Annotated in this window: 56 protein-coding genes (2 of these 56 only partly in view); 39 read left to right on the top strand and 17 right to left on the bottom strand. The window is 67.1% G+C overall.

Going from position 1 to position 55549, the window contains the following annotated elements; translation table 11 throughout:
* On the top strand, positions 1 to 548 hold the end of the coding sequence (locus AC1DKQ_RS07375; protein ID WP_476918553.1) for a hypothetical protein. 793 nt of this gene lie to the left of the window's left edge; 548 of the gene's 1341 nt are visible here — the last part of the coding sequence; its start codon lies off the left edge, out of view; its stop codon occupies positions 546 to 548.
* A 206-nt stretch (positions 549 to 754) separates the two neighbouring features.
* Here AC1DKQ_RS07375 and AC1DKQ_RS07370 read toward each other — a convergent pair whose 3' ends face one another.
* Positions 755 to 1060: a hypothetical protein gene (locus AC1DKQ_RS07370; RefSeq protein WP_476918552.1), complete on the bottom strand. Its 306-nt coding sequence runs from the start codon at positions 1058 to 1060 to the stop codon at positions 755 to 757.
* A gap of 22 nt (positions 1061 to 1082) precedes the next feature.
* Between AC1DKQ_RS07370 and AC1DKQ_RS07365 the strand changes: the two genes are divergently transcribed.
* The 5 genes from AC1DKQ_RS07365 (at position 1083) to AC1DKQ_RS07345 (ending at position 4439) form a co-directional block, all read left to right on the top strand.
* The gene (locus tag AC1DKQ_RS07365) at positions 1083 to 1439 is read left to right on the top strand and encodes a hypothetical protein (RefSeq protein ID WP_476918551.1); all 357 of its coding nucleotides are present in this window, start codon (positions 1083 to 1085) and stop codon (positions 1437 to 1439) included.
* Positions 1440 to 1508: 69 nt separating this feature from the next.
* Positions 1509 to 1808 (top strand): hypothetical protein, encoded by a 300-nt coding sequence (locus AC1DKQ_RS07360; RefSeq protein ID WP_476918550.1) that lies wholly within the window; start codon positions 1509 to 1511, stop codon positions 1806 to 1808.
* Positions 1805 to 2272, top strand: coding sequence for a hypothetical protein (locus AC1DKQ_RS07355; RefSeq protein WP_476918549.1), 468 nt, complete (start codon positions 1805 to 1807; stop codon positions 2270 to 2272). Before AC1DKQ_RS07360 ends, AC1DKQ_RS07355 begins: the two co-directional genes overlap by 4 nt.
* Before the next feature lie 78 nt (positions 2273 to 2350).
* A complete protein-coding gene (locus AC1DKQ_RS07350; RefSeq protein WP_476918548.1) occupies positions 2351 to 2869 on the top strand; it encodes a helix-turn-helix domain-containing protein in 519 nt (172 codons plus the stop codon).
* A 379-nt stretch (positions 2870 to 3248) separates the two neighbouring features.
* Complete coding sequence (locus AC1DKQ_RS07345) at positions 3249 to 4439, top strand: acyl-CoA dehydrogenase family protein (protein ID WP_476918547.1); 1191 nt, start codon at positions 3249 to 3251, stop codon at positions 4437 to 4439.
* 95 nt (positions 4440 to 4534) lie between these two features.
* Here AC1DKQ_RS07345 and AC1DKQ_RS07340 read toward each other — a convergent pair whose 3' ends face one another.
* Positions 4535 to 5167 carry a M23 family metallopeptidase gene (locus AC1DKQ_RS07340; protein ID WP_476883986.1) on the bottom strand — a complete coding sequence of 211 codons (633 nt, stop codon included), beginning with the start codon at positions 5165 to 5167 and terminating at the stop codon, positions 4535 to 4537.
* 729 nt (positions 5168 to 5896) lie between these two features.
* On the opposite strand from AC1DKQ_RS07340, the gene rpsB reads away from it, so the two are divergent.
* From rpsB to AC1DKQ_RS07310, 6 genes are all read left to right on the top strand, one after another.
* The gene (gene rpsB, locus AC1DKQ_RS07335) at positions 5897 to 6814 is read left to right on the top strand and encodes a 30S ribosomal protein S2 (protein WP_277526085.1); all 918 of its coding nucleotides are present in this window, start codon (positions 5897 to 5899) and stop codon (positions 6812 to 6814) included.
* 133 nt (positions 6815 to 6947) lie between these two features.
* Positions 6948 to 7784 carry a translation elongation factor Ts gene (gene tsf, locus AC1DKQ_RS07330; RefSeq protein ID WP_476883985.1) on the top strand — a complete coding sequence of 279 codons (837 nt, stop codon included), beginning with the start codon at positions 6948 to 6950 and terminating at the stop codon, positions 7782 to 7784.
* A 175-nt stretch (positions 7785 to 7959) separates the two neighbouring features.
* The gene (pyrH, locus tag AC1DKQ_RS07325) at positions 7960 to 8697 is read left to right on the top strand and encodes a UMP kinase (RefSeq protein WP_277526083.1); all 738 of its coding nucleotides are present in this window, start codon (positions 7960 to 7962) and stop codon (positions 8695 to 8697) included.
* A gap of 112 nt (positions 8698 to 8809) precedes the next feature.
* Positions 8810 to 9367 carry a ribosome recycling factor gene (gene frr, locus AC1DKQ_RS07320; RefSeq protein ID WP_277526082.1) on the top strand — a complete coding sequence of 186 codons (558 nt, stop codon included), beginning with the start codon at positions 8810 to 8812 and terminating at the stop codon, positions 9365 to 9367.
* Positions 9367 to 10287 carry a phosphatidate cytidylyltransferase gene (locus tag AC1DKQ_RS07315; RefSeq protein WP_476883984.1) on the top strand — a complete coding sequence of 307 codons (921 nt, stop codon included), beginning with the start codon at positions 9367 to 9369 and terminating at the stop codon, positions 10285 to 10287. Before frr ends, AC1DKQ_RS07315 begins: the two co-directional genes overlap by 1 nt.
* Before the next feature lie 31 nt (positions 10288 to 10318).
* Positions 10319 to 10945, top strand: coding sequence for a DivIVA domain-containing protein (locus AC1DKQ_RS07310; protein WP_476883983.1), 627 nt, complete (start codon positions 10319 to 10321; stop codon positions 10943 to 10945).
* Positions 10946 to 11009: 64 nt separating this feature from the next.
* On the opposite strand, the gene AC1DKQ_RS07305 is transcribed toward AC1DKQ_RS07310, so the two are convergent.
* The 4 genes from AC1DKQ_RS07305 to AC1DKQ_RS07290 form a co-directional block, all read right to left on the bottom strand.
* Positions 11010 to 12482, bottom strand: a complete 1473-nt coding sequence (locus tag AC1DKQ_RS07305) for a sodium/solute symporter (RefSeq protein ID WP_476918546.1) — start codon at positions 12480 to 12482, stop codon at positions 11010 to 11012.
* A gap of 40 nt (positions 12483 to 12522) precedes the next feature.
* Positions 12523 to 12975: a DUF485 domain-containing protein gene (locus AC1DKQ_RS07300; RefSeq protein ID WP_476918545.1), complete on the bottom strand. Its 453-nt coding sequence runs from the start codon at positions 12973 to 12975 to the stop codon at positions 12523 to 12525.
* On the bottom strand, positions 12972 to 13691 hold the full coding sequence (locus AC1DKQ_RS07295; protein WP_476883981.1) for a LytR/AlgR family response regulator transcription factor: 720 nt from the start codon (positions 13689 to 13691) through the stop codon (positions 12972 to 12974). Before AC1DKQ_RS07295 ends, AC1DKQ_RS07300 begins: the two co-directional genes overlap by 4 nt.
* An 87-nt stretch (positions 13692 to 13778) precedes the next feature.
* Complete coding sequence (locus AC1DKQ_RS07290; protein ID WP_476918544.1) at positions 13779 to 14996, bottom strand: sensor histidine kinase; 1218 nt, start codon at positions 14994 to 14996, stop codon at positions 13779 to 13781.
* A 224-nt stretch (positions 14997 to 15220) separates the two neighbouring features.
* Between AC1DKQ_RS07290 and AC1DKQ_RS07285 the strand changes: the two genes are divergently transcribed.
* Complete coding sequence (locus tag AC1DKQ_RS07285; RefSeq protein ID WP_476883979.1) at positions 15221 to 15601, top strand: DUF485 domain-containing protein; 381 nt, start codon at positions 15221 to 15223, stop codon at positions 15599 to 15601.
* Entirely contained in the window at positions 15598 to 17214 is a 1617-nt protein-coding gene (locus AC1DKQ_RS07280; protein WP_476918543.1) for a solute symporter family protein, read from the top strand. The genes AC1DKQ_RS07285 and AC1DKQ_RS07280 overlap by 4 nt, the downstream gene beginning before the upstream one ends.
* A 112-nt stretch (positions 17215 to 17326) precedes the next feature.
* On the opposite strand, the gene AC1DKQ_RS07275 is transcribed toward AC1DKQ_RS07280, so the two are convergent.
* From AC1DKQ_RS07275 to AC1DKQ_RS07260, 4 genes are all read right to left on the bottom strand, one after another.
* Complete coding sequence (locus AC1DKQ_RS07275; RefSeq protein ID WP_476918542.1) at positions 17327 to 18115, bottom strand: hypothetical protein; 789 nt, start codon at positions 18113 to 18115, stop codon at positions 17327 to 17329.
* An 81-nt stretch (positions 18116 to 18196) separates the two neighbouring features.
* Positions 18197 to 18607 (bottom strand): DUF4383 domain-containing protein, encoded by a 411-nt coding sequence (locus AC1DKQ_RS07270; protein WP_476918541.1) that lies wholly within the window; start codon positions 18605 to 18607, stop codon positions 18197 to 18199.
* Between the two features lie 132 nt (positions 18608 to 18739).
* The gene (locus AC1DKQ_RS07265) at positions 18740 to 19495 is read right to left on the bottom strand and encodes a hypothetical protein (protein WP_476918540.1); all 756 of its coding nucleotides are present in this window, start codon (positions 19493 to 19495) and stop codon (positions 18740 to 18742) included.
* 151 nt (positions 19496 to 19646) lie between these two features.
* Positions 19647 to 20120 (bottom strand): Lrp/AsnC family transcriptional regulator, encoded by a 474-nt coding sequence (locus tag AC1DKQ_RS07260; RefSeq protein ID WP_277526072.1) that lies wholly within the window; start codon positions 20118 to 20120, stop codon positions 19647 to 19649.
* 195 nt (positions 20121 to 20315) lie between these two features.
* Between AC1DKQ_RS07260 and pdhA the strand changes: the two genes are divergently transcribed.
* Genes pdhA through AC1DKQ_RS07245 form a run of 3 tightly spaced genes read left to right on the top strand, consistent with a single transcriptional unit; the run spans position 20316 to position 23901 of the window.
* A complete protein-coding gene (gene pdhA / locus AC1DKQ_RS07255; protein WP_476883974.1) occupies positions 20316 to 21494 on the top strand; it encodes a pyruvate dehydrogenase (acetyl-transferring) E1 component subunit alpha in 1179 nt (392 codons plus the stop codon).
* Entirely contained in the window at positions 21494 to 22504 is a 1011-nt protein-coding gene (locus tag AC1DKQ_RS07250) for an alpha-ketoacid dehydrogenase subunit beta (RefSeq protein WP_476918539.1), read from the top strand. The genes pdhA and AC1DKQ_RS07250 overlap by 1 nt, the downstream gene beginning before the upstream one ends.
* Positions 22501 to 23901: a dihydrolipoamide acetyltransferase family protein gene (locus AC1DKQ_RS07245; protein ID WP_476918538.1), complete on the top strand. Its 1401-nt coding sequence runs from the start codon at positions 22501 to 22503 to the stop codon at positions 23899 to 23901. Before AC1DKQ_RS07250 ends, AC1DKQ_RS07245 begins: the two co-directional genes overlap by 4 nt.
* 182 nt (positions 23902 to 24083) lie before the next feature.
* Here the strand turns inward: AC1DKQ_RS07245 and AC1DKQ_RS07240 are convergent, their stop codons facing one another.
* Positions 24084 to 24782, bottom strand: a complete 699-nt coding sequence (locus AC1DKQ_RS07240; RefSeq protein ID WP_476918537.1) for an SACE_7040 family transcriptional regulator — start codon at positions 24780 to 24782, stop codon at positions 24084 to 24086.
* Positions 24783 to 24931: 149 nt separating this feature from the next.
* On the opposite strand from AC1DKQ_RS07240, the gene AC1DKQ_RS07235 reads away from it, so the two are divergent.
* The 7 genes from AC1DKQ_RS07235 to AC1DKQ_RS07205 all read left to right on the top strand — a co-directional run bounded on the left by AC1DKQ_RS07235 (position 24932) and on the right by AC1DKQ_RS07205 (position 32980).
* Positions 24932 to 26539 (top strand): carboxyl transferase domain-containing protein, encoded by a 1608-nt coding sequence (locus tag AC1DKQ_RS07235; RefSeq protein ID WP_476918536.1) that lies wholly within the window; start codon positions 24932 to 24934, stop codon positions 26537 to 26539.
* 13 nt (positions 26540 to 26552) lie between these two features.
* On the top strand, positions 26553 to 28745 hold the full coding sequence (locus AC1DKQ_RS07230; protein WP_476918648.1) for an acetyl/propionyl/methylcrotonyl-CoA carboxylase subunit alpha: 2193 nt from the start codon (positions 26553 to 26555) through the stop codon (positions 28743 to 28745).
* A gap of 91 nt (positions 28746 to 28836) precedes the next feature.
* On the top strand, positions 28837 to 30000 hold the full coding sequence (locus AC1DKQ_RS07225) for an acyl-CoA dehydrogenase family protein (protein WP_476883968.1): 1164 nt from the start codon (positions 28837 to 28839) through the stop codon (positions 29998 to 30000).
* Positions 30001 to 30019: 19 nt separating this feature from the next.
* Complete coding sequence (locus tag AC1DKQ_RS07220) at positions 30020 to 30820, top strand: CoA transferase subunit A (protein WP_476918535.1); 801 nt, start codon at positions 30020 to 30022, stop codon at positions 30818 to 30820.
* 2 nt (positions 30821 to 30822) lie between these two features.
* Positions 30823 to 31584, top strand: coding sequence for a CoA transferase subunit B (locus AC1DKQ_RS07215; RefSeq protein WP_476883966.1), 762 nt, complete (start codon positions 30823 to 30825; stop codon positions 31582 to 31584).
* Entirely contained in the window at positions 31581 to 32141 is a 561-nt protein-coding gene (locus AC1DKQ_RS07210; protein ID WP_476918534.1) for a MaoC family dehydratase, read from the top strand. The genes AC1DKQ_RS07215 and AC1DKQ_RS07210 overlap by 4 nt, the downstream gene beginning before the upstream one ends.
* Entirely contained in the window at positions 32138 to 32980 is an 843-nt protein-coding gene (locus AC1DKQ_RS07205) for an HpcH/HpaI aldolase/citrate lyase family protein (protein WP_476918533.1), read from the top strand. Before AC1DKQ_RS07210 ends, AC1DKQ_RS07205 begins: the two co-directional genes overlap by 4 nt.
* Positions 32981 to 33013: 33 nt before the next feature.
* Here the strand turns inward: AC1DKQ_RS07205 and AC1DKQ_RS07200 are convergent, their stop codons facing one another.
* Together AC1DKQ_RS07200 and AC1DKQ_RS07195 are read right to left on the bottom strand one after the other, a co-directional pair.
* On the bottom strand, positions 33014 to 33751 hold the full coding sequence (locus AC1DKQ_RS07200; protein ID WP_476918532.1) for a response regulator: 738 nt from the start codon (positions 33749 to 33751) through the stop codon (positions 33014 to 33016).
* Complete coding sequence (locus tag AC1DKQ_RS07195) at positions 33748 to 35373, bottom strand: ATP-binding protein (RefSeq protein ID WP_476918531.1); 1626 nt, start codon at positions 35371 to 35373, stop codon at positions 33748 to 33750. The genes AC1DKQ_RS07200 and AC1DKQ_RS07195 overlap by 4 nt, the downstream gene beginning before the upstream one ends.
* A gap of 172 nt (positions 35374 to 35545) precedes the next feature.
* Here AC1DKQ_RS07195 and AC1DKQ_RS07190 point away from each other — a divergent pair, with 172 nt between their 5' ends.
* The 3 genes from AC1DKQ_RS07190 to AC1DKQ_RS07180 are packed head-to-tail and all read left to right on the top strand — an operon-like array spanning position 35546 to position 38656.
* Positions 35546 to 36607, top strand: coding sequence for a Bug family tripartite tricarboxylate transporter substrate binding protein (locus AC1DKQ_RS07190; protein ID WP_476918530.1), 1062 nt, complete (start codon positions 35546 to 35548; stop codon positions 36605 to 36607).
* Between the two features lie 2 nt (positions 36608 to 36609).
* A complete protein-coding gene (locus AC1DKQ_RS07185) occupies positions 36610 to 37131 on the top strand; it encodes a tripartite tricarboxylate transporter TctB family protein (protein WP_476883960.1) in 522 nt (173 codons plus the stop codon).
* Positions 37124 to 38656 carry a tripartite tricarboxylate transporter permease gene (locus AC1DKQ_RS07180; RefSeq protein ID WP_476883959.1) on the top strand — a complete coding sequence of 511 codons (1533 nt, stop codon included), beginning with the start codon at positions 37124 to 37126 and terminating at the stop codon, positions 38654 to 38656. The genes AC1DKQ_RS07185 and AC1DKQ_RS07180 overlap by 8 nt, the downstream gene beginning before the upstream one ends.
* Before the next feature lie 104 nt (positions 38657 to 38760).
* On the opposite strand, the gene AC1DKQ_RS07175 is transcribed toward AC1DKQ_RS07180, so the two are convergent.
* Entirely contained in the window at positions 38761 to 40245 is a 1485-nt protein-coding gene (locus tag AC1DKQ_RS07175) for a lipase maturation factor family protein (protein ID WP_476918529.1), read from the bottom strand.
* A gap of 120 nt (positions 40246 to 40365) precedes the next feature.
* Here AC1DKQ_RS07175 and dxr point away from each other — a divergent pair, with 120 nt between their 5' ends.
* The 10 genes from dxr (at position 40366) to AC1DKQ_RS07125 (ending at position 51296) form a co-directional block, all read left to right on the top strand.
* Positions 40366 to 41550: a 1-deoxy-D-xylulose-5-phosphate reductoisomerase gene (gene dxr / locus AC1DKQ_RS07170; protein ID WP_476918528.1), complete on the top strand. Its 1185-nt coding sequence runs from the start codon at positions 40366 to 40368 to the stop codon at positions 41548 to 41550.
* A gap of 18 nt (positions 41551 to 41568) precedes the next feature.
* Positions 41569 to 42900, top strand: a complete 1332-nt coding sequence (locus tag AC1DKQ_RS07165; protein ID WP_476918527.1) for a M50 family metallopeptidase — start codon at positions 41569 to 41571, stop codon at positions 42898 to 42900.
* Between the two features lie 124 nt (positions 42901 to 43024).
* On the top strand, positions 43025 to 43723 hold the full coding sequence (locus tag AC1DKQ_RS07160; protein ID WP_476918526.1) for a MarR family transcriptional regulator: 699 nt from the start codon (positions 43025 to 43027) through the stop codon (positions 43721 to 43723).
* Positions 43720 to 44268, top strand: coding sequence for a hypothetical protein (locus tag AC1DKQ_RS07155; RefSeq protein ID WP_476918525.1), 549 nt, complete (start codon positions 43720 to 43722; stop codon positions 44266 to 44268). Before AC1DKQ_RS07160 ends, AC1DKQ_RS07155 begins: the two co-directional genes overlap by 4 nt.
* 58 nt (positions 44269 to 44326) lie before the next feature.
* Complete coding sequence (locus AC1DKQ_RS07150; protein ID WP_476883953.1) at positions 44327 to 44617, top strand: YciI family protein; 291 nt, start codon at positions 44327 to 44329, stop codon at positions 44615 to 44617.
* A 48-nt stretch (positions 44618 to 44665) separates the two neighbouring features.
* Positions 44666 to 45832 (top strand): flavodoxin-dependent (E)-4-hydroxy-3-methylbut-2-enyl-diphosphate synthase, encoded by a 1167-nt coding sequence (gene ispG / locus AC1DKQ_RS07145; protein ID WP_277526049.1) that lies wholly within the window; start codon positions 44666 to 44668, stop codon positions 45830 to 45832.
* Positions 45795 to 46682, top strand: a complete 888-nt coding sequence (locus tag AC1DKQ_RS07140) for a GNAT family N-acetyltransferase (protein ID WP_476918524.1) — start codon at positions 45795 to 45797, stop codon at positions 46680 to 46682. The genes ispG and AC1DKQ_RS07140 overlap by 38 nt, the downstream gene beginning before the upstream one ends.
* Positions 46683 to 47185: 503 nt before the next feature.
* Complete coding sequence (locus tag AC1DKQ_RS07135; RefSeq protein ID WP_476918523.1) at positions 47186 to 48997, top strand: proline--tRNA ligase; 1812 nt, start codon at positions 47186 to 47188, stop codon at positions 48995 to 48997.
* A gap of 19 nt (positions 48998 to 49016) precedes the next feature.
* Positions 49017 to 49811 carry a sulfite exporter TauE/SafE family protein gene (locus tag AC1DKQ_RS07130; RefSeq protein WP_476883950.1) on the top strand — a complete coding sequence of 265 codons (795 nt, stop codon included), beginning with the start codon at positions 49017 to 49019 and terminating at the stop codon, positions 49809 to 49811.
* A gap of 72 nt (positions 49812 to 49883) precedes the next feature.
* Positions 49884 to 51296 (top strand): pyridoxal phosphate-dependent decarboxylase family protein, encoded by a 1413-nt coding sequence (locus AC1DKQ_RS07125; protein WP_476883949.1) that lies wholly within the window; start codon positions 49884 to 49886, stop codon positions 51294 to 51296.
* On the opposite strand, the gene AC1DKQ_RS07120 is transcribed toward AC1DKQ_RS07125, so the two are convergent.
* From AC1DKQ_RS07120 to AC1DKQ_RS07110, 3 genes are all read right to left on the bottom strand, one after another.
* Complete coding sequence (locus AC1DKQ_RS07120) at positions 51293 to 52393, bottom strand: aminoglycoside phosphotransferase family protein (RefSeq protein WP_476918522.1); 1101 nt, start codon at positions 52391 to 52393, stop codon at positions 51293 to 51295. The two genes, AC1DKQ_RS07125 and AC1DKQ_RS07120, sit on opposite strands and share 4 nt — an antisense overlap.
* 79 nt (positions 52394 to 52472) lie before the next feature.
* Positions 52473 to 53201: a VIT1/CCC1 transporter family protein gene (locus AC1DKQ_RS07115; RefSeq protein WP_476918521.1), complete on the bottom strand. Its 729-nt coding sequence runs from the start codon at positions 53199 to 53201 to the stop codon at positions 52473 to 52475.
* Positions 53202 to 53429: 228 nt separating this feature from the next.
* Entirely contained in the window at positions 53430 to 54638 is a 1209-nt protein-coding gene (locus AC1DKQ_RS07110; protein WP_476918520.1) for a ferritin-like domain-containing protein, read from the bottom strand.
* 104 nt (positions 54639 to 54742) lie between these two features.
* Between AC1DKQ_RS07110 and AC1DKQ_RS07105 the strand changes: the two genes are divergently transcribed.
* Complete coding sequence (locus AC1DKQ_RS07105) at positions 54743 to 55360, top strand: ribosome maturation factor RimP (RefSeq protein ID WP_476918519.1); 618 nt, start codon at positions 54743 to 54745, stop codon at positions 55358 to 55360.
* Positions 55360 to 55549: the beginning of a transcription termination factor NusA gene (gene nusA / locus AC1DKQ_RS07100; protein ID WP_476883944.1), read on the top strand. Its footprint extends 791 nt past the window's final position; the window shows 190 of its 981 coding nt (coding positions 1-190); it begins with the start codon at positions 55360 to 55362; the stop codon falls past the right edge of the window. Before AC1DKQ_RS07105 ends, nusA begins: the two co-directional genes overlap by 1 nt.

Below are 55549 nucleotides of genomic sequence, written 5' to 3'. Positions count from 1 at the left end.
AGGCGGATTTTCAAGCAGCGGTAAACGTCCTGAAGCCCGGCTACCTCACGAACAACGCCTTCGTCTATGAATGTGAAGGCGCGACGAACCTAGACGGGAAGCTCGTCACCGGGCAAATCGTCAACAACAACCCCGCGGTCACGGCCGACGGGAAAATGCTGGTCCTTCAGCACAACCGAATCGACGGATCGCACATCAAGGCCCGGCCGCTCGCGAACTTTGTCCGCGACACCGGCTGGGTTACGCTCACGCCAGCGACCGGGTGGACTATCGGCGGTGGCGTGAACATCCAAGCCCGCCGCATCGGCAACGAGGTGCGTCTTCGTGGGCAGCCTTTGAATGGCTCCGCAGCAGGTGCCACTTTTGTGACAGTCGCCACGCTGCCAGCCGGCATGATCCCGCCTGCCAGCGTCCAGTTCTCCCAATCGTCCAACACGACCGCGACGATGGCGGTCCGGGTGAACAACACGGGCACCATCGAATGCTGGTCTTCGGTAGTTACTTCTTCCTGGCGCCCACTGAACGGGATCACCTTCCTGCTCGATTAGGCACACACCACAGGCCCACGCCATCTTCGGATGAGCAGGGGACTATCCGTCCTGGCTCGCACCGGTCAAGAAGTAGACACACGAACGCCCCCAGCCGTCCGGTTATCCCGGATTCGCTGGGGGCGCTTTGTCGGTCCTCGGTGGGGTGCGCGGAGTTGGCCCACCCCCAACAACCAGTTACCTCGGGCCACTTCCTGTTCCACAGGCTAGACCCGTCGCTGTACACCCGCAACTGATAGCGTTGGGAGTGCTCCTCCGCAACGTCGGGCAAGAGTCACGGTTCCCTCGGCCTCCGCCGGATCAATGATTCCTTCTGCCTCGGCAGCAACTCTCCATGCGGCCAGGATCCCTCGCTTCTGGGCACATTCCGACAGCAGCGCCTCGTTCAAAGTTGCGGGGATTGCGATGTCCTCGCTCGCCTCTTCGGCGCTCGGTTCCTGTGTGAAACCTCGTCCTTGGAGGTGCTCCTCCTGCTCAGAAATGCGGGCCTCAAGGAATTCGACGAGATTCATCCAACTACTTTAGTCTTGCGCAATGGCATCGTTCACCCTCGACGGGGAAACCTACGAATACATCCGGCCGGACCCTGGGCATCCGGCGGAGGAGACGCGTTCGTGGGAGTACGGGAACTACCCGAAGATCATGGCCACCGTCCCGCTGGCCGGCGGCGCCACGGTCGATGTCTACGCCGTCGCCGAACGCTGGAACCCCTCCTACATCCTCGTTGCATGGGCCGACGACGCAGACCACAAACACTGGGCGTGGATCCCCGCCGGCAACGTCCGCCGCGTCACGGACTCCGAGTGTGACATCGAAGAATACCGGCGCTGCCCCGAGAAACTGCGCGCCATCCAGTGGAGCCGCCGGCTACCGGGGTTCCTACCCGGGTGACGACGTATCCGCCACAAGATGTACCAAGTATTGACACCTACCGGTACATTGGGGTTCATGGGGACGCCAATGGACGAAAACGAAATATTGACGCGGTCTATCGGCGAGCACGCCGTGGACGCCATCACTCGCGAGCGGCTGCATTCCCTGACCGTCACCTTCGATGCACGAGACGCCAGCTGCACGATCGCGTTCGTGCTGGCTGACAACTCCGACGCCGAGCAGCTGCGAGCTATTGACAAGCTTTTAGACGTCCAGATGCTCTTCATGGACGAAGCCTCCATCGAATTCCGTATCGATGATGAAGCGGACCCGGAGGAAGCTGCCGATCGACACTCGATCAGCCAGCGTCAGTATTCCTTCGCATGAGCCCCGCAGCCGACATTAGGGACATCTCAACCAGCGTCTCCAGGGCTAAGGATCATGCCAAACTAGCCGCCGTGATGTTCGACACCGAGCAGGAGTGGTCCGCGGTTTGCGGTTTCTACTCCGCCTACCACCTCATCCGAGCATCGTTCCTAGCCGACCCGGTGTTCGATGACCCTCACCGTCTCTCCAAGATCAGCCTGAAAATCCACCCTGAGGACCGGTACGTTAGTAAGCACTCCAAGGGTGGTCTCTCCTCGACGTCATATGGGATCAACGAGATAGTCAGCACGCTGTACTTGGAAATCAGGGCCCGCTATCAACGACTGCACATAGCCAGTAACACTGTCCGCTACGGCCGCGGGCTGAAGGCTATTCAGCTGCCCAGCGTCCAAGCCGATCTTGCCGAACTTACCCGAGCCTTCGAAGCGGGCGAGATCATCTGCGCCTTGCACCCGTCCCGATAGTCCGGTGCCAGGATCGGGGCTCGCGGTTCGAACGAGGGCGAACCGCTGTGGCACGCGCCGGCACCTAGTATCGACGGCATGAGTCAAGACTCGAGCTCCAACGTGGCAAAGCCGAAGCTCGCGTACAGCCTCCAAGAGGCGGCCGCTGCCACCGGCTACAGCGCCCGTACGCTAAGCATCGCCATACGTCGCCACGACCTCCTGGCCCGATATGCCAATAGCAAACCGATCATCCTGGCCGATGAACTCCAAGACTGGTTGAGATCCCTTCCCACGGAACCGAAAGGCGGGCACCAGCCACTAAGCCAGTACGGGGAAGACGTCAAGGGATGGCCAGGCCCGCCAGAAGAACGTCACCCCTCGACGGAGCTCCCGACCAAGGCGTTGTTTCGGACGCCCGAGGAAGTCGCTCCCGAGCTTGGCATCAGCAAGTCAACGCTGCGCAGCTACTGCCGGACCTCCGGCATCTACACCCGGCTAAGCAACCGCCGCATCCTGCTCCACGAGGACGACGTCGTGCGCCTCGTGGCGTGGATCCGGGAGCAGGATAAGGCCGGCCAGTTGCGGACGGAACCCGAGCGGGACCCGTTCGCGTAACTGTTGGCCCACCGCTTACCCACCGGAAACAACGAAAAGTAACGAAGGATGATGAGCACCCCTGCGCGCTGATTTGGTCATTCTGCCGCGGAATCTAGGCACTAACGACACCCACCGAATACTGACGAAAACCAGCAACTGCTAATCCTAAGGTCCTCGGTTCAAGTCCGAGTAGCCCTACATTTCTGCGGGATCCTCCTTATCCGGGGGCCGCACCACGGGAGCCGTGGCTGACGTTCGACGTCGGCCGCGGCTTCTTTTTTGTCGGGCCGGTGCTTGCAGACGCCAGCAGACTGCGATATGTTACTCGTGAGTAACATATCGCCGGCGCTAAGTCCGCGCCCTTTTGGTCGCCGCTGATCACGAGTGAAGGAACATCATGCCCAAAGCTGCAATCGACATTAACAACCTGCCCTACGCCGACGGCGACTTCTTCGCGTTCGAGCAGCTGCTCAGCGCCAAGGAGCAGGACAGGCTGGCCGAGGTCCGCGAGTTCCTCGCGCGCGAGGTCAGGCCGATCGCCGTCGATTGCTGGAATCGCGCGGAGTTCCCCATGGAGCTGATCCCGAAGCTTGCCGAAATCGACCTGGTCAGCCCGGTCAAGAGGCAGGGCTACTCGAACCTCTTCGCCGGAATCCTGCACGCCGAGGCCACCCGCGCGGACACATCGATCGCGACGTTCATGGGCGTCCATGACGGGCTGTTCACCGGCTCCATCGAAGCCCTTGCCTCCCAGGAGCAACAGGACGCGTGGCTTCCCGAGATCTACTCACTCAAGAAGATCGGCGCCTTCGGCCTCACCGAGCCACTCGGCGGCTCCGACGTCGCCGGCGGCACCCGCACCACGGCACGGCGCGACGGCGGCAACTGGGTCCTCAACGGAGCCAAGCGCTGGATCGGCAACGCCACCTTCTCCGACTGGGTGGTCATTTACGCCCGCGACGTCGATGACAACCAGGTCAAAGGCTTCCTCGTCGACACCAAGACCGAGGGGTACAGCGCCGTGAAGATCGAGAACAAGATCTCGCTTCGCACGGTCCAGAACGCCGACATCACGCTCGATAACGTGGTGGTGCCGGAATTCTTCAAGCTCGCCAACGCCAACAGCTTCCGCGACACCAACAAGGTCCTGAAAGTCACCCGCCTGGCCGTGGCCTGGCAGGCGGTGGGCCAGCAGCTCGCGGCCTTCGACGTCGCCCGGCGCTACGCCGTGGAACGCAGCCAATTCGGCCGCCCGATTGCCTCCTTCCAGCTGATCCAGCACCAGCTCGTGCAGATCCTCGGCAACGCGGTCAGCTCCATGGGCATGATGGTAAGGCTTTCCCAGCTGGAGGACGCGGGCGAGGCGAAGGACGAGCAGTCCGCCCTGGCCAAGGCGTTCACCACTGCGCGCATGCGCGAAAGTGTGGCGCTGGGCCGGAGCATCCTCGGCGGCAACGGAATCGTGACGGACTTCGAGATGGCCAAAGTCTTCGCGGACGCCGAAGCCATCTACTCCTACGAAGGCACGCACGAGATCAATACCCTGGTCACCGGCCGTGCGATCACGGGAATTTCCGCGATCGTCTAAGGCGCGCTGACAGCCGCCACGACTGCCTGCCGTGCCTGCACGGGGCGGCCGTTCACAGGGAGTAATTCACGGGGGAGCCGTTCATGAGGGGCCATTCATGATGGGCCGACGTCGATAGGCTGGAGCAGGACAGAGGGTCTCAGGTCCATCACGAACGCCAGCGGGTTGACGTAGTCTTCGCCGCGGCGGACGCCCCAGTGGAGACAGGGCGGTGCCGGGCCGCAGTGGCCGGCCTCTACATGCCCCAGGACGTCGCCCTTTCCCACGGCGGACCCCGCCGTCAGGAAACTCGCCACCGGCTCGAAACTGCTGCGCAGCCCGTTGCCGTGATCGATCGTGATGACCGGCCGGTCCACCACGATCCCGACAAAGCTCACCGTGCCGGCAGCCGGCGAGACGAGCGGGGCGCCAACCTGCGACGCCTCAAGGTCGACGCCGCGGTGGCCGCTGAGCCACGGCCTGGCCGGGGGATCGAAGGCGCGCAGAACCGCCGGCCGCGGGCTGAGCGGCCAGCTCCAGGCAGGTGCCGGGACTGGCCCTGTGCCCGGGGAGCCCCGGACGGGGGATATCGAAACCTGGGTGGGTACCGAGACCCGCGTGGGTACCGAGATCCGCGTGAAAACCGAGACCCGAGTGGAAACCGAGACCCCGGAGGCCGCGGGGACGGAATCTGCGGGGATGGGGGACAGCGCCAGGAGCAGTGCCGCAAGGCCGGGGGAGATCTTCATGGCCCCAGCCTGCCGCGGCGGCGCGCTGGGCGGAATCACCCGCGAGGGCTATGTGGATAAGCCTCAAGTGCGGTCCGAAGGCGCCGCTGCCCCATCCTCATGACTATTCGTGGTCGGTTACGGGCGGCGGCATCACCGCCGCGACAGAGGGCGCCAGTGCACTAGCCCCCAGCACGGCCGCGGCCGACGGCAGGGATGCTGCCCTGCCGGGAGGCCGCCACGGTTTGCGCCCAACGACGGCTACCCCCGCGACGACGGATACCGGCCCCGGCCGCATGCCGCCCGCCCGCATGCCGTCCGGCCGTACTTCCGGCCGCCGCAAAAACATGCCCAGCGGCGCCCGTCGGAGCCCCGAAACCCCGCCCCGCGACCCCGCGAAAACCGTCCTTCGGTACGGGGGCGCTGTAGTACACTTGGTGGAGCAGTTTGCTGTGCCCTCACGCTTGAACGTTGCGATAATTCGTGGTTGTCCGAGCCGGCACGCCTCATTCAGGGGTGCGGGGGAGCAGTGGCTGACTACGCGTATCCAGCCCTCCTCAAAAGAAGCCTGAAACTTCAGATGCGGAAGACTGTGCCTCCTGCGGTCCGTTCCTTCGGGTACGGATGGGAAGCGCAGTGGATGCCAGGAGCAACGCCCACCCCGGGCGAATGCTAAACAACCGTCAACTATTGGCAGGGTAAGAGAGCCATGGGCTCTCTCATGAATGACCTGCCGGAAGGAGCGTCGGCATGCCCGTCGTAACTATGCGCCAGCTGCTTGACAGCGGCGTCCACTTTGGACACCAGACCCGCCGTTGGAACCCGAAGATGAAGCGCTTCATCTTCACGGAACGCAACGGTATCTACATCATTGACCTGCAGCAGTCGCTGTCCTACATCGACCGTGCCTACGAGTTCGTGAAGGCCACCGTTGCACACGGCGGCACCGTTCTCTTCGTCGGCACCAAGAAGCAGGCGCAGGAATCCATCGCCGAGCAGGCAACCCGCGTTGGCCAGCCGTACGTCAACCAGCGTTGGCTCGGCGGTATGCTGACCAACTTCCAGACGGTCTCCAAGCGCATCCAGCGCATGAAGGAACTCGAAGAGATTGACTTCGACGACGTCGCCGGTTCGGCTTACACCAAGAAGGAACTGCTGCTCCTTCGCCGCGAACTCACCAAGCTGGAAACCAACCTCGGTGGTATCCGCAACCTGACCAAGGCGCCGTCCGCGCTGTGGATCGTTGACACCAAGAAGGAACACCTTGCTGTCGACGAAGCCAAGAAGCTGAACATCCCGGTTGTGGCCATCCTGGACACCAACTGCGATCCCGACGAAGTCGACTTCCCGATCCCGGGTAACGACGACGCCATCCGCTCCGTCAACCTGCTGACCCGCGTGGTCGCCGACGCCGTTGCCGAGGGTCTCATCGCCCGCAACCAGCGCGCCACCGGCACCACGGAAGCTCCGGAAGAGCCGCTGGCCGAGTGGGAGCGCGAGCTCCTCGAAGGCAACAAGGCTGAAGCTGCTGCAGCGCCCGCCGCTGAGGCTGCTCCGGCTGCCGAAGAGGCACCCGCCGCTGAAGCTGCTCCGGCTGCCGAAGAGGCACCCGCCGCTGAAGCTGCACCGGCTGCTGAAGAAGCACCGGCCGCCGACGAAGCCAAGTAGTCAGACAAGTAAATCTGGATCTCCCCACATGCGCTCAGCTGCATAGGGGGTACCGACAGGATGGCCGCTCACTCGGTGAGCTGCCGTCCTGTCGGTCCGTACACCACATAAATTTCTAGACAGAGGGGTTCACATGGCGAACTACACTGCCGCTGATATCAAGGCTCTGCGCGAGCGCACCGGCGCCGGCATGATGGATGTCAAGAAGGCTCTTGACGAAGCCAACGGTGACGCCGAGAAGGCCATCGAAATCATCCGCATCAAGGGCCTCAAGGGCGCCACCAAGCGCGAAGGCCGCTCCACCGCTGAAGGCCTGGTTGCTGCCAAGGTCTCCAACGGCGTCGGCGTGATGATCGAAGTCAACTGCGAGACCGACTTCGTCGCCAAGGCTGACAAGTTCATCCAGCTGGCTGACAAGGTCCTCACCGTGGCCGTCGAGTCCGGCGCTGCCGACCTCGAGACCCTGCTGGCCACCGACGTCGACGGCAAGCCGCTGTCCGAGGTCGTCATCGAAGAGGGCGCTGTTCTGGGCGAGAAGATTGTTGTCCGCCGCATCTCCCGCATCGAGGGCGCAACGGTCGACGCTTACCTGCACAAGACCTCCAAGGATCTCCCGGCCCAGGTCGGCGTGCTCTTTGCTGTTGACGGCGAAGGCGAAGCAGCTGCCACCGCAGCCCACGACGTCGCCGTTCACGTCGCAGCGATGTCCCCGAACTACCTCTCCCGCGAGGATGTTCCGGCCGAGCTCGTCGAGTCCGAGCGCCGCATCGCCGAGGAAACCGCCAAGGCCGAGGGCAAGCCCGAAGCTGCGATGACCAAAATCGTCGAAGGCCGCGTCACCGGTTTCTACAAGGGCGAGGTTCTCCTCGACCAGGCATTCGCCAAGGATGCCAAGAAGTCTGTCGCCCAGGTCCTCGAAGAGGCCGGCGTCAAGGGAACCGCGTTCACGCGCTTCCGCGTCGGATCCTAGTCAGAGACTAGCCAGACACCAGTCAGGCAATAGCCAGGCACGCTAAGGGGGTGGTCACCACGGTGGCCACCCCTTTTGCATGCACGCCCGAGGCACGGTTCCGGTCACGGCCGGAATGCCGCCTTGAGCGCCCAGCACGATAACCTAACTCAGAGTTCACCAACGGGAAGGCACCATGGAAACCGTCACCACTTCAGCCCAGCCAAAGAAGAACAGGCGCCGCGTCCTTTTGAAGCTCTCCGGCGAGGTCTTCGGGGGCGGGAAACTTGGCGTTGACCCGGATACCGTCCGCGGCGTGGCCAAACAGATCGCCGCCGCAGTCCCCGACGTCGAGGTCGCAATCGTCGTCGGCGGAGGCAACTTCTTCCGCGGCGCCGAACTGTCCCAGAGCGGCATGGACCGCTCCCGCGCCGACTACATGGGCATGCTCGGAACCGTCATGAACTGCCTCGCGCTCCAGGACTTCCTGGAACAGGCCGGGGTGGAAACGCGCGTGCAGAGCGCCATCACCATGGGCCAGGTGGCCGAGGCCTACATTCCCCGCCGCGCCATCCGCCACATGGAAAAGGGCCGGGTTGTCATCTTCGGCGCCGGCGCCGGCCTGCCTTACTTCTCGACCGACACCGTTGCGGCCCAGCGCGCCCTGGAGGTGCACGCCGACGTCGTCCTGATGGCCAAGAGCGGCGTCGACGGCGTCTACACCTCTGACCCGAAGAAGGACCCGTCGGCGGAGAAGCTGCACCGCCTCAGCTACGACGACGCCCTTCGCCGCGACATCCGCGTGATGGACCAGACCGCGATGACCATGTGCAAGGACAACAACCTCACAATGGTGGTCTTCGGCATGGAAGGCGAGGGCAATGTCACCCGCGCCATCCTGGGCGAAGACCTGGGCACCGTCGTCACCCCGTAGCAACGGCTAGGATGTTTTCAGGACCTTTCCGCCGGCTGGCGGAAGACACAGGCGCACAAGAAGACGTGCCGCGCCCCGGCCCCCGGGACGTACCAATTTCTGAGGAGAGACCGTGATCGAAGAAACCTTGCTCGAAGCCGGGGACAAGATGGACAAGGCAGTTGAGGTAGCCAAGGACGACTTCGCCTCGATCCGGACCGGCCGCGCGACGCCCGGCCTGTACAACAAGGTTGTCGTGGAGTACTACGGCACCCCGACCCCGCTGCAGCAGCTGGCCTCCTTCGCGGTCCCGGATGCCCGCACCATCCTCATCACCCCGTACGACAAGACCGCCCTGCGCGACATCGAACGCGCGCTGAGCGATTCCGAGGTGGGCGCCAACCCCTCCAACGACGGCAACGTCATCCGGATCACCATTCCCGAGCTGACCAGCGAACGGCGCAAGGAATACGTCAAGATCGTCAAGTCCAAGGGTGAGGACGCGAAGGTGTCCATTCGCAATATCCGCCGCAAGGCCAAGGAAACACTGGACAAGCTCGTCAAGGACGGCGACGCCGGCGAAGACGAAGGCGCACGCGGCGAGAAGGAACTCGACGCCATGACCAAGGCGCACGTGGACGGGATTGACGAGCTGCTCAAGCGCAAGGAAGCTGAGCTGCTCGAGGTCTGATGGATCGGGCAAACGAGACCTCGGGGCCGCACGCCCGGAGGCGGGGGAAGCAACGCGAAAACCCGACGCCGAAGGCGGGCAGGAACCTGCCCGCCGCCATCGGCTCGGGTGTGGGCATGCTCGTGTGCGTCCTCGGCGGCCTGCTCTTCCTCCCGCTCGGCTTCGTCCTGGTGACCGCCACGTTCGCGATCTTCGGCGTCTGGGAAATTTACCGTGCGCTGGAGGCCGCAGGCACCCGGCTGCCGATCGTCCCTGTGATGGTCGGAACGGTCGCCATGCCGATCGCCGCCTACTTCGGCGGCCTCGAAAGCCTGCTCTTTGCCATGCTCGTCAGCAGCGTGGCGGTGCTGTTGTGGCGGACCCTGGAAGGTGCAGCCGGTTCTGCGCGGAGCATCTTCGCGGGGGTCTTCACCCTGTCCTGGGTGCCGTTCCTGATCAGCTTCGCGACGCTGCTGCTGCACACCGCCGACGGCGAGACACCGGTGGGACTGTGGCCAGACGGCGTGATCCCGCAGGGAGCCTGGCAAATCGCCACCCTGCTGCTCCTGGTGGTGGCCAACGACACCTTCGGCTACCTCGTGGGCGCATCCCTGGGCAAGCACCCGATGGCCCCCAAGATCAGCCCGAAGAAGACCTGGGAAGGCTTCGCCGGCTCGATCGCCGGTGCCGTCATCGTGGGTGTGCTCGCCATGATCTTCGTGTTGGGCGAGCCGTGGTGGTTCGGCGTCGTGGTCGCTGTAGGCATGGTGGCCGCCGCCACCGCCGGCGACCTCGCCGAATCGATGGTCAAGCGCGAGCTCGGCATCAAGGATATGAGCAGCATCCTCCCCGGTCACGGAGGCGTCATGGACCGTCTGGACTCGATTGTCTTCGCCTCGCCGGTGGCGTTCATCCTGTTCTCGGCCCTCGCTGGCGCCTAGAAGCACGGCACCAGCACTTCCGGCGCCTAGAATGGTGCCGAGCAAACCAGCCGAACGGCATCAAAGGAACAAAGTAACAGTGGACATTCAACGGCAGATTCCTGCGTCTTTTGACCGCGTGCAGCGGAACCAGTATGGCTACAACGCCAAGCAGGTCGACGATTTCCTGCAGCGCGCCCGGGTGTCATTTGAAGCTCCGTCCGCGGCGGCCCGCGCCGTCAAGAGCTCCGACGTCCGCGCCGTGTCCTTCGATCCTGTGAAGGGCGGCTACGCTGCGGCCGGCGTGGACGCCGCGCTGGACCGGCTCGAAGACGCCCTGGCCCGTCGGGAGCGCGATGAGCTGGTTGCCGAACGCGGCGAGGACGCCTGGCTGCGCGAAATCGGCCGGCTCGCGGGCGTCCTGCGCGGGCGCCTGCACCGCCCGGACGGCCAGCGCTTCCGGCGCCCGTCCAAGCCCAAGGCCCGCAGCTACAACATCACCGACGTGGACGATTTGTGCCACGAACTGATCGGCTACCTCGAGGAAGACCAGCCGCTGAGCGTGGACAACGTCCGGCGTGCCGTGTTCCGCCCCGCTGTGGGCCGGGACGGCTACGAGGAAAGCCAGGTGGACGCGTTCCTGGAACGCGCCGTCGAACTCATGGCGGCCATCGACTAATCACGCCCGACGCCGGGTGCCCACCTGCCGGGTCCGCCCGACGCCGGATCGCCGTTGTTGTGAGTTACCGTTCCGTCGCGAGCGGCCGTTCCGGGGTGTGCAACCGGGTCATGAGGCGCGTCAGGGTCCGCGGCACGCGGGCCCGCGTGGCCCGGGAGACCAGGACCGTGACGGCGAACGCCGCCGGGACCGTCCAGGCGGCGGGCTGCGCCAGCCACGACGGCGTCTGGGCGCCCAGCACCGAGCCGGCCACCATCGCGCTGCCGCAGAGCACGCCACCGGTCGTCATGCCGGCGATTGCCCCGGCGTCCGTCAGTCCCCGCCACCAGATGCCCAGCAGCAGCACCGGGCAGATGGTGGAGGCGGTAAAGGCAAACACGAGACCCACGCTGCCGGCCAGCGCCAGCGACTCGGTCATCGACGCGATGCCCAGCGGGACCATGGCCGAGACCAGTGCCGCCAGCCGGAAGCCCCGGACACTGCCGCCGAACACGTCCTGGCTGATCACGCCCGCCAGCGAGACCACCAGGCCGGACGTCGTCGACAGGAACGCCGCGAATGCCCCGGCCACCACCAGCGCCGTCAGCAGGTCGCCGGCCATCCCGCCGATCATCCGGCCGGGCAGCAGCAGCACCAGCGCATCGGCCTGGCCGCTCTGGGCAAGGTCGGGGGCGAACATGCGGCCGAGCATGCCGTACGCGGTCGGGAACAGGTAGAAGACCGACAGCAGGCCCAGGACAATCAGGGTGGTCCGCCGGGCGGACTGCCCGTCCGGGTTCGTGTAGAAGCGGACCAGCACGTGCGGGAGCCCGAGTGTTCCAAAGAGCAGGGCCACGAGCAGTGAAATGATCTGATACGGGCCCGCGGGGGCCAGCGCCGTCGGATTGGCTGCGCTGGATGACGGCGACTCAGCCACGGCGGATTCACCGCCGCCGAGCACAAACAGCAGGAACACGAGCGGCACCGCCAGCGCGGTCAGCTTGAGCCAGTACTGGAACGCCTGGACGAAGGTAATGGAGCGCATCCCGCCGGCCACCACGGTGATGCAGACGACGCCGACCACCGCCACCGGGCCCACCCAGGCCGGCAGGCCCGTGGTGATCCGGATTGCCAGGGCCGCGCCGTGGAGCTGCGGGACGATGTATAGCCAGCCGACCAGGACCACCACCAGGCTGGTGACGCGTCGGACGGCCCGGGAATCGAGGCGCGCCTCGGTGAAATCCGGAATCGTGTAGGCGCCGGAGCGGCGCAGGGGAGCGGCGACGAACAGGAGCAGCATCAGGTAGCCGGCCGTGTAACCCACCGGGTACCACAGCGCATCAGTGCCGGAGAGCAGGATCAGCCCGGCGACGCCCAGGAAACTCGCGGCGGAGAGGTATTCCCCGCCGATCGCCGAGGCATTCCACCACGGCTTGACCGTCCGGGACGCCACGTAGAAGTCCCCGGTGGTGCGGGAGATCCGCAGCCCGTAAAAACCGATGACGGCCGTGGCGAGCGAGACCGCGGCGAACGCCGCCACCCCGACGACGGGGTTCACGTTCCGCCCACCGGGGACGCCAGCTCTCTGGTCATGTCCCTCACTTGTCGCCGGCGAGGTCCCGGTAGCGGGCCTCGTTCCTGGCGGCGGTCCGCACGTACAGCCAGGCGCTGAGACCGATCACCGGATAGATTCCGGCACCCAGCAGCACCCAGTCGAAAGGCAGGCCGGCAATGGTGGAGTCCGCCAGGCCGGGGACCAGCCCGAGCATGAGCGGGAAGGCGAGCAGGATCAGCAGGAAACCCAGGCCCACCACGAGGCCCAGGCGGAGCTGGGACCGGATGAGCGAGCGGACGAACAGCTGCCCGGCGTCGGATTCCTCTGCCGCTTCGTGCGGGACCGCCGCCGTGCGCCCGCCGGCCAGGGCGGCACCGGCCAGGGCGGCCGGGTTCGGTACAGCACTGTTCGGTGTGACGCTGCCCGGTGTGAAACTGCCCGATGTGACGCTGCCTGCCTTGACGGTCCGCGGCGCCGTGACCCGGACCCGCGTCATGCCTGCGGCCGGATACGGCTTGCTTCGAGCTTTTCCCGGACCGCCGGCAGGTGCCGGCGGCTGATGGGCAGTTCTGCTCCGGCTACGGTGACGCTGGGCCGCGCCGCGGCAAGCTTCATGTGGCTGATGTGGCTCAGCGCGGTCAGGTACGAGCGGTGGATGCGCAGAAACCCGGCGTCGGCCCACTGCTGTTCGAGGTCCGCCAGCGGAACCCTGATGAGGTAGCTCGCCTCCGCGGTGTGCAGCCGGGCGTAGTCGCCCTGCGCCTGCACGTGCGTGACGTCCTCGCGCCGGATCATCTTGGTGGTCCCGCCCAGGTCAACGGTGATCATTTCGGGGGCCGGGGCACCGTCCTTGAGCAGTTCACTGATGCGGCCGATCGACTTTGCCAGCCGTTCGGCGCGGACGGGCTTGAGGAGGTAGTCCACGGCCGCGAGCTCGAAGGCCTCCAGCGCACAGTCCTCGTCCGCAGTCACGAAGACCACGGCGGGAGGACGGTCGCTGCGGGAAATGACCCGGGCAATGTCCAGCCCTGACAGCGCCGGCATGTGGATGTCAAGGAAAACGGCGTCGACTTCTTCGGCCTCAAGCGCCCGCAGGGCCTCGGCGCCGGAGGAGGCACGGTAGATGGCGCCGATCCGGTCATCCTTGCCGAGCAGGAAGGCCAGTTCCTCGACGGCGGGGAGCTCGTCGTCGGCGACGAGGACGTTAATCATGGCTCTAGCCTACTGCCGCAGGCGTTTTGGCCGGGCCAGGCCGTCAGGCATGCGCAGCGGGCGGGGTCACGGCGGTTCCGGCCCGGATCAGGCGTCGTGCCGGGGCTGGGACTTGGGGACGCGCATCGTGATCAGGGTGCCTTCGCCCGGTGCCGTCTCGATCACGAGGCCGTTGTCGTCACCGTATACCTGCCGCAGGCGGGCGTCGACATTGCGCAGCCCCACGTGATCGCCGTCGCTGTGCCCGGCCAGGACGGAGCGCAGCTGGTCCGGGTCCATGCCCACGCCGTCGTCCTCGATGGTCATCTCGGCGAAAGCGCCGGAGTCGTCCGCCGTGATGGAGATGTGGCCCGGTCCCTCCTTGGCCTCCAGCCCGTGCCGGACCGCGTTTTCCACCAGCGGCTGCAGGCTCAGGAAGGGGATCACCGTGCTGAGGACCTCCGGAGCGATCCGCAGGCTGACCTGCACGCGGTCCCCGAACCGGGCCCGTTCCAGGAGCAGGTACCGGTCGATGCAACGCAGTTCCTCGGCCAGGGTGGTGAAATCGCCGTGGCGGCGGAAGGAGTAGCGGGTGAAGTCGGCGAACTCCACAACGAGCTCGCGTGCCCGGACTGGGTCCGTGTTGATGAAGGAGGCGATCGCGTTGAGCGAGTTGTAAATGAAGTGCGGGCTGATTTGGGCGCGGAGCGCCCGGACCTCCGCCTCCATCAACAATGTGCGGGAGGCGTCGAGTTCGGCGAGCTCCACCTGGGTGGCCACCCAGTCCGCCACCTCGCCGGTGGCCCGGACCAGCCCGGCGCCGGCGGCCGGCGCGAAGGCCGCGACCACGCCGACCACGCGGGCACCGGCCTTGATCGGCGCGATCACGACGGCGCGCTCCACCTCGGGAGCCAGCGTCCGCCCGCCGTCGCCGGTGCCAAGCAGCTGGAGTTCGCCCGCCGGAATCACGGCGAGGTGGCCGCCGTCGAGCACTTTGGCCGCGAGCCCCATCAGGGCGGGCTTGAGTTCCTCGCCGGCGCCGTCCCACGCGAGCACGCCGGTGGTGTCCGTGATGGCCAGGGCGTCGCAGCCCAGGAGGCTGCGCAACTGCTTGCTGGCCTTGGCCGCGCCTGCCGGGTTAAGGCCTGTCCGCAGGTACTGGCCGGCACGGGAGGCGGCATGCAGCGTCTTGTAGGTGGCCCGTTCCACGTCGGTGCCGAGGTCCCGGAAGGAGCGGAGGACCTTGAGCCCCACGGCGACGACGGCCGCGATCGCCAAGGCAATCACCGCGATGGCGGCGGCGGTGAGCAAGGGAGAGTCCGGCATGGTGCCAGCCTACCGGCCGTGCGGGCGGGCACCTTTCGACGTCGTGAGGCACCGTTTGGCGCAGGGTGGGGGCCGCTGGGCGACGCGGGTGGCGCGGGTTCTGGAACGCACGGGTGTCACGGTACAGAGTGATTGCAGTCACATTGGCCGGATGGGTTGTATGCGGAGTCCCGCGAGACCACGGCAGCCGGTGTGGGCTCACCAGTCTCAATGAGGAGGAACCGATGGGTCACGACGCCCAAGAAACGGACGCAGCGGCGGCCGTGGACTTCAAGGAAGTCCAGTCGACGGAGCAGTTCAAGGAACTGCGCAAACGTCACCGCAGCTTTGTCTTCCCGATGTCCATTGCATTTCTGCTCTGGTACTTCGCGTACGTCCTGCTGGCCGACTATGCGGTGGAATTCATGTCCACGAAGGTCTGGGGCAACATCAACGTCGGCCTGCTCCTGGGCCTGCTGCAGTTCGTCTCCACGTTCGCCATCACTGGCTGGTACGTCAGCTACTGCAACCGCAGGCTCGACCCCATTGCCTCCGAAATCCGCCACGGAATCGAAGGGCACGAATTCGACAAACACGGCAACCCGGTAGGCGGAGCAACAAAATGACACTCATGGTCCCCGCGGTCAATGTCGCCGCCCTCAAAGACACCACCCTGCTGAACATGGGCATCTTCGCCCTGTTCGTGGCGGTCACCATGGTGATCGTCTTCCGCGCCAGCCGCAACAACAAGACAGCGGCCGATTACTACGCCGCCGGGCGCTCCTTCACGGGTTCGCAGAACGGTACGGCGATCGCGGGCGATTACCTCTCCGCGGCCTCCTTCCTGGGCATCACCGGTGCGATCGCCATCAACGGCTACGACGGCTTCATGTACTCCATCGGCTTCCTCGTCGCCTGGCTCGTGGCCCTGCTGCTCGTGGCCGAACTGCTCCGCAACACGGGCAAGTTCACCATGGCCGATGTCCTGTCCTTCCGGCTCAAGCAGCGCCCCGTGCGCATCGCGGCCGCCATCTCCACCCTGGCCGTCTGCTTCTTCTACCTGCTGGCGCAGATGGCCGGTGCCGGCAGCCTCATCTCCCTGCTGCTGGGCATCAGCGACTGGGGCGGACAGGCCCTGGTGATCATCGTCGTCGGCGTCCTGATGATCATGTACGTCCTGATCGGCGGCATGAAGGGCACCACCTGGGTCCAGATCATCAAGGCCATGCTGCTGATTGCCGGCGCCGCAGTCATGACCTTCTGGGTCCTGGCGATCTACGGCTTCAACCTCTCTGATCTGCTCGGCGGTGCCGCGGAAACCGCGAAGAACCCGGGCGTCCTGAACCCGGGCCTGCAGTACGGCAAGTCGGATACCTCCAAGCTCGACTTCATGTCCCTGGGCCTGGCGCTGGTGCTCGGCACCGCGGCCCTGCCGCACGTGCTGATGCGCTTCTACACAGTGCCCACGGCCAAGGATGCCCGCAAGTCCGTGGTGTGGTCCATCTGGCTGATCGGCATCTTCTATCTCTTCACGCTGGTGCTCGGCTACGGCGCCGCGGCACTCGTCGGCGCGGACACCATCAAGTCGGCGCCGGGCGGCGTCAACTCGGCAGCACCGCTGCTTGCCTTCCACCTCGGCGGGCCGTTGCTGCTCGGCTTCATCTCCGCGGTGGCCTTCGCCACCATCCTTGCCGTGGTGGCCGGCCTCACCATCACCGCCGCGGCGTCCTTCGCGCACGATATCTACGCCAACGTGTTGGCCAAGGGGAAGGCCGACGCCGGCACTGAGGTCAAGGTCGCCCGCCGCACCGTGGTGGTGATCGGCCTGCTGGCCATCGCCGGCGGCATCTTCGCCAACGGACAAAACGTCGCGTTCCTCGTTGCGCTCGCCTTCGCCGTTGCGGCTTCCGCCAACCTTCCGACCATCCTCTACTCGCTCTTCTGGCGCCGGTTCACCACCCAGGGAGCGCTCTGGAGCATGTACGGCGGATTGTCCGCGGCCATCATCCTGATTGCGCTGTCCCCGGTGGTGTCTGGGGCCAAGACATCGATGATCCCCGGCGCCAACTTCGCTGTCTTCCCGCTGAGCAACCCGGGTATCGTCTCCATCCCGCTCGCGTTCTTCCTGGGCTGGCTCGGCACCGTGCTGGACAAGCGGAAGGAAGACGTCACGAAGCAGGCCGAAATGGAGGTCCGCTCCCTGACCGGGGTGGGTGCCGAGAAGGCCACCAACCACTAGGTCCGCCTGTCAACGGCAGGAGCTCCCGTGCAGCAGCACGGGAGCTCCTCTGTTTTGGGTTGAGGGGTTTTTGGGTTGAGGCTCGCGCCCCTAACTAGTGGCCGGAATGCTACTAATGGCCGTGGTGTTGGCCGCCCGGGGCGGGGATCCCGTGGCTGCCGTGGGGCACTGCGAACTGGCCTGCCGAGGAGGCCGCCAGGCCCGGCGTGGCCACGGCAGCCACCATAACCGCAAAGCCAAAAGCTGCCAGCAGAAGCCGCCCGGGCCGGAGCCCGGCCATGTCCTCGCCCGCTGACCGAACCGGACTCCCGCGGTGGCCCTGTCGGCGCAGCCAGCCCGCGGCCGCCACGATCATGAGGGTCAACAGCAGTGCGGCAAGATGGCTGATCACCAGTGATCCGCTGGTCATCGACTGCGAACTCAGTGATGGCTCGAGCGATTGTCCATTTAGCGATTGTCCATTTAGCGATTGTCCGGCGGCCACAGCGGCATGCACCAAAGCTGCCGTCGCGAGCAGGGCCATGGATCCTGCTGCCCACGGCAGACGCCCCCGGCGGAGTGTCAGGACCGTGCCTGCAAGTATGGCGCACCCCCAGATCCCCGCAGCCGCTCCCGCCACCATGGACGGGCCGTCGGCCGGCGGGGGGCCCGCGGCTGCGGTCGGTGCCAGCAGCATGCTGGCCGCGATGCCCAGGTTCACCGCGCCAGCACCGAAACCGGCGAAGCCCGCGAACAAACTGACAGCTGCTGCTCGGGTGGCGCCGCCGGCCGGAACGGTCCGGGCCGCATCCTGCACCGGGCCCTGTTCAGGGTTTTGGTCCAGCTGTGCGCCTGGCTGAGGAAGCTGCTCCCGCAGTGGTTTGTTGTTCAGAGGCTTGTTGTCCAGGGGAGCCGAACTCATCTCGACCGTCCTTCGTCTGGTGTGGGAGCGACGCCTGTGGCGTCTGGATTAGCAGCAGATCGGGAGTGCCTTAGGCGTGCCTTAGACGCGGGCCCGGGCAGGAACCGCTGCCTTGTCCATGGACAGCCCGACGCCCAGCAGCAGCACGGCGCTGGCAAGGTGCAGTACGTTGTCTGGACCGTTGAGGGCGATGATGTTCAGCGGCGAGCTGAGCAGGAAGAGCCCGACGATGCCCACGAGAAGATACACGGCCCCTACCGCGGTGTTGATGTTCTTGGCCATGGTGACACCTTGCAGGCCGGCATAGAGCAAGGCGGCGCCAATGGCGAGGTGGATGACGTTGTGCAGCGGATTGACCTCAAAGATGATCAGGTTGGCGCCCTCGGTCGCGGCGAAGCCGACGCCGGAGGTGACCACAAAGCCTAGGAGGCCAACCAGCAGGTAGACGGCACCGAAAATGGTGGCGATCAGTCGGTTGGGTGATGTGCGCATTGGTCTGAATCCTTATCGATCGGGCCGACATGATGATCGGCCGGGAGCGGGGTCCCGGGCGGGACTCCCTGAAGGCGATTCGGACCATGCGCGGGAATGGATGGGTGGCGGCGGCGCGGGAGTTTTCCGAGGTCAGCGCTGCGGCCGCAGCCGGATATTGACCATCTTGAGCTCGTCGCGGCCCTCGAAACGGTAGGCCAACTCCACGTGCTTGGTATCGCAGTCGATGGAACCCGCGACCTCGGCCGCGTTGGAGCCGTTGTCTGTGCTGACGTTGAGGCTGGAATAGTTTGGCTTACAGCTGGCGTCCAGCTCCAGGCTCTGCACCCCGGCCGCGAACTCCTCCCGGGAGATCTTCTCCATGAGGGCCGGATCCAGGTACTTCTCGTAGGCGCCGTTGACGTCGCCGGCGATGATCTGCTTGGTGAACTCGTCCGCGAGGCCCCGCGCCTGGTTGGTGGCTCCGCCCACCACGTTGAGGAGGATGACGACGCCCGCTGCTACAAGCAGCAGCACACCGCCGACGATCCCGAGGACAATCCACAGTGCCTTGCGGCTCTTCTTGGGCGGCGGTGGCTGGCTGCCGTAGTACGGCGGTGGCTGGCTGCCGTAGTACGGCGGCGCGCCGTTTCCGGGAGGTGGGTAGTTGGGCAGCGGGTAGTTGGGTGCGCCGTTGCCGGGTGCGGAGGACGGATTCGGGTCTGGCGGCGGGTAATTGGGCGAGGGGTAGTTGGGTGGTGCGCCATTCCCGCCCGGGCCTGGCGCGGCCGGCCCGGGAGGGGCGGCATAGTACGGAACGGGCGGCTGACCGGGGGTCGGATGGCCGGCGGCAGGCTCATGCCCTGGCAGCGGTGGTACCGGGCGGTGCGGTTCCTCGGGACTGCTCACGGTTCAAGCCTCTCCGGCAGTCCAGACAGCCACTGCCTGTTGTACAGGGCCGCGTGCGCGGACCCAAGGACTCAAGGGGGACCCAACGGACACAGCCTAGCGCCGCGGCCTCCCTGCGCACAGATCTCCCAGCGCACGGATGAGGAGCAGATCAGTTGTCGGCGGATCCGCGTTCCAGCAGGGGCTGAATCCGGAACGGGATCAGCTCACCCATCGCCAGGGCCGTATCGGTCCGGTCCACGCCGTCGCAGGCCAGGATCTTGCCATTGATCCGGAAGAGGTCCTCGGCGTCGAGCGCCACCACCCGCAGGAGCAGATCGGCCGAGCCCGTCAGGCCGTAGCCCTCCAGGATTTCCGGAATCCCGGCGAGCTCGACGGCCAGGGTGCCGAGTTTCTGCTGCTGGACGTGGACGGAGATGAAAGCCATCAGCGGGTACCCCAGGGACACCGGATTGATGCGCCGCTCGAAGGAGAGGAACACGTGCTTTTTCTCCAGCTGGGCCATCCTGGCCTGCACCGTATTGCGCGAGAGTCCCAGCTTCTGGGCGAGGGCCACCACGGTCCGCCGGGGGTCCCGTGACATGGCCGAAAGCAGGCGGGTGTCAGTGCCATCCAAGGGTTGCATAATGCGCAAGATTAGCACGGTCTAGGGTCGTCAGACAGTGCATAATGCTCAACATTTTTACTGGTGGTTGTACCCGATGAGCATTGTGAGTAGGGTCACAAATATCCGGGGCAACGGCGCCCGGGCGGCTGGCGCGCCGCGGGACCACAAGTCCTGCGAGTTCCGGTCAGACGACGTCAGAAGGTGCGGACTACAGTGTTTACCGACGACGCGGGCAAGGGCGGTATTTCCGCCGGGGGCCCCGGGAACAGTGAAAATTCAACGAGGCGGACGGGCGGCGATCTCGTCCAGCTCATCACTCCGGCGGGTGAGCGCATCAGCCATCCGGAGTTCGATTCCTGGCTTCAGGACGTCAGCGACGAGCAGCTTTGCTCCCTGTACGAGGACATGGTGGTCATCCGCCGGATCGACGCCGAAGCCACTGCCCTCCAGCGGCAGGGCGAACTGGCACTCTGGCCGCCGCTACTCGGCCAGGAAGCATCCCAGATCGGCTCGGCCCGCGCACTGCGCGAGGACGACTTTGTCTTCCCGAGCTACCGCGACAACGGCGTGGCCTACTGCCGGGGCGTGAAACCGGAGGACCTGGTCCGTGCCTGGCGGGGCAACGCCTCCGCTGGCTGGGACCCGTTCACCGTCAACGTTGCCACCCAACAGATCATCATCGGTGCGCAGAGCCTGCACGCCACGGGCTATGCCATGGGCATCCAGAACGACGGCGCCGACGCCGTCGCCGTGGCCTACTTCGGCGACGGCGCGACAAGCGAAGGCGATGTCAACGAAGCCATGGTCTTCGCCGCGAGCTTCCAGGCGCCGGTGGTCTTCTTCTGCCAGAACAACCACTGGGCCATCTCGGAGCCCGTCCGGCTGCAGTCCCACATCCAACTGGCGGACCGCGCCTCAGGCTTCGGCATCCCCAGCATGAGGGTCGATGGCAACGATGTCCTCGCCGTCATGGCGGCCACTCGCATCGCCCTGGACCGCGCCCGGCACGGCGGCGGACCCACCTTTATCGAGGCCGTGACGTACCGGATGGGCCCGCACACGACGGCGGATGACCCCACCCGCTACCGGGACGCCAACGAGCTCGAGGACTGGGCCGCCAAGGACCCGATCTCCCGGGTGAAATCGCTGCTGGACCGCAAGGGGCTGCTGACCGCGGATCTTGAAGCCGCCGTCGCCGCGAAAGCCGACGCCGTGGCCAAGGAACTCAGGGCCGGCACCATCAACATGCCCGAGCCGCAGCCGCTGGATATCTTCAAGCACGTTTACAGCACGCCCAACTCCTGGCTGGACCGCCAGCAGGAGCACTATTCCCGCTACCTGGCTTCCTTCGGCGATCCCGCAGAAGCCGCTTCTGAAGAAGGTGCACGCTGATGACGCAGATGACCTTTGCCCGAGCCATCAATTCGGGCCTGCGCAAGTCCCTCGAAAACGATCCCAAGGTGGTCCTGATGGGGGAGGACATCGGCGCCCTCGGCGGTGTCTTCCGTGTCACCGACGGGCTGCAGAAGGACTTCGGGAAGCACCGCGTCGTGGACACCCCGCTCGCCGAATCCGGCATCATGGGCACCGCCGTCGGCCTGGCGTACCGCGGCTACCGCCCGGTGGTGGAGATCCAGTTCGACGGCTTCATCTACCCGGCGTTCGACCAGATCGTCAGCCAGGTCGCCAAGATGCATTACCGCACCCAGGGCGCCGTCAAGATGCCCATCACCATCCGCGTCCCGTTCGGCGGCGGCATCGGCTCTCCGGAGCACCACTCGGAATCTCCCGAGGCCTACTTCACCCACACGTCGGGGTTGCGCGTGGTCAGCGTGTCGAACCCCCAAGACGCCTACACCATGATCCAGCAGGCCATCGCTTCTGATGATCCAGTCCTGTACTTCGAGCCCAAGCGGCGCTATCACGATAAGGGCGAGGTGGACGAGACCGTCGACCTGAGCACTGCGCTGTCCATGGAAAAGGCCCGCGTGGTCACCGAGGGCAACGACGTCACCCTTGTCGCCTACGGTCCGCTGGTCAAGACTGCCCGCGACGCCGCACTGGCGGCCGCGGACGAAGGCGTCTCGGTCGAGGTCGTCGATCTCCGCTCCCTCGCACCGCTGGACTTCGTCACCCTTGAGGCGTCTGTCCGCAAGACCGGGCGGCTGGTCATCACCCACGAGGCCGGCCAGTCCGGCGGCCTCGGCGCCGAAGTTGCCGCCAGCATCACCGAACGCTGCTTCTACCACCTCGAAGCCGCCCCGGTCCGCGTGACCGGCTTCGACGTTCCGTACCCTTACTCCAAGCTGGAAATGCACCACCTGCCGGGCCTCGACAGGATTCTCGACGGCGTCGACCGTGCCATGGGCCGCCCCAACTCCCTCAGCGGGCTGGAAGGATGAGCGCCACCATGATCAAGGAATTCAGGCTGCCGGACCTCGGCGAAGGACTGACGGAATCGGAGATCGTCGCCTGGAAGGTCGCGGTAGGGGACACCGTCACCCTCAACCAGATCATCGCCGAGGTGGAGACTGCCAAGGCAGTGGTCGAGTTGCCCTCACCGTTCGCCGGCGTGGTCGCGGCCCTGCACGAACAGCCCGGCACCGTGGTGGAGGTCGGCAAGCCGATCGTCTCCTTCGAGATCGCGGACGACGGCTCAGGCGGTTCCGCGGCTGACACAGGAGCCGCCAAGCGCGAGCCGAACCTCGTAGGCTACGGCGCTGTCCTCGAAGCCTCCGGCCGGCCCGCCCGCCGCGCCCGCACTTTCGCGGCCCCTGCGGCGGCTTCCCAGCCCGCCCCCGTCGCTCCCGTCCGCGCCGAGCCGGTGGCACCGGTCCGCGCTGCTGGGCCGATTGAATCCAAGCCTGTCGAGACCATGCCGTCCGCGCCGGGGGAGCGCCCGCGGTCCACGCCGCCGGTGCGCAAGCTGGCCAAGGATCTCGGCGTCGACCTCGAGGCCGTGACCGGCACGGGGGAGCACGGGCTCATCAGCCGAGACGATGTCCTGAACTTCGTCGGCGGCGGAAACCAGACGGCAGCAGTGCAGGAACTCGCCGGCGCGCCGGCGCCCGCCACCGGGCGCGTCGCAGCCGGCGGTGAGCGGGAGACCCGCACGCCGATCAAGGGCGTGCGGAAATTCACGGCCGCCGCCATGGTGGCCAGCGCCTTCACCGCCCCGCATGTCACCGAGTTCCTGACGGTCGACGTCACGCCCACAATGGAGCTTCTGGCACGGCTCAAGGCCAGCCGCGCGTTCGCCGGCTACAAGCTCACGCCGCTGACGCTGGTCTCCAAGGCGGTGCTGATCGCGCTGCGCAACCACCCGACGCTCAACGCCCGGTGGGACGAGGCCAACCAGGAGATCGTCCAGTTCAACTACGTGAATCTGGGCATCGCGGCCGCGACGCCGCGCGGGCTGACGGTTCCGAACATCAAGGACGCGGACCGGATGTCCCTCATGGAAATCTCCTCCGCCCTGACGGAACTGACGGACACGGCCCGGGCCGGGAAGACAGGCCCCGAGGCGCTCTCCGGGGGCACGATCTCCGTCACGAACATCGGCGTCTTCGGCATTGACGCCGGCACGCCCATCCTCAACCCGGGCGAGGCAGCCATCCTGGCCCTCGGCGCGGTCCGGAAGATGCCGTGGGAGTACCAGGACGAGGTCGCACTGCGCCAGGTCATGACGCTGAGCCTCTCGTTCGACCACCGCCTGGTCGACGGCGAGCAGGGCTCGCGCTTCCTCCAGGACCTCGGCGCCATGCTGGCCGATCCGGGTATGGTCCTCGCGATGGTCTAGGCACGCGGGTTAGCGCGCCGCAGGCCAAACAAAAGCTGCCGGCTGCTCCTTTTTTGGGGGTGGCCGGCAGCTTTCTTTTGTGCAGGGAATGTCCTGGGCCAGGTTCTTTTGCGCGGGTTTGCCCCCGGAGTCGCCCGGACAGCGGGGAGTGCCCCGGGAGTGCGCCCGGGCCGGGCGGGGCGTTAGAGTCCGGGCCGGGTGGCCGGTGCCATGAGCGCGGCCATAGCCATGCTCTCCAGCAGCGGCCTGGCGCGGCGGACGCCGATCCGGCGCCCGTGGCTGCGCACCGAGTGCGGGGTGGAGTTGATCAGGCCGAAGGTGGCATGCGCCCGCATCCGCAGTTCGGCGGCCTCCGTGCCCTCGTGCAGCCCGGCCAGCACGTCCACCCAGAGCTCAACGTAGCTGCGCTGGAGCGTGCGGACCTCGGCCTGGTCCTCGCCGGCCAGGTTGCTGAAGTCCTGGTCCTGGACCCGAATGACATCCGGATTGGTCAGGGCAAAGTCGACGTGAAAGGCCACCAGGCCGCCCAGAGCCGCCAGGTCGCTGTCGGCATCGGTCACCACCTTGCGGCCGCCGTCGAGCAGGTCTTTACTGACGCTGAGCAGCAGCGCGCCAAGGACAGCCTGCTTCCCGGCAAAGTGGCGGTAGACCGCGGGCCCGCTGACACCGGCCGCGGCCCCCAGATCCTCCAGGGACACGCGGTTGAAGCCCTCGAGGGCGAAGAGCGCGGCGGCGGCGGACAAGAGAGCCTGCCGCCTGTTCGCCTTGGCCTGGCTGCGCTGTGTTGAGGTTGCTTGGGTTGACGTTGCTTGTGTAGGGGCTGGTTGGGTGGAGGCTGCCTGGGCTGACGGAAGCTGGGCGGTCTGGCTGGGCTCGGTCACCGGCGCATCCCCTCGTTGCAAATGGTCCCTGTGTTGGACATCACAGTTAATAGAGACTAACCTAAATCTCAGTTATGCGGTACTAACCGAAATAGCCGGGCGGCGTGAGTTGCCGGTACGGCGCGCAGGTCAGGGAACGGAAGCAGTCAATGGAGACAATCGCCAGCCGGGTGGATGCGACGAGCACAGCCTATGCCGCGAACCGGGAGGCCCAGCTGGGGCTGGCCGGCGAGTTGAGGGAACGGCTCGCCACCGCAGCGCTGGGCGGGCCGGCCAAGTCCCGGGATCGCCACGTGGCCCGCGGCAAGCTTCTGCCGCGCGAGCGCATTGACCGTCTGCTCGATGACGGCAGCCCCTTCCTGGAGATCGCCCCGCTGGCGGCGGACGGCATGTACGACGGCGACTCGCCCGGTGCCGGCGTCATCGCCGGGATCGGCCTGGTGCACGGCCGGCAGGTGCTGGTCATTTCCAACGACGCCACGGTCAAGGGCGGCACCTACTATCCGATGACGGTGAAGAAGCATCTGCGCGCGCAGGAAATCGCCTTGGAGAACCGGCTGCCCTGCATCTACCTCGTGGACTCCGGCGGCGCGTTCCTGCCCAAACAGGACGAGGTCTTCCCGGACAAGGAACACTTCGGCCGGATCTTCTTCAACCAGGCGAAGATGTCGGCGGCGAAGATCCCGCAGATCGCCTCCGTCATGGGCTCCTGCACCGCCGGCGGCGCCTATGTCCCCGCGATGAGCGACGAGACCGTGATTGTCCGCAACCAGGGCACCATCTTCCTGGGCGGCCCGCCGCTGGTGAAGGCCGCGATCGGCGAGATCGTCACGGCGGAGGAACTCGGCGGCGGCGACGTGCACTCGAAGATCTCCGGGGTCACGGACCACCTGGCCGAGAACGACGAGCATGCCCTCCAGATCGTCCGGGACATCGTGGCCACGTTGCCGCGGCCCACCGCGCCCGTCTGGGACGTGGACACCGCCGTCGAGCCCGTTGCCGACCCGGACGAGCTCTACGGTGCCGTTCCCACGGACGTCAACGCCCAGTACGACGTCCATGAGGTCATCGCCCGGCTGGTGGACGGCAGCAAGTTCCACGAGTTCAAGAAGAACTACGGCACTACCCTGGTCACAGGCTTCGCGAAGCTGCACGGCCACCCGGTGGGCATCGTGGCCAACAATGGCGTGCTGTTCAGCGAGTCCGCGCTCAAGGGCGCGCACTTCATCGAACTCTGCGATCAGCGCGGCATCCCGCTGATCTTCCTGCAGAACCTGTCCGGCTTCATGGTCGGCAAGGACTACGAGCAGGGCGGCATCGCCAAGAACGGCGCCAAGATGGTCATGGCCGTCGCCACCGCCAGGGTCCCCAAGCTCACGGTGGTGATCGGCGGGTCCTTCGGGGCCGGCAACTACTCGATGTGCGGACGGGCCTATTCGCCGCGGTTCCTGTGGATGTGGCCGGCGTCGCGGATCTCCGTGATGGGCGGCAACCAGGCCTCCAGCGTGCTGGCCACCGTGAAACGGGACCAGTACGAGGCCCGCGGCGAGGAATGGTCCGCCGCGGACGAGGAAGCGTTCAAAGCCCCGATTAAGGCCCAGTACGAGGACCAGGGCAGCCCCTACTACTCCACCGCGCGCCTGTGGGATGACGGCGTGATCGACCCCGCGGACACCCGCACCGTCCTGGGACTCGCGCTCGACGTCGTCTCCCGCACCCCACTGCCGGAGACCTCCTTCGGCCTGTTCCGGATGTGAGCCAGCTGTGACTATTTCCTTGACGACTGCACCGTCAGCACCCCCGAAGCCCCTCTTCGGCACCGTGCTCGTCGCCAACCGCGGCGAGATCGCCTGCCGCGTCATCCGGACCCTGCGCGCCCTCGGCATCCGTTCAGTCGCCGTCTATTCCGACGCCGACGCCGGCGCCCGGCACGTGCGGGAGGCCGACGTCGCGGTCCGGATCGGCCCGGCCGCCGCCGCCGAGAGCTATCTGAAGATCGAGGCCATCCTGAAGGCCTGCCGCGACACCGGCGCCGAGGCCGTGCACCCCGGCTACGGCTTCCTGAGCGAGAACGTCGACTTCGCCCGCGCACTGGCCGACGCCGGGATCACGTTCATCGGCCCCGGCATCGAATCCCTGAACGTTATGGGCGACAAAATCCGCTCCAAAAACCACGTCACCGGCTACGGCGTCCCCGTAGTCCCGGGCATCGCCGAACCCGGCATGAGCGACGCACAGCTCATCGAGGCCGCTGCCGGGGTCGGCTTCCCGCTGCTGATCAAGCCCTCCGCCGGCGGCGGCGGAAAGGGCATGCACATCGTGGAACGGCCCGAGGACCTGGAAGCCACCCTGGCCACCGCCCGTCGCGTCGCCGCGAGTGCCTTCGGCGATGACACCCTGTTCCTGGAACGGCTGGTACTCACCCCGCGGCACATCGAGGTCCAGGTCCTCGCCGACAACCACGGCAACGTCATCCATCTGGGGGAGCGCGAGTGCTCCCTGCAGCGCCGCCACCAGAAGGTCATCGAGGAGGCGCCGTCCCCATTGCTGGAATCCCTGCCCGACGGCGCGGAAATCCGGGCCCGCCTGGGCGAGGCCGCCTGCAACGCCGCCCGCAGCGTCAACTACTCCGGCGCCGGCACGGTGGAATTCCTGGTCTCGGACAACGCACCGGACGAGTTCTTCTTCATGGAGATGAACACCCGGCTGCAGGTTGAGCACCCCGTCACCGAGATGGTCACCGGAATCGACCTCGTCGAATGGCAGGTCCGCATCGCCGCCGGCGAGGAACTCACCGTCCGCCAGGACGACGTCGTCCTCACCGGCCACTCTGTGGAAGCCCGGGTGTACGCGGAAGTCCCGGAGAAGAACTTCCTGCCCTCCACGGGCACGGTCCTGGTGCTGGACGAACTGACCGGCGACGCAGCGGGCGACGCCGATGGCAGGGTCCGGGTCGATTCGGCCCTGCTGGAGGACCTGGAGATCTCCTCCAGCTATGACCCGATGATTTCCAAGGTCATCGCGTGGGGCCAGGACCGCACCGAGGCCCTCGATACCCTGGACCGGGCGCTCGCCGGCTACACGGCACTGGGCATCGACACCAACGTCGAGTACTTGCGGCTGCTGATCAACGACGCCGACGTCCGGGCCGGGCGCCTCGACACCGGCCTGATCGAGCGGAAGATGCCGGAGTTCTCCTTCCGGCATGCGGGCGACGTCGAGGTCGCCGCCGCTGCCGCGTACGCCGCCGCCACGCAGGAGCACGATGCACAGGCCGCCGGGAAAGGCCCGTGGGACCTCCGCGACGGTTGGCGACTTGGTGCACGTGCCCCGCGCCGGATCAGCCTTGGCACGCCCGACGGCGGTGTCGCCACGGTTGAGGTGTCCGGTTCTGTAGTGCAGGGCACCGCGGCTGTGAGCGTCGACGGCGGGCCGCAGCGGACCGCAGCACTTCGCTTCCCGACACGCAACCACGCAGAGTTGACCCTCGACGGCGAAGCCCGGGTGTACTCGCTCGTGGCCCTGTCCCAAGGGCGTGTCCGCCCAGGTCTGGACAACTCGGTGCCCACCGAAATCTTCCTCGGCAACGAGGGCTGGTCATGCCGCCTGGAGGTGCTCAGCCGGGAAGCCCGGCTCGCCCGGGTGCTGGCGGCGATCGAACGCGAGGAAGGCGCTGCCGACCCGGCCGTGCGCTCGCCGATGCCCGGCACCGTGGTGTCCGTGGCCGTCAGCAACGGCGACACCGTGGAGGCCGGCCAGGTCCTACTCTCCGTGGAGGCGATGAAGATGGAGCACCAGCTCGTGGCGCCCCTCGACGGAACCGTCCACATCAGCGTCGGGTCCGGCGACCTCGTCAAGGCAGACCAGGTGCTGGCGACCATCCACCCGTCTGTCCAGGCCGCACCTTCGAAGGCCGAGGACACGATCGAGGAAGCCGTCATCGCGATGGGCGCGGCCGAATGACCGCACCGTACTGACGCACGCGGACAACCACCCGCAGCCAACACCCCTTTCAACAGACCACAGAAGTACCTCAGACACAGGAGTCACCCCCATGGCAGATTTTGAACTCAGCGAGGACTACCAGGACCTCAGCAACACCGTCCGCGAATTCGCCGACGAAGTGGTGGCCCCGGTCTCCGCCAAGCACGACGAGGAACACAGCTTCCCCTACGAAATCGTCTCCCAGATGGCGGACATGGGCTTGTTCGGCCTGCCGTTCCCGGAAGAGTTCGGCGGCATGGGCGGGGACTACTTCGCCCTGGCCCTTGCCCTGGAACAGCTTGGCCGGGTGGACCAGTCCGTCGCCATCACCCTGGAGGCCGGCGTCTCCCTCGGTGCCATGCCGATCCACCGCTTCGGCAACGCCGCCCAAAAGGAGGAATGGCTGCCGCTGCTGGCCTCCGGCAAGGCGCTCGCCGGCTTCGGCCTGACCGAGCCGGAAGCCGGCTCGGATGCCGGTGGCACCAAGACCACCGCCAAGCTCGGCGGCGGGGAGTGGGTCATCAACGGCAACAAGGAGTTCATCACCAACTCCGGCACCGACATCACCAAGCTCGTCACCGTCACCGCGGTGACCGGGCAGGAGGAACGCTCGGACGGCAGCATCAAGAAGGAAATCTCCACCATCCTGGTGCCCACCAACACCCCGGGATTCACCGCCGAGAAGGCTTACAACAAGGTCGGCTGGAACGCCTCGGACACGCACCCGCTGACGCTCAACAACGTCCACGTCCCCGAGGCAAACCTGCTGGGCACCCAGGGCCGCGGTTACGCCAACTTCCTCTCCATCCTGGACGAGGGCCGGATCGCGATCGCTGCCCTGGCCGTCGGCGCGGCCCAGGGCTGCGTGGACCTGTCGGTGAAATACGCCAAGGAACGCAGCGCATTCGGGCAGAACATCGGCAAGTACCAGGCCATCGCGTTCAAGATTGCCCGGATGGAGGCACGCGCCCACACGGCCCGCCTGGCCTACTACGACGCGGCCGCCCGGATGCTTGCCGGCAAGCCGTTCAAGACGCAGGCGGCCATCGCTAAGATGGTCGCAGGCGAGGCAGCCATGGACAATGCGCGGGACGCCACCCAGGTGTTCGGCGGATATGGCTTCATCAACGAATTCACCGTGGCGCGCCACTACCGCGACTCCAAGATCCTTGAAGTCGGCGAGGGCACCACGGAGGTCCAGCTGATGCTGATCGCCCGCGAACTGGGACTGTAGCCGGCCGGAAGGATCACTGATGATCAACAAAGTTGTTGCCAGCGCCGCCGAGGCAATCGCGGACATCCACGACGGCGCCTCCCTCGCCGTCGGCGGTTTCGGGCTGTGCGGCATCCCCGTGACCCTGATCGAGGCCCTGCACGAGCGCGGTGCCACGGACTTGGAAACCGTCAGCAACAACTGTGGCGTGGACGACTGGGGCCTCGGAACCCTGCTCAAGGATGGCCGGATCCGGCGCACCATCAGCTCCTATGTGGGGGAGAACAAGGAGTTCGCCCGGCAATACCTCGCCGGCGAACTGGAGGTGGTCCTCACCCCGCAGGGCACGCTGGCCGAAAAGCTGCGCGCCGGCGGCGCCGGCATACCCGCCTTCTACACGCCGGCCGGCGTCGGTACCCAGGTGTCCGACGGCGGCCTGCCGCAGAAGTACGATCGCGACGGCAACGTCTCGATCGCCTCCGCGCCCAAGGAAGTCCGCAGCTTCCACGGCGCCGACTACGTGCTGGAGGAATCGCTCACGCCCGACTTCGGCCTCGTGCATGCCTGGAAGGGAGACCGCCACGGCAACCTCGTCTTCCACGCCACCGCCATGAATTTCAACCCGCTGTGCGCCATGGCCGGGAAGATCACGATTGCCGAGGTCGAGGAACTCGTGGAGCCGGGGGAGTTGGACCCGGAGCACGTCCACGTCCCGGGAATCTTTGTCCAGCGCGTGGTGCTGGCCCCGCAGGGGGAGAAACGCATTGAGAAGCGGACGGTTGCGGTGACCACTGGCGCCTCCGGCGGACCAAAACTGGCACCAGAGCAGGCAGGAGCATAGCCGTGGAAACGAACAAAGCCCAAGAGGCCCCGCCCCGTCCTGAGGCCGTGCGGCACGAGTATCGGCGCTCCGCCGTCGAACACCCCGCCGGTGTCGAGAGCAAGGGCTGGACGCGCAACGAACTCGCCGCCCGGGTGGCGCAGGAACTGCACAACGGCGAGTACGTCAACCTCGGCATCGGCATGCCGACGCTGATCCCCAACTACATTCCGGCCGGCGTCGAGGTGGTGCTGCATTCGGAGAACGGCATCCTGGGCGTCGGGCCCTACCCGGCCGAGGACGAGATCGATCCGGACCTGATCAATGCCGGCAAGGAAACCGTCACGGTCAACAAGGGTGCTGCGTTCTTCGATTCCGCCGCTTCTTTCGGCATGATCCGTGGCGGTCACGTCGATGTGGCCGTGCTCGGTGCCATGGAGGTCGCCGCCAACGGCGACCTCGCCAACTGGATGATCCCCGGCAAGATGGTCAAGGGCATGGGCGGCGCGATGGACCTTGTGTTCGGGGCCAAGAAGGTAATCGTGATGATGGATCACGTGGACCGCAGCGGCAGGCCGAAAATCGTCGAAACCTGCACCCTGCCGCTGACCGGCAAGGGCTGCGTGGACCGGATCATCACCGACCTCGCCGTGATCGATGTCGTGACCGACGCCGGGCCGCCCCGGCTGGTGCTGCGCGAACTGGCGCCCAACGTGTCCGTGGAGGACGTCGTGGCGGCCACCGGCGCCGAACTCTTTGAGGAAGACCAGGAACTGACCGTATGAGTGACGCAGACCGATCCACTCCGAGCCCCGTACCCGGCACCCCCCGGGTGATCGAGCAGCGCGGCCTCTACTTCGATGAGCTGGAGGAAGGCGTGCTCTACGCCCACCGGCCGGGCCGGACCGTGACGGAGACGGACAACGTCTTGTTCACCACCATGACCATGAACACCCAGGCCCTGCACCTCGACGCGGCCTGGAGCGCCGCGCAGCCCTTCGGCCAGCGGCTGATGAATTCGATGTTCACCCTGGCCACCGTGGTGGGCCAGTCCGTGCCGCAGCTGACCCAGGGCACCATCATCGCCCAGCTGGGCCTGACGGATGTGTCCTTTCCGCACCCGCTCTACCACGGGGACACCCTGTACACGGAGACGGTGGTCACCGGGAAACGGCTGTCCGCATCCCGCCCCGGCCAGGGCATCGTGACCATGCAGCACACCGGGCGGAACCAGCACGGGGACGTGGTGGCGCTCGCCGCCCGCAGCTGCCTGATGTGGACACGCGAGGCACACGCCGCGGCCGAGCTGGAAGCCGCGCAAAAGGGGACAATAGAGACATGAGTTTCTTGATGGGTCCTGCCCTGCTGTTCTGCCCCGCCGACCGCCCCGAGCGGTACCAGAAAGCCGCCGAGCGCTCCGATACCGTGATCGTGGACCTCGAGGACGCCGTCGCCCCCGCGGACAAACAGCGGGCCCGCGGCGCCATCCTCGCCCAACTCGGTGCTACAGGCGACGTCCCGGAATTGGATCCGAGCCGCACGATCATCCGGGTCAACCCGGCCGGCACGGACGAGTTCGAAAAGGACCTGCACTGCCTCAAGCACACCCCCTACCGGCACGTCATGCTGGCCAAGGCGGAGAGCGCCGCCCAGCTGAAGGAGCTCGAAGGCTACAGCGTGATTGCCCTTTGCGAGACGGCCGCCGGCGTCCTCAACGCCGCCGCCATCGCCGCCGAACCCAATGTGGTGGCCCTGATGTGGGGTGCGGAGGACCTGCTGGCGTCGCTCGGCGGAACCTCCAGCAGGACCGAAACCGGCGGCTATCGGGCCGTCGCGCTGCACGCCCGCTCCAGCGTGCTGCTGGCCGCCGGCGCCTTCGGCAAGGACGCGATCGACGCCGTCTACGTCAACATCCCCGATCTGGCCGGGCTGGCCCTCGAGTCCCGTGATGCCGTGGCGTCCGGATTCTCGTCCAAAGCCTGCATCCACCCGGACCAGGTGGCCGTGGTCCGGGAAGCCTACGCCCCAACGGAGGCCGACGTCTCAGCCGCCGCCGAGCTGCTCGACGCCGCTTCCGCCGCCGGGACGGGTGTGTTCGCGTTCAAGGGCAAGATGGTCGACGGACCCATCCTCAAGCATGCCGCGTCCACCCTGCGCCGCGCGGGCCACGTAGGGTCCTAGTGGTTCCTAGGCGCCTGTCCTGACCGGCGCAGCTCAGCGGCGCCAGAGGTAGCGGTTCTCCGGCCGTCCCGCCGCCCCGTAGCGGGGCGTCAGCCGGGCATGGCCATGAATCACGAGGTACTCGAGGTAACGGCGGGCACTGACCCGGGACAGGCCCAGCTGCAGCGCCAAACCGGCAGCGGAGACGTCCTCCGGGCTGGCCTTCAGCGCCTCGATGACCGCGTCCAGGGTGGGCCGGGAGAGTCCCTTGGGCAGCCGCAGGACAGGCCGGCCCGGCGGTTCCGGCGAGGCAGTCTGTCCCGCCGGGGTTTCCGCCACCGCGGACCGGCGCGAGGGAGCCACCAGGCGGTCGATGCTTGCCTGGTCCAGCGGTCCGGCCGCGCCGGCGGCGAGTTCCTCCCGCAGCATGACGTACTCGTCCAGCCGGTCGATCAAGGCCTGCGAGGAGAAGGGCTTGACCAGGTAGTGCAGCACTCCGCCGGCCATCGCGCCCCGGACAGCGTCAATCTCGCGGGACGCGGTTATCACCAGGACATCCACCGGCCGCCGGCGCCCGCGCAGCCTCTGCAGGACGTCCAGGCCGGACATGTCCGGCAGGTGAATGTCCAGCAACACCAGCTCCGGCCCCAGCTCCGCGGCCAGGTCGAGGCCTTGCTGCCCGGTGTGGGCCATGGCCACGACGTCGAAACCGCCGCGTGCCAGCAGGAACCCGTGATGGATCCCGGCCACTGCTACGTCATCGTCAATGATGAGGGTGCGTATGGCGCTCATTGCTTTTGTAGTTCCGCCTCTTTTGTCTTGAGCACTGCCGTCTTGAGCACCACCGTCTTGAGCACCGCCGTCTTGAATATCACAGTGAAGCAGGCTCCGCCCAATGCCGATGAGGAGACCGCCGCGCAGCCTCCGCGCCTTAGGGCAACCCGCTGGACCAGGGCCAGCCCAAACCCGCGGCTGTTGATTCCCTCGGCCTCCTTGCTGGTGACGCCGGGCTCGAACACTTTAGCGCGTTCCGGCACCGGGACGCCGGGCCCGTCATCCTCCACCACGATGGTCCGTCCGCCGTCGGCGCTCTCGCCCAGCCGGATGGCCACAGTGCTGTCATAGCCGGCAGCGTCCACAGCGTTGTCGATCAGGTTGCCCAGGACCGTGATGACGTCGCCCGAGTCATCGGCGGAGCATAAGGAATCCGGGCTGACGATGATCTCGATGCCGCGCTCGGCGCAGACTGTGGACTTGGCGATCAGCAGGGCCTGGACCCCGTGATCGGTGATTCCGGGCGCGATCGGCCGGTTCGCAAAGACGGCGTCGTTGTGGCTGCGGCCCAGGTATTCGATGGCCTTGTCCTGCCTTCCGAGCTCCAGCAGCCCGGAAATGACGTGCAGTTTGTTGGCGAATTCGTGTGCCTGGGCGCGGAGGGCCTGCGTCACGTCCACAGCGCCGTCGCGGTCCCGCAGGACGGTGTGAAGTTCCGTGCGGTCCCGCAGGATCAGCACCTTGCCGACTTCGCGGCCGTCGACCGTGGCCGCATTGACCTTGCCCAGCAGGATCCGCTCGCCCGAGAGCACCAGTTCCTCCGTTGCGGACCCGGCCGAAAGCAGGCGGAGGACCGCCGGTTCCAGGCTCGCCGCGGCGGGCGTCCCCGTGATGTCCCCTGCCAGCGCGAGCAGGCGCCGGGCCTCGTCATTGACCAGCGCGATCCTGCCGTCGGTGTCCACCGCCACAAGCCCTTCGCCCAGGCCGTGGAGCATGGCGTCGCGCGTTTCCAGCAGGGCCGCGATGTCCTCGGGCTCGAGCTTGTAGATCCGCCGCCAGACCAGTTTCGAGACGTACATCGCGCCCAGGGAACTCAGCAGCGCCGCCCCGAGCAGCCAGCCGAACAGCTGCGGCATGTCCTCGTGGAGGTCGGCGGCCAGGGTACTCTCCAGCACTCCCACGGATGCGGAGCCGATCACCGTGCCGGCCGCATCGAAGATGGGAACCTTCACCCGCCAGGACTCACCCAGGGTCCCCGTCTGTGTGCCCACGTAAATCTCGCCGGACAGGGGCACGGAGGGATCGGTGGAGACCGGCCGGCCGATTTCCGCCGGATTGGGGTGCGACTGCCGGACCCCGTGCCGGTCTGTCACCACCACATAGGTGACATTGGAGGCCTGCCGGATCACTTCCGCGATCGGCTGGATGGTCTGGGCTGGTGACGGCGTTCCGAACGCGTTGATGACGGAGGGCAGCTGGGCAACACTTTCGGCCACGCCGATCAGGCGGCCCTTGTACGCGTCCCGGAGCTGTTGTTCCTGCATCCGGATGGTCACGGCCCCCACGGCCGTGAGGACAGCCAGAACGATGCCCAGCTGCAATGCGACCAGCTGGAACCGTAGGGGAATCCTGTGAAACATGTCACAAGTTTCGCATTGGGAGCGCCGCCCGCCCGCCAATAAGACGCCCGCGGCCGTGACCAATATGACCACTACTACCTCTACGGCCAAATTCTGTTGCCCTTCGCCGGGCGATCCTAGGGTCAGTGACGTGATTCCAATGATGTGCATCACATTCGCTCAAGGAGAAACCATGTCTGTCCTGCTTCCATTCACGCAGTCCCCGTTCACGCGGTCCACGTTCATGCGGCCCACCCACACACGCCGCGCCGCCCTCATCGCCGGTGCCGCCGGCGTCGTCCTGGCCATGTCCGCCTGCGCAGGAAGCGGAACCGGCACGGCCGCCGGCTCGTCCGCGGGCGCCGACTCGATCAAGAAGCTCAGCATCATCGTCCCGGCCAACCCGGGCGGCGGCTGGGACCAGACCGGTCGCGCCATGCAGCAGGACCTGCAGACCAACAAGCTCGTCACCTCCGCCCAGGTCACCAACATTGGCGGCGGCGGCGGGACCAACGGCCTTGCCAAGCTGGCCACCGAGAAGGACGTCAACACCCTCATGGTGATGGGCTACGTCATGGTGGGCGCAGTCGAGACCAACGGTGCCAAGACCCGTCTCGAAGACACCACGCCAATCGCGCGGCTCACCGAAGAGCCGCTGGTCCTCGTGGTGCCGGCGGAGTCGAAGTACCAGACCGTCGCCGACCTCGTGGCGGACATCAAGGCCAACGGCAAGGGCGTGGCCATCACCGGTGGCTCGGCAGGCGGGGCGGACCACATCCTGGCCGGTCAGATCCTGAAATCCCAGGGCGTGGAGGCGGACAAGCTGAACTACATCGGCTACTCCGGCGGCGGCGAATCCATCGCGGCGCTGCTCGGCAACAAGGTCCAGGCCGGCATCTCCGGCGTGGGCGAGTACGCCGAACAGGTCAAGGCCGGCAAGGTCCGGGCGCTCGCCGTCTCCGGAAAAGCCGAGGCCCCTGCGCTCCCCGGCGTCAAGCCGCTCAAGGACCAGGGGATCGACGTCGTGCTGACCAACTGGCGCGGCGTGGTGGCCCCCGGCTCCATCGACGACGCCCAGCGCGCGAAGCTGACCGAGGTGGTCACCAAGCTGCACGCGTCCGAGGCCTGGAAGTCCACCCTGTCCAAGAACAACTGGGACGACGCCTTCCTGGCCGGCGACGGCTTCAAGACCTTCCTGACCGAGGACATCGCCAAGGTCAAGACCACGCTGACCCAGATCGGCCTGGTCAAGTAAGAATGTCTTCTCTCGCAACAACGCCCGCCAAACGGCCGACGGGGGAGATACTGTTTGCCCTCGTGTTCGTCAGCGTGGGCGTCGCGGGCCTGGCGACGGCGGGATCCATTCCGATCCCGCCGTCGGAGACCGGCATCGGCCCCCGCGCCTTCCCCTACATCGTGTGCGGCATGCTGGTGCTGTGCGGCGCCGGGGTGGTCCTGCAGGTTCTGCGCGGCAAGGTCGGTCAGGCCGAGGACAGCGAAGACCTGGACGTCACGGCCAAGACCGACTGGGTGGCCCTCGCCAAGCTGGTGGGCTTCGTGGTGCTGCACATCTTCCTGATCGAGCCGGCCGGCTGGCCGGTGGCCGCGGCCGTGCTCTTCAGCGGTGCAGCCTGGTCCCTGGACGCCAAACCCCTGTGGAAGGCGATCACCGTGTCCGTGATCCTGGCGCTGGTGCTGCAGTACGTCTTCGGCGGGCTGCTGGGCGTCTCCCTGCCCCCGGGGCCGCTGTTCGAGGGGGTGACCTTCTTCCATGGATAGCTTCATGCTCCTGCTCGAAGGGTTCAGCACCGCGCTCCAACCGGTCTACCTGCTCTACGCCCTGGGTGGCGTCTTCGTCGGCACCGCCGTCGGCGTCCTCCCCGGCATTGGCCCGGCCATGACCGTGGCCCTGCTCATGCCCATCACCTACGCCCTGGACCCCGCGGCGGCGCTGATCGTATTCGCCGGGATCTACTACGGCGGCATGTACGGCGGTTCCACCACGTCCATCCTGCTTAACACGCCCGGCGAATCCTCCTCGATCGTCACGGCGCTCGAAGGAAACAAGATGGCCAAGGCCGGCAGGGGAGCGGCGGCCCTGGCGACGGCGGCGATCGGATCCTTCATCGCCGGGACCATCGCCACGGTCCTGCTGACCTTCCTGGCGCCCGTCGTGGCCGACTTCGCCGTCGGCCTCGGCCCCGTGGACTATGTGGCCCTCATGGTGGTGGCCTTCCTGACCGTCGGGGCGCTGTTGGGCGCCTCGGTCCTGCGCGGCCTGGCCTCGCTGGCCCTGGGGCTGTTCATCGGCCTGATAGGCATCGATGACAGCACGGCCCAGCAGCGCTTCACGTTCGACAACCCCACGCTGGTGGACGGTGTCGACATGGTCCTCGTGGCCGTGGGCCTCTTTGCGCTCGGCGAGGCGCTTTACGTCGCTTCGAAGCTGCGGCACGGCCCCGTGGAGCTCATCCCGGTCAGTAAGGGCAAGAACGCCTGGCTGTCCAAGGAGGACTGGAAGCGGTCCTGGAAGCCGTGGCTGCGCGGAACCTTCATAGGGTTCCCGATCGGCACCGTCCCGGCAGGCGGCGCGGACGTCTCCACGTTCCTTTCCTACGCGGCCGAGCGGAAGCTGGCCAAGGGTGCCAACAAGGCCCAGTTCGGCAAGGGCGCGATCGAAGGCGTCGCGGGACCGGAAGCGGCCAACAACGCCGCGGCCGCCGGTGTTCTGGTGCCGTTGCTGACCCTCGGCATCCCGACGACGGCGACTGCGGCCATGATGCTCACGGCCTTCCAGCGCTACCAGATCCAGCCAGGCCCGCTCCTGTTCGAAAACCAGGGGGCGCTCGTTTGGACCCTGATCGCCTCGCTGTACGTCGGCAACCTCATGCTGCTGGTGCTGAACCTGCCGCTGGTGGGCCTGTGGGTGAAGATCCTGCAGATCCCGCGCCCCTACCTCTACGCGGGCATCCTGGTCTTCGCCGCCCTGGGCGCCTTCTCGGTGAACTTCTCGCCGAGCGACGTCGGCATCCTGCTGGTGGTGGGCATCCTGGGCTACTTCATGCGCCGCTACGGCTATCCCGTGGCGCCCATGGTGGTGGCGATGATCCTGGGACCGATGTTCGAGGTGCAGTTGCGGCGCTCGCTGCAGCTCTCGCAGAACGATCCCACGGCCCTGTTCGCCTCGCCGTTCGCCCTGGTGGTGTACGTTTCCATGGCGCTGATCTTCGCCGCCTCATGGTGGCTGCGCCGCCGCCAGGCCGCGGTGGAGGCTGCACCGGCGCAGGAGCGGGTGTCCGTCTAGCCAGTGCCGCCGTCCCCGCACGCCAAGGGGGCGGCGGCCGCTCCCCGTGTCGGGCCCTGCCGATCCGGCCCGGGCGGTCCCGCCGGGCGGGATCGGACCCGGGTTCAAGCCCCCGGCGGCAGGCGCGACGGCGGGATCACGACATACAGCGGCGTCCGGATCCAGCGCTGGCCCGTGGCACGGAACTCCGCCCGGGTGGAGAAGCGGTAGAGGTAGCTGCTGGCACGCACCCAGTGGGGCCGTTCGCCGTCGAACGGGTCATGGCGCAGCAGCCGCAGCGTGGGCCGATCCGCCGCCAGCAGCTTCGCCAGGAACGCGTAGAACCACTCCTCGTGCACGGTCCGCAGCGGCAGGAACCACATCAGCCAGTCAAGGCGCAGGTGGTACGGGGCGAACTGGCGCGGGAGACGCCGGACGTCACCCGGCTTGCCCTTGAACCCGTACTCCCGCCACTCCGCGTCCTCCCCGGGTTCCGCGTCCAGGGTGCCCTCCACCACGATCTCGATCCGCCGCTTCGTGACCGTGCCGAACGCACCGTAGGTGTTCACCAGCTGCCAGCGGTTGAAGGAAGCGTTCATCAGCTGATGGTGGGAGAAGAGATTCTCGATGGGCCGGTAACTGAGCACCACGAGCAGCACGGTGGCGACCAGGACCACCACCAGCCACGGGACCGGCGCCTGGCTGCCGGCCCCGGTGCCTGCTCCGGCGGCTGCGGACGCGGACGCGGCGTGCGAGTCAAGCGGGATTACCGGAAGCACGGCGTGCGCCACAGGATCGCTGACCGCCGCGAAGGCCAGGATAATCGCCATCCAGTTCAGCCAGGCGAAATTTCCGCTCGCCACCAGCCACAGCTGGGTGAAGATGATGATCCCGGCGGCGGCGCTGGCCAGGGGCTGCGGGGCAAAGAGGAAGAACGGCACCACCAATTGGGCGAAGTGGTTGCCCAGGACCTCCAGCCGGTGCCAGGCCTTGGGAAGCAGATGGGCCTGCCGGCTCAGCGGCCCCGGCATCGGCTGGGTCTCGTGGTGGTAGTACAGGGCCGTCAGGTCCCGCCACTCCTGTCCGCCCCGGATCTTGATCAGGCCTGCGCCGAACTCCAGCCGGAACACCAGCCAGACCAGCAGGATCAGGATGGGCCTGGGTGGGGGAGTCTGGTCCGAGCCGAGGAAGGCCACCGTGAACCCGGCCTCCAGCAGCAGCATCTCCCAGCCGAAGCCATAAAAAGTCTGTCCCACGTTCACGATCGACATGTACAACAGCCACAGGGCCAGGAACGCGATGAGCGGAACCCAGGGCGGGCCAACCTGGGGCAGTCCGGCGATGAGCGTGGCGGCAATGGCCATGCCGCTCCAGCAGACAGTCCGCAGCAGCCGGTCCGAGTAACGCCAGCGGAACAGGCTGGGCCGGCCCAGGCGGTTGAAGCCTTCGAGATACTCCGGCACCGGCAACAGGCCGCGCTCGCCGAGGAGGGCCGGGAACTGGTTGAGCGAGGAGAGGAACGCCACGAAGTAGAGGGTGGCGGTGCTGCGTTGCAGCACCTGCCGGGCGAACTCGTACTCCGGCGCGTCGAACCACGCGGTCCACTCCACGTTTTCCACGTTACGCCTCCGCCCTGCTGCGTCAACGAGTGGCGGCGACCCACCGGCGCAAAGGAAACAGGCCCCGAGCACCGAACGCAGTATGGGATAACGGTGCGGGATACTTGAAGCATGCAGCCGCGCAAAATCGTCCTCCTCGGGTCCACTGGTTCCATTGGCACACAGGCGATTGACGTCGTCGACGGCGCCCCGCACCTTTTCGAGGTCGTGGCGCTCAGCGCCGGCGGCGGCAACCTCGAACTCCTGGCCCGGCAGGCTGTCCACACCCGCGCCTGGGCCGTCGGGGTCGCCACCGGGGAGGCCTCCGCCCTCCGGGACATGATCAACGACGCCGCCCGCGCGGCGTCAGTGACGGGCTACCATCCCGAGATCATTACCGGCCCGGATGCGTCCACCCGGATCGCGGAAATCAGCGCCGACGTGGTCCTCAACGGCATCACCGGCTCCATCGGACTTGCCCCCACCCTGGCCGCGCTCCGATCCGGCGCCACATTGGCCTTGGCCAACAAGGAGTCCCTGATCGTCGGCGGCGCCCTGGTCAAAGCAGCGGCCCGCGAAGGGCAGATCGTGCCCGTGGATTCGGAACATTCGGCTATTGCCCAATGCCTGCGCTCCGGCACCGCAGCGGAAGTGGACCGGCTGATCCTGACGGCCTCCGGCGGCCCGTTCCGTGGCAAGACCCGGGACCAGCTGCATGGCGTCTCGCCGCAGGACGCCCTGGCCCACCCCACCTGGGACATGGGCCTCATGGTCACCACCAACTCCGCCAGCCTGGTCAACAAGGGCCTGGAGGTGATCGAGGCGCACCTGCTCTTCGACATCCCGCTGGACCGAATCGACGTCGTGGTCCACCCGCAGTCCGTGGTGCACTCGATGGTCCAGTTCGTCGACGGCTCCACGATCGCCCAGGCCTCGCCGCCGGACATGCGCCTGCCCATTGCCCTCGGTCTCGGCTGGCCGGACCGCGTCCCGGGTTCCGCGAGCGCCTGCGACTGGAGCAAGGCCACCAGTTGGACGTTCGAACCCCTTGACGCTGAGGCCTTCCCCGCCGTCGCCCTCGCGAAGGCTGCCGCCAGGCAGGGCAGCACCTTCCCGGCAGTGTTCAATGCCGCGAATGAGGAAGCGGTGATGGCCTTCCACGCCGGGCAGATCCGGTTCACCGACATCGTTGACACGATCGACGCCGTCCTCAGCGAACACTCAGGATCCTCCGGGCTGACGGTTGAGTCAGTACTGGATGCTGAAAGATGGGCACGCGCCCGCACCCACGAACGTTTAGCCGTCAGAAGCGTCTAGGAAGCAGCAGATCACAGCATGAGCCCCGTCCTCCTCTTTATCCTCGGTGTCGTCTTTGTGGCGATCGGCATCGCCGTGTCCATTGCCCTCCACGAAGTCGGTCACCTGGTCCCGGCCAAGCTGTTCAAAGTCCGCGTGACCAAGTACATGATCGGTTTCGGGCCCACCGTCTGGTCGAAGAAGCGGGGTGAAACCGAGTACGGCCTCAAGGCCATCCCGCTGGGCGGCTACGTGTCCATGATCGGGATGTACCCGCCGAACAAGGAAGACGGCACCGTCCGCACCTCCAGCACCGGCATGTTCCAGTCGCTGGCATCCGATGCCCGCTCCCTGGCCCACGAGGAAATCGGCCCCGGCGACGAAAACCGGGTCTTCTACCGGCTGCCGGTCTGGAAAAAGACCATCATCATGCTCGGCGGGCCCGCAATGAACCTGCTGATCGGCGTCGTGTTGACCGCGGTGCTGTTGATGGGATTCGGCACCGCCACCCAGACCACCACCATCGCGGACGTCTCCAAATGCCAGGTCAAGGCCGGCGAGACCGTGGATCCGAACTCCGCCGACTGCAAGCTCACCCCCGCCGCGGCCGCGGGCCTGTTGCCGAATGACACCATCACCTCCTTCGACGGCAAGGCCGTCACCGGCTGGGACGAACTCACCGGCTGGATCCGCGCCTCGGCGGGCCGACAGGTCAGCATCACTGTGGAGCGCGGCGGCGCCACGGTCTCCACCACCGTCACGCCCGTGCTCTCCGCCCGCCCCGTGATCGGTCCCGACGGCCGCCAGGCCAAGGCCGCCGACGGAAGCCTCCAGTTCCAGGACGTCGGCTTCCTGGGCATCGGTGCGCAGACCGAACTCGTGCAGCAGCCGGCGTCGTCCGTGCTGCCGATGGCGGGGGAGAACATCACGCAGGTTGCCGGGGTTGTGGTGAACCTGCCGGCCCGCGTGGCCGGTGTGGCCAAGGCAGCCTTCAGCGAGGAACCAAGGGACCCCAACGGCCCCATCAGCGTGGTGGGCGTGGGCCGGGTGGCCGGCGAGGTCGCCGCCATGGAGGAGGTCCCGCTGCAGTCCCGCTTCGCCGCACTGATCGGTTTGCTGGCCGGACTCAACTTCGCCCTGGCCGTCTTCAACCTCATCCCGCTGCTGCCGCTCGACGGCGGCCACGTGGCGGGCGCGCTGTACGAGGGGGCCCGCCGCCAGATCGCCAAGCTGTTCGGCCGCCCGGATCCCGGAGCGTTCGATATCGCCAAGTTGCTCCCGGTGACCTATGTAGTGGCGGTGCTGCTGATGGGCATGGGAGCATTGCTGATCTACGCGGACATCGTGAAGCCGGTCAACCTCTTCGGATAAGGGTTCCGAAGAGGCCGTTCCAGGCAAACTCCGCTGACTTTCATTTATAAGCTTATTTCGGCTGATTTTAAATAATCAGTTGAAAATGATTGATTATTGTCGATCACCTCCCTAGGCTGGGGCCATGTACGTCATGACAATCGACCAGCGCGGCAGCACGGGCGACATCGACCGCGTCCCCGGGCTCCTCAAGGAACTAGGTGCCATCTCCACCGCCGGGCGCTTTGAACGTTCGGTGGGCGACGAGGTCCAGGGCGTGGTGGAGCGGGCCGATGAGGTAGTGGAGATCACCCTGCATGCCCTGCGCAGCGGCCGCTGGTACGTCGGAATCGGGGTGGGGGAGGTGGACCTGCCGCTGCCGGCCAGTCCGCGGGAAGGCTCCGGTCCTGCCTTCGTGGCAGCCAGGACCGCCGTTGATCGGGCCAAAGGGGCGGCCGCCCATGTACCGGTCGCCGTGGTCGCGGGCCGGGGCCGGCGTCGGGCAAGTGCAGCACTAAGCGCAGCGGCCGCCGCGGACGGCACAATCGGGTCCCGGGAGGCCAAGGCTTGCGCCAACGCGGAGGCGGTGCTTCGGCTCATTGGCCGCCTGGTCCAGGACCGGACTGCGGCGCAATGGAAGGTGTTGGACGTGCTGCGCTCGGTGCGGCTCGGCACCCACGGCACCCATGGCACCCAAAAAATTGCAGCGCAGAGACTCGGAATCACGGAGCAGTCGGTGAGCCGCGCGGTCCTCCGCTCGGGCTGGCAGGAAGAATGGGCGGCGCGGCCAGCGGCGGAATTGCTGCTGACCCTGGCCCACGACAGCACCGAAGGAGAGCAGTGAACGCCCTCTGGATCACGCTGGCGCTGCTGACCGCGGGATTCGTCGGCTGGCCGGTCACCGCCGGGATGTTCCGTCTCGCCCGGACCATAGATGACCGGACCCTGGACGGCGGAGCGGGCGGCACCAGTACCGGCGACACGGCTGAGGACCCCTCTGCCGACTCCACCACGGACCCCGATATCCAGGCGGCCCCGGATGTCGGGCCGGACCCCGCACCGGGCGCGGCCCCGGATGTCGGGCCGGACCCCGCACCGGGCGCGGCCCCGCCCGTCCAGCCGGCACCGCCTGCCGAAACCGTCAGCAGCGTGCGCATCCTGCGCGGCGGCGCCATCATTGGCATCCTGGAACGGTTCGCCGTATGCCTGGCAATCCTCGCCGGCCAGCCCGTCGCCATTGCCTATGTCGTGGCCATCAAAGGCCTCGGCCGGTTCGCCGAGTTGAAGGCCACCCCGGTTGCCGCAGAGAGGTTCATCATCGGAACCCTCACCTCCATGCTCTGGGCCGCCGGCGTCGCCGCCCTGGCCAAGGTCCTCTTCCTCGGCTAACCCCGTGCCCCGGCGCCCCCGGATGGGAACCGGGCAAACGGGACGATAGTGTATCCGTATGACTGTTTTTGCTGTGGAGTACGTGTACGACGCCGAATCTTCCGAGGTCCGCAATGCCAGCCGCCCGGCGCACCGGGAATGGACGGCGGGACTTGCCCGCGAGGGCGCCCTGCTGGCCAGCGGCCCCTACGGCGACGGTGCGGGCGCGCTGCTCATCTTCAAGGCGGCCGACGAGTCGGCCTTGAATGACCTCCTGCGGCAGGACCCCTTCGCAGCCGCCGGTGCCATCTCGGGCACGCGCACCACTGTGTGGGCGCCGCTGACCGGTCTTCTGGCCGAGCACGCCTAGCCTGTCCCGCCCACACCTTCGCTTCATCGAAACTAAAAGGGAGTCCATGTGACCTCGGTCAGCCTGGGAATGCCGTCAGCACCGCCCCCCGTACTTGCCCCCCGCCGCAAGACGCGCCAGATCAAAGTGGGATCCGTCGGGGTCGGCTCGGACTCGCCCATCAGCGTCCAGTCCATGACCACGACGCCGACTACCGACATCAACGCCACCTTGCAGCAGATCGCGGAACTCACCGCTTCCGGCTGCGACATCGTCCGGGTTGCCTGCCCGTCCGCCGATGACGCCGAGGCGCTGCCGATCATCGCCAAGAAGTCCCAGATCCCGGTGATCGCGGACATCCACTTCCAGCCGAAGTACGTGTTCGCCGCGATTGAGGCCGGCTGCGCCGCCGTGCGCGTGAACCCGGGCAACATCCGCAAGTTCGATGACCAGGTCAAGGAAATCGCCAGGGCCGCAAAGGACCACGGCACCTCGATCCGGATCGGCGTCAACGCCGGCTCCCTGGAGCCGGGCATCATGAAGAAATACGGCAAGGCCACCCCCGAGGCCCTCGTGGAATCGGCCGTCTGGGAAGCCTCCCTCTTCGAAGAGCACGGTTTCCACGACTTTAAGATCTCCGTCAAGCACAACGACCCGGTCATCATGGTTGCCGCCTACGAGATGCTGGCCGAAAAGGGCGACTGGCCCTTGCACCTCGGCGTCACCGAGGCCGGACCGGCATTCCAGGGCACCATCAAGTCCGCGACGGCGTTTGGCGCCCTGCTCTCCCGCGGAATCGGCGACACCATCCGAGTCTCCCTCTCGGCCCCGCCGGTCGAGGAAATCAAGGTGGGCAACCAGATCCTGCAGTCGCTCAACCTGCGCCCCCGCAAGCTGGAAATTGTCTCCTGCCCGTCCTGCGGCCGCGCCCAGGTGGACGTCTACACCCTCGCCGAGCAGGTCACTGCCGGCCTGGAGGGCATGGAGGTCCCGCTGCGCGTGGCGGTCATGGGTTGCGTTGTGAACGGCCCGGGCGAGGCCCGCGAAGCCGATCTCGGCGTAGCCTCGGGTAACGGCAAGGGCCAGATCTTTGTCAGGGGCGAGGTCATCAAGACTGTCCCGGAGGACCAGATTGTTGAGACACTGATCGAAGAAGCGATGCGTATCGCGGAAGAGATGGGGGACGCCGATGGCGAAAATGCTGTCAAGGGTAGCCCCGTGGTTAACGTCTCGTAGGGACGACGCCGCTGCCGGCGTCGTCGTCCGGGTTCTTGGTGGCGGCGACACCGGACAATTGCTGGCGCTGGCGCACCGGGACGCCGTCGCCAACGTCTTCATCCTCTCGCACCTGGAGGTCGCCGGGACGGCGTCTCCCACAGCCGGGGGCGCCAGCATTCTCGGCGTGTTCGACGGCGACACCCTCCTCGGTGCCTGCTGGGCCGGCGCCAACCTGGTGCCGATCGAGCTTGCCCCCGAGCTCGCCGGCCTCGTTGCCATGGCCGCACACCGCTCCGGGCGCCGCTACGCCTCGATCTTTGGCCCCGCCGAGACTGTCCTGGCCATCCACGCGGCCCTGGAGCAGCTCGGCCAGGTGGCCCATGAAGTCCGCGACCACCAGCCCCTGCTGACGATCTCGGGCCCGCCCGCTGTCCGGCCCGAGCCCGCACTCGGCTTCGGCCAGCTGGCTGACTTCGACAAGATCCTGCCCGCGTGCGCCGCCATGTTCGAGGAAGAAGTGGGCTATTCGCCCTACCTGGGCGGCAGGGAGTATTACAGCCGCCGCGTCAGGAGCCTCGTCCGCCAGGGCCATTCCCTCGTGCACGTGAACTCGGAGGGCCAAGTGGTCTTCAAAGCCGAACTCGGCGCCGTCACGCAGGAAGTGACCCAGGTCCAGGGCGTCTGGATGAATCCCGAGTTCCGCGGACTGGGACTGAGCGCGGGCTACATGGCCGCCGTCGTCGTCCTCGCCCAGACCCTCGCGCCCGTCACCAGCCTCTACGTCAACGACTTCAACGCAAAGGCCCGCGCCACCTACGACCGGGTGGGCTTCCGCCAGGCGGGCACGTTCGCCACAGTGCTTTTCTAGACCGTGCTTTTCTAGACAGTGCTCTTCTAGACAGTGCTTTTCTAGACAGTGCTTTTCCAGCGGGCAGCGCCGGCCGGACGTCATCCGCCGGGCCCCGCAGCGGACTTGTCCGGACACGTTGCAATTATCCGATTGCAGACTATTGATTCCCGGGCCCATGTCACATAGGTTCTACCTAGCCGTGTCGCACAGGCGCGCATATTCCCCAGCGCATTTTCCGGGGAAAGCAACGCCTGGAGACGACACCACGTAGCTCGCAGCCTGAGATCTGGGGTGCTGGGGCCACGGGAGCCACGCCATGACGGGATGACCAGCCGGAGACGGCCAGGGGCTTCCATCAGTTATGGCGTGGCTCTTCCATGTGCTGCGTTTTGCCGGCGCAGGGCCGCCGCAGGGGCGAAGCTGGGCACTGCGGCACAGGCGTGCGCTCCGGACGGTAGATTAGTACCTAGATGCTTTTCCCGGTTTTGCCCGCACTTTCCCCAGAAACGGATATCCCACCTGTGGTCCTTCGACTCTCCAAGCTGTTCCTGCGCACCCTGCGCGAAGATCCCGCCGACGCCGAGGTAGCCAGCCACCGGCTCCTGGTCCGGGCCGGCTACATCCGCCGGGCCGCGCCGGGCATCTACACGTGGCTGCCGCTGGGGCTGAGTGTGCTGCGTAAGGTGGAGCAGGTCATCCGCGAGGAAATGACGGCCATCGGAGCCCAGGAAGTCCACTTCCCGGCGCTGCTGCCCAAGGAGCCCTACGAGGTCACGAACCGCTGGACCGAATACGGCGAGGGCATCTTCCGGCTCAAGGACCGCAAGGGCAACGACTACCTCCTGGCCCCCACGCATGAGGAAATGTTCACCCTTCTGGTCAAGGACCTGTACTCCTCGTACAAGGACCTGCCGCTGAGCATCTACCAGATCCAGAACAAGTACCGCGACGAGGCACGTCCCCGGGCAGGCCTGCTGCGCGGCCGCGAATTCATCATGAAGGATTCCTACTCCTTCGACGTCGACGACGCCGGACTGGACGCCAGCTACGCCGCCCACCGCGGCGCTTACCTGAAGATCTTCGAGCGCCTCGGCCTTGAGGTGATTCCGGTTGCTGCCACCGCCGGTGCCATGGGCGGGTCCAAGAGCGAGGAATTCCTGCACCCCACCGAGATCGGTGAGGACACCTTCGTGCGCTCGGCCGGCGGCTACGCGGCCAACGTCGAGGCCGTCACCACCGTAGTCCCCGCGGACATCGACTTCAGCAACGCCCCGGCCGCCGAAGTCCGGGACACCCCGGACACGCCCACCATCGAAACGCTCGTCAACGCCGCCAATGTCCTCGTTCCGCGCACAGACGCCGACGGCGGCCCCTGGACCGCCGCCGACACGCTCAAGAACGTCGTCCTCGCCGTCACGCTGCCCACCGGCGAACGCCAGCTCGTCGTCATCGGGCTCCCCGGCGACCGTGGGGTTGACCTCAAGCGCGTCGAAGCGAACATCGGGTCCTTCCTGCCCATTGCCGGCGAGATCACGCTCGAAGCCGCCAACGACGACGACCTCAAGAAGCAGCCCCTGATCGTGAAGGGCTACCTCGGCCCCGGCATGTCCCTGGACGCGCCGCTGCTGGGCACCGAGGGCGCCGCAAAGATGCTCTACCTCGTGGATCCCCGCGTGGTCAGCGGCTCTGCCTGGGTCACCGGCGCCAACGAGGCCGGCAAGCACGTCTTCGGCCTCGTCGCCGGACGCGACTTCGGCTGGGACGGCGTTATCGAGTGCACCGACGTGCGCGCCGGCGACGAGGCTCCCGACGGTTCCGGACCGCTGGAAACCGCCCGCGGCATCGAAATGGGCCACATCTTCCAGCTGGGCCGGAAGTACGCCGCGGCCTTGGACCTGAAAGTCCTGGACCAGAACGGCAAGCAGGTGGTGGTGACCATGGGTTCCTACGGCGTCGGCGTCACCCGCGCCGTCGCAGCCCTAGCCGAGTCCAACCACGACGACAAGGGCCTGGTCTGGCCGCGCGCCGTCGCCCCGGCCGACGTCCACGTTGTGGCCGTGGGCCGCGGCGAGGAAATCTTCGCCGCCGCCGAAAAACTGTCCCTGGAGCTCGAAGCCGCCGGCCTCGACGTCATTTATGACGACCGCCCCAAGGTTTCCCCCGGCGTGAAGTTCGGCGACGCCGAACTCGTCGGCGTCCCCACCATCCTCGCCGTCGGGCGCGGACTCGTGGACGGCGTCGTGGAGATCAAGGACCGCCGCAGCGGCAATGCCGAGAATGTAGCCGTTGACAAGGCTGTTGACTACGTAGTCAACGCCGTGCGCAACAGCTGATGCTGCGCATTTCCAGTTAGTGGTCTCCGGACTCGAGTCGATCCAGCTCGGAACGGTCATCCTGATTGTTGTGGCCGGCCTGGCCGCGGGCTGGGTCGACGCCGTCGTCGGTGGCGGCGGCCTCATCCAGCTACCGGCCATGCTCCTGGTGCCGGGCATCAGCCCGGTCCAGGCGCTGGCGACCAACAAGATGGGCTCCATCTTCGGCACCACCACGAGTGCGGTCACGTATTACGGCCGTGTCCGGCCCGATCTGCGCACAGCCCTGCCCATGGCGGCGATCGCGATGGCGGGAAGTTTCGGCGGCGCGGCGGTGGCCGCCAACCTGCCGGCGAGCGTGTTCAAGCCGATCATCGTGGTGGCGCTGATCGCCGTCGCGCTTTTCACCGCCTTCCAGCCCGGCCTCGGCGAGCTGACCAAGCTGCGCCACGCGGGGCACCGGCACTACGTGGTGGCCTGCGTGATCGGCGGCGTCATCGGCTTCTATGACGGCATGATCGGCCCCGGCACCGGCTCGTTCCTGATCATCGCCCTCGTCTCGGCTATGGGCTACGCCTTCCTGGAAGCCAGCGCCAAGGCCAAGATCGTGAACGTTGCCACCAACGCCGGTGCCCTGCTGTTCTTCGTGCCACACGGTGCCGTGCTGTGGGGGCTCGGGCTGCTCCTGGGCCTTGCGAACATGGCCGGCGGCTACCTGGGCGCCCGGACGGCGGTCCGGCAAGGGAGCAAGTTCATCCGGATCGTGTTCCTGGTGGTTGTGGCTGCGCTGATCATCAAGCTCGGCTCCGACGTTTGGCAGGACAACTTCACCTAGGTGTCCGGCACGCAGGCCCGTGGCTCCCGCAAGGGACTCCCAGTCCGCTGGACCCGGGCGTAGCATGCAGCTATGTCAGCAGGTGAGGAACGCTACCGGGATGCCCTCGAAGCCGCCGCCACTCACGCGCGTCGGTGGCTCGAGAGCCAGGGAACACGCCACATCGGGCCGAAGGCCACGGCGGCCGAGCTCGCGGCCGACTTCGGCGGACCGCTGCCCAAAGAAGGCATGCCGGCCGCGGCGGTGGTGGACTATCTCGCCGCCAAGGCCGAACCCGGGCTGATGGCCATGCCCTCCGGACGGTTCTTCGGCTGGGTCATCGGCGGCACGCTGCCGGCCGCCCTGGCGGCAGACTGGCTCCTCAGCGCCTGGGACCAGAACGCGGGGCTGCGCTTCGCCACGCCCGCCACCGCCGCGATCGAGGAAGCCGCCGGCAAATGGATCCTTGAGCTGCTGGGTCTACCCGAGGAGTCCGACGTCGGCTTTGCCACCGGCGCCACCATGGCCAATTTCACCGGACTGGCCGCCGCCCGCTGGCGGCTCATGGCAGATGCCGGCTGGGACCTCGACGGCGACGGCCTGGCCGGTGCGCCCCGGATCCGTTGCTTCGTGGGGCAGGAACGCCACGACACCATCGACCTCGGCCTGCGCTATCTGGGCCTCGGGCGTCCCACCGTGGTGCCTTCCGATCGGCAGGGGCGCATCATCCCGGCCGAGCTGGACTGTGCCCTGGACCTTGCACTCAGCGCGGGGGAGGACGGCCGGCCGGTTCTGGCCCTGGTGTGCCTGCAGGCCGGCAACCTGCATTCGGGCGCCTTTGACCCCTTCGCCGAGGCGATAGCCGTCGCGAAGGCGCACGGTGCCTGGGTGCACGTGGACGGGGCGTTCGGACTCTGGGCCGCCGCCGTCCCCGAGCTCTCGGCCCTGACCGCGGGACTTGGCCTGGCCGATTCGTGGGGGACGGATGCGCACAAGACCCTCAATGTCCCCTACGACTGCGGGATCGCGATCGTGCGCGACGCCCAGGCCCTGCGGTCGGCGATGGGGCTGCGCACCAGTTACCTGATCCAGGCCGCTGACGGTGCCGGGGACCCGTTCGAGAGTGTGCCTGAGCTCTCCCGCCGCGCGCGCGGCGTCCCGGTGTGGGCGGCGCTGAAATCCCTGGGCCGCGACGGCGTGGCCAGCCAGGTCCGCACACTCGTGCAGCGGGCCGCGCAGTTGGCCGAACAGCTCGCGGCGCTGGACGGCGTTGAGGTGCTCAACGACGTCGACTACACCCAGGTTTCCCTGGCGTTCGGGGACGACGCCGTGACGCGCGCCGTGACGGAACGGATCATCGGCGACGGCCGGGTCTGGATGTCCGGCTCACGCTGGCAGGACCGCGATATCCTGCGGATCTCGGTGAGTAACTGGAGCACGGACGACGCTGACGTCAGAGTCGCGGTCGACGCCGTCCGCGACGCACTGTCGGCCGTGCGGGGCTAGCCGCCGGCCAGCCCCGCTGCTTCCCCGGCTGCTTCCCCGGGCGAGGGCAGATCCTGCGGAGCGGGCAAGCCAGGAAGGGTCCGGCCCGCCAGTGTGCTCGCCACCCACAGGGAACGGGCCAGATCGCCCTCATGGTGACGCTGCGAGGCATAGCCGAGGGCGTTCTCCACCTCGCGGACCAGGCTCCACTGCCGGGCGGTCTCGGCGTCCAGGCCGGCGGCCGCACTGAAGTCCCCGCAGCGTGCGAGCAGCGCCCGTCCGGGATTGTGCTGTGGCAGCTCGCGGAGCCTGTTCCACAGCACCGGGGCCACGGCAAATTCGGCCTCGCCGATCATGGGCTGCGGATCAATGGCAGCGTACTGATCCAGCCCTGTTGCCTGCCCGGTGCCCGGTCCCGGCATACCGGGACGGGCGAGGATGTTCAGGTAGTGCAGGTCCGCGTGGACCAGGACGTCCTTTCCTGACCGCCTGCCGACGGCGCCCCGGGTCTGGCAGACTTCAAGCGCCGCTTCGAGCAACCACCGCGGGAACGGCTGCGCCAGGTCCTCCCACGTCGCGGGGAGTTCATCGCTCCACTGTTCGGCCCGGGCCGCCACGTGGTCGATATCCCGCCATTGTGGCCGGTCATCCGGGACCACGCTGAGCTGGCGGACCACGCCGCCCCACACCGTCACGGCCGTTTCCAGGGGGACATCCAGGAGGGAGCGGCAGGCGTCCAGGCGCTCCAGGAGCAGGGCGCAGGATTGGGCGTCGGCAGCCAGCAGCCTGACGGCGCCATGGCCTCGCCATAGGGCTAGGGCGTGGTGTTCGCGGGTGGCCTCCTCATGCGGGTAAGCCACCTTCAGGACGGCGAGGTTGCCGTCGGCGGTACCGTATCCGCCGGATCCGGCCCCGTCCATGTGCCGGACGGGGATGACGACGCCGCCGTGACCGTTCCAAGGAAGGGCGCCCGGCTCCAGGTCCGGCAGGAGTTCCCACTGATCGAGGAATTGTCCGATCAGGCCAGGAAGTGACGCCAGCCAGGCGCGGCCCTCCGGCGTGCGGGAGTAGCGGCGGGAAAGATCGGGCGGAATCGGGACGTCTGGGATGGTGCTCACGGGACCTATCGTAGGCGCCGGAGGGGATGCGGCCGCTTGGCGCGTGCCGAAATTGGGCGCTGCGGCCTTAGCTGCGGCCTTAGACGATACCGCTCGCGCCGAGCGCGTTGCCGATCGCAAACGTGGCCACCAGCGCCAGGGCACCGCCAATCACCACGCGGATAGCTGCCTTGAGCTTTGAGCCGCCGCCAATCCACGCGCCCACGGCGCCGGTGACCGCCAGCGCCACGAGCACGGCCACGAAGGTCAGCGGGATCCTGATATCTTCCGGCGGGAGCAGGATGGCCAGCATGGGCAGGACCGCACCGGCGAGGAACGCGACGGCGGAAGCGAACGCCGCGTGCCACGGACTCACGATGTCGGTCTCGTCAATGTTGAGTTCGGCTGAGAGGTGCGCGCCCAGGGCGTCGTGTGCCGTGAGCTCCCTGGCCACCGTGCGCGCCGTCGCGGGGCTCAGGCCTTTGCCCTGATAAATCGCGGCGAGCTCCTCGAGCTCTTCCTCCGGCTGTTCCGCCAGTTCCCGGCGCTCCTTCTCGATCAAGGCATGCTGGCTGTCCTTCTGGCTGCTGACGGAGACATATTCGCCAAGCGCCATCGAGATGGCGCCGCCCACGACGCCTGCGGCGCCCGCTAGCAGGATCGGCCCGGTGTCACTAGTGGCGCCGGCGACGCCGACGACAATCGCGGCGACAGAGACGATGCCGTCATTGGCCCCCAGAACGCCCGCACGGAGCCAATTGAGGCGGTGTGCGATGTCATTGTGGTGCGGCTCGTTCTCATGAAAGGTTGCGGCGCCGGTGGTGTCCATGACTACAGCAAATCACCCGGGCCGGGGTGTTGCCAGTATTCCAAGGCTTACCAAAATTAGCCGAGGCTTGCTCCGGTCCGCAGCCTCCCGGCAGCGACGGCCCGCAGCCTCGCGGCTGCGACGGCCCGCAGCCTCGCGGCTGCGACGGCTGCGTGGCGGGGTCCAGACCCGGTAGGGCACCGGGATCCGCCCCCACAGCACAGGCCGCCGCGACGGCTGCGACGGGCTTTAGCCTGCCGGCTGCGACGGCTGAGTGGCGGGGTCCAGGCCCGGCAGGGCACCGGGATCCGCCCCCCACAGCACAGCCCGCTTCCCGGCGCCAAGCAGGGCCGCGATGGCCCACTGCCGGGTCTCACCCTCGCTCAGCGCCACGAGGTCGCCATACGCGGGCAGTGCGGCGGCCTCCAGAGTGCCGAGCCCGGCAGCGGGGGAGGACAGGAAGGATGGACCCAGCGTGTAGCCCGCCTCCCGCGGCGGAACAGCGGAGCAGTGCAGCCGGCTCAGCGATTCTGCGCCGCTGAGGAGCGTGTCATGGCGTGCCAGTTGCTCGGCCGCGGACTTCGCCGCGTTCCCGTCCAGCCGGGGCAGCGCCACTTGGTACCCGTAGATGGTCTGTGCTTCGGTCCGGACCACCGCCGCCAGTGCGCCGCCGAGGCTGGATGCGGCCGCGAACTGCCCTGGACTGGACTGCGCAGCATCGGACTGCGGGGACGCGGATGGCGAAGGGCAAGTGCCGGACGGCTGAGGCGAGGCCGCGTCGGCGGCCGGCGCCGCAGTCCCGGTGCCGGCTGCGAGGGCCGAGGCCTGCAGCAGCTGTCCGGCGCCGACGGCAGCCAACAGCCGTGCCCTGCCGCCATCGGCCACGGCAGCGTCGGCGAGGCGCTGTGTGCCGCTCTTCGCGAGGGCAGTTACAAGGCCGGCGGCGGTCGACGGCAGGGGTGCGGCTGGCGGTCCGGTACCGGGCTGGCCGGTACCGGACTGGCCGGAAACGGAGGGAGCCGGTGTAGCGGAGGAGGTTGCCGGGGGCGTTTCCCGGCCGGAGCCCGCGGCCGCTGCGCCGGTTGCGTCGGCAGGGTTTTCCCCCGGTGCCAGCAACGCTTGCGCCTGGGTTGTCAGCAAGGTCACAGTCCGCTCGATGGCGGGGTTCCCGGCACCGGTGGAAGGGCCGTCGGCGCTGGGCGCCGAGCCGTCTTTTGAACCGTGTTGTTTCGCGGTGCCAAGCTGGCTGCCGGCCTCCCGCAACCGCGCGGTTTCGGCCAGTGCCGCGGCCCGCGCCTGTTCGGAAAAGGGCGGCTGCGCAGGAACCGGTGGCCGGGCCGGCATCAGGACCACCCCCAGGCTCACCACCACCAGGGCGAGGCATACAAGAAGCGCGTAGCGGGGGAGCGACCGGGGAAGGTGATCCTGCCATCGCTTTTCCCTGGTGTCGTCGTTCACAACAGACCATGTTGTCATGCCGGCCCGGAACGCGTGCACCACGCCGCCCGGAAAATCGCTAGGCTAGTACACACAACATTATCTAACGGGAGGCGGCCGGCATCATGACCAACGCAGAAGCCACGACTTCAACAGACCGGTCCGGGACGGGGAAGGCTGAAGCCGCACCCGTTCAAAATGTCGAGGCCGAGCGCCTGCACGCACTCTTGGAACCCGCAGTGCTGGCGAACCGGCTCTACCTGGAAGACGTATCCATCCACGTCGCCGGCGCCAACCGGGTGGTCCACGTAGTGGTGGACCTGCCGCAGGAGGAGACCGGGGGCGTCGGCCTCGACGTCATCGCGGAGATCTCCAAGACCCTCTCCGACACCCTGGACAACGACCCCAGCATGGACGCGCGCCCCTATGAGCTCGAGGTCTCTTCGCCCGGCGTCGGACGTCCACTGACGGAAGAGCGGCACTGGCACCGCGCCCGCGGACGGATGGTCAACGTGAACGTGATCCAAGGTGACAACGTCACCGGCCGGGTCCAGTCCGTCGATGATGGGGGAGTCACCCTCGTTCCGGAAATTGCCGTCAAGAAGGGCATGAAGCCCAAGCAGGGTGAACCCGTCAAGCTTCCTTTCGACAGGATCCGCAGCGGAAAAGTCGAGATAGAGTTCAGCCACCTCGAAGAGGCCGGTCTGGAAAAAGCAAACAATGGACCTTCTGAGGAGGCCTGATGGATATTGACATGAGCGCGCTAAGACTCCTGGAGCGTGAGCGTGAAATCCCGCTGGATCTCCTGATCCCAACGATCGAGCAGGCACTGCTGGTGGCCTACCACAAGACCCCCGGCGCCTTCGAAAAAGCCCGGGCCGAGCTCGACCGCAAGAGCGGCCACGTGACCATCTGGGCCACCGAGATCGACG

The sequence above is a fragment of the Arthrobacter sp. 05L421 genome, from assembly GCF_056397785.1.
Note: the sequence above shows the minus strand (reverse complement) of the source record. Positions and strands in the feature narration are given on the sequence as shown.

Coding starts and splice junctions, on each gene's coding strand:
- AC1DKQ_RS07370 (WP_476918552.1), bottom strand. CDS start 1,060: ATGAATCTCGTCGAATTCCTTGAGGCCCGCATTTCTGAGCAGGAGGAG.
- AC1DKQ_RS07365 (WP_476918551.1), top strand. CDS start 1,083: ATGGCATCGTTCACCCTCGACGGGGAAACCTACGAATACATCCGGCCG.
- AC1DKQ_RS07360 (WP_476918550.1), top strand. CDS start 1,509: ATGGACGAAAACGAAATATTGACGCGGTCTATCGGCGAGCACGCCGTG.
- AC1DKQ_RS07355 (WP_476918549.1), top strand. CDS start 1,805: ATGAGCCCCGCAGCCGACATTAGGGACATCTCAACCAGCGTCTCCAGG.
- AC1DKQ_RS07350 (WP_476918548.1), top strand. CDS start 2,351: ATGAGTCAAGACTCGAGCTCCAACGTGGCAAAGCCGAAGCTCGCGTAC.
- AC1DKQ_RS07345 (WP_476918547.1), top strand. CDS start 3,249: ATGCCCAAAGCTGCAATCGACATTAACAACCTGCCCTACGCCGACGGC.
- AC1DKQ_RS07340 (WP_476883986.1), bottom strand. CDS start 5,167: ATGAAGATCTCCCCCGGCCTTGCGGCACTGCTCCTGGCGCTGTCCCCC.
- rpsB (WP_277526085.1), top strand. CDS start 5,897: ATGCCCGTCGTAACTATGCGCCAGCTGCTTGACAGCGGCGTCCACTTT.
- tsf (WP_476883985.1), top strand. CDS start 6,948: ATGGCGAACTACACTGCCGCTGATATCAAGGCTCTGCGCGAGCGCACC.
- pyrH (WP_277526083.1), top strand. CDS start 7,960: ATGGAAACCGTCACCACTTCAGCCCAGCCAAAGAAGAACAGGCGCCGC.
- AC1DKQ_RS07315 (WP_476883984.1), top strand. CDS start 9,367: ATGGATCGGGCAAACGAGACCTCGGGGCCGCACGCCCGGAGGCGGGGG.
- AC1DKQ_RS07310 (WP_476883983.1), top strand. CDS start 10,319: ATGGTGCCGAGCAAACCAGCCGAACGGCATCAAAGGAACAAAGTAACA.
- AC1DKQ_RS07300 (WP_476918545.1), bottom strand. CDS start 12,975: ATGACGCGGGTCCGGGTCACGGCGCCGCGGACCGTCAAGGCAGGCAGC.
- AC1DKQ_RS07295 (WP_476883981.1), bottom strand. CDS start 13,691: ATGATTAACGTCCTCGTCGCCGACGACGAGCTCCCCGCCGTCGAGGAA.
- AC1DKQ_RS07290 (WP_476918544.1), bottom strand. CDS start 14,996: ATGCCGGACTCTCCCTTGCTCACCGCCGCCGCCATCGCGGTGATTGCC.
- AC1DKQ_RS07285 (WP_476883979.1), top strand. CDS start 15,221: ATGGGTCACGACGCCCAAGAAACGGACGCAGCGGCGGCCGTGGACTTC.
- AC1DKQ_RS07280 (WP_476918543.1), top strand. CDS start 15,598: ATGACACTCATGGTCCCCGCGGTCAATGTCGCCGCCCTCAAAGACACC.
- AC1DKQ_RS07275 (WP_476918542.1), bottom strand. CDS start 18,115: ATGAGTTCGGCTCCCCTGGACAACAAGCCTCTGAACAACAAACCACTG.
- AC1DKQ_RS07270 (WP_476918541.1), bottom strand. CDS start 18,607: ATGCGCACATCACCCAACCGACTGATCGCCACCATTTTCGGTGCCGTC.
- AC1DKQ_RS07260 (WP_277526072.1), bottom strand. CDS start 20,120: ATGCAACCCTTGGATGGCACTGACACCCGCCTGCTTTCGGCCATGTCA.
- AC1DKQ_RS07250 (WP_476918539.1), top strand. CDS start 21,494: ATGACGCAGATGACCTTTGCCCGAGCCATCAATTCGGGCCTGCGCAAG.
- AC1DKQ_RS07245 (WP_476918538.1), top strand. CDS start 22,501: ATGAGCGCCACCATGATCAAGGAATTCAGGCTGCCGGACCTCGGCGAA.
- AC1DKQ_RS07235 (WP_476918536.1), top strand. CDS start 24,932: ATGGAGACAATCGCCAGCCGGGTGGATGCGACGAGCACAGCCTATGCC.
- AC1DKQ_RS07225 (WP_476883968.1), top strand. CDS start 28,837: ATGGCAGATTTTGAACTCAGCGAGGACTACCAGGACCTCAGCAACACC.
- AC1DKQ_RS07220 (WP_476918535.1), top strand. CDS start 30,020: ATGATCAACAAAGTTGTTGCCAGCGCCGCCGAGGCAATCGCGGACATC.
- AC1DKQ_RS07210 (WP_476918534.1), top strand. CDS start 31,581: ATGAGTGACGCAGACCGATCCACTCCGAGCCCCGTACCCGGCACCCCC.
- AC1DKQ_RS07205 (WP_476918533.1), top strand. CDS start 32,138: ATGAGTTTCTTGATGGGTCCTGCCCTGCTGTTCTGCCCCGCCGACCGC.
- AC1DKQ_RS07200 (WP_476918532.1), bottom strand. CDS start 33,751: ATGAGCGCCATACGCACCCTCATCATTGACGATGACGTAGCAGTGGCC.
- AC1DKQ_RS07195 (WP_476918531.1), bottom strand. CDS start 35,373: ATGTTTCACAGGATTCCCCTACGGTTCCAGCTGGTCGCATTGCAGCTG.
- AC1DKQ_RS07190 (WP_476918530.1), top strand. CDS start 35,546: ATGTCTGTCCTGCTTCCATTCACGCAGTCCCCGTTCACGCGGTCCACG.
- AC1DKQ_RS07185 (WP_476883960.1), top strand. CDS start 36,610: ATGTCTTCTCTCGCAACAACGCCCGCCAAACGGCCGACGGGGGAGATA.
- AC1DKQ_RS07180 (WP_476883959.1), top strand. CDS start 37,124: ATGGATAGCTTCATGCTCCTGCTCGAAGGGTTCAGCACCGCGCTCCAA.
- dxr (WP_476918528.1), top strand. CDS start 40,366: ATGCAGCCGCGCAAAATCGTCCTCCTCGGGTCCACTGGTTCCATTGGC.
- AC1DKQ_RS07165 (WP_476918527.1), top strand. CDS start 41,569: ATGAGCCCCGTCCTCCTCTTTATCCTCGGTGTCGTCTTTGTGGCGATC.
- AC1DKQ_RS07160 (WP_476918526.1), top strand. CDS start 43,025: ATGTACGTCATGACAATCGACCAGCGCGGCAGCACGGGCGACATCGAC.
- AC1DKQ_RS07150 (WP_476883953.1), top strand. CDS start 44,327: ATGACTGTTTTTGCTGTGGAGTACGTGTACGACGCCGAATCTTCCGAG.
- AC1DKQ_RS07140 (WP_476918524.1), top strand. CDS start 45,795: ATGCTGTCAAGGGTAGCCCCGTGGTTAACGTCTCGTAGGGACGACGCC.
- AC1DKQ_RS07125 (WP_476883949.1), top strand. CDS start 49,884: ATGTCAGCAGGTGAGGAACGCTACCGGGATGCCCTCGAAGCCGCCGCC.
- AC1DKQ_RS07115 (WP_476918521.1), bottom strand. CDS start 53,201: ATGGACACCACCGGCGCCGCAACCTTTCATGAGAACGAGCCGCACCAC.
- AC1DKQ_RS07105 (WP_476918519.1), top strand. CDS start 54,743: ATGACCAACGCAGAAGCCACGACTTCAACAGACCGGTCCGGGACGGGG.